The sequence below is a fragment of the Brachymonas sp. J145 genome (assembly GCF_036312245.1).
In the GTDB taxonomy this organism is placed as follows: Bacteria; Pseudomonadota; Gammaproteobacteria; order Burkholderiales; family Burkholderiaceae_C; genus Brachymonas; species Brachymonas wangyanguii.
The window spans coordinates 1-54,765 of the sequence record NZ_JAZDCI010000009.1 but is presented as its reverse complement, the minus strand read 5'-3'; the positions used below and the strand labels follow the sequence as shown (position 1 = coordinate 54,765).

General features: G+C 63.5%; 57 protein-coding genes and 1 pseudogene (1 of these 58 only partly in view). 37 read left to right on the top strand and 21 right to left on the bottom strand.

The window, feature by feature from the left end:
• From dnaX to V1261_RS08850, 14 genes are all read left to right on the top strand, one after another.
• Nucleotides 1-849: the end of a DNA polymerase III subunit gamma/tau gene (dnaX, locus tag V1261_RS08915; protein ID WP_329771384.1), read on the top strand. Its footprint begins 1,227 nt before the window's first position; only the last 849 of its 2,076 coding nucleotides appear in the window; the start codon falls outside the window, past its left edge; the stop codon is at nucleotides 847-849.
• A gap of 61 nt (nucleotides 850-910) precedes the next feature.
• Nucleotides 911-1,246, top strand: coding sequence for a YbaB/EbfC family nucleoid-associated protein (locus tag V1261_RS08910; protein WP_329771383.1), 336 nt, complete (start codon nucleotides 911-913; stop codon nucleotides 1,244-1,246).
• 7 nt (nucleotides 1,247-1,253) lie between these two features.
• Nucleotides 1,254-1,844 (top strand): recombination mediator RecR, encoded by a 591-nt coding sequence (gene recR / locus V1261_RS08905; protein WP_329771382.1) that lies wholly within the window; start codon nucleotides 1,254-1,256, stop codon nucleotides 1,842-1,844.
• Between the two features lie 18 nt (nucleotides 1,845-1,862).
• Nucleotides 1,863-2,312, top strand: a complete 450-nt coding sequence (locus V1261_RS08900) for a gamma-butyrobetaine hydroxylase family protein (RefSeq protein WP_329771381.1) — start codon at nucleotides 1,863-1,865, stop codon at nucleotides 2,310-2,312.
• Between the two features lie 58 nt (nucleotides 2,313-2,370).
• Nucleotides 2,371-3,102: a bifunctional demethylmenaquinone methyltransferase/2-methoxy-6-polyprenyl-1,4-benzoquinol methylase UbiE gene (gene ubiE / locus V1261_RS08895; RefSeq protein WP_329771380.1), complete on the top strand. Its 732-nt coding sequence runs from the start codon at nucleotides 2,371-2,373 to the stop codon at nucleotides 3,100-3,102.
• A gap of 108 nt (nucleotides 3,103-3,210) precedes the next feature.
• A complete protein-coding gene (locus V1261_RS08890) occupies nucleotides 3,211-4,179 on the top strand; it encodes a Tim44 domain-containing protein (RefSeq protein WP_329771379.1) in 969 nt (322 codons plus the stop codon).
• Between the two features lie 92 nt (nucleotides 4,180-4,271).
• Complete coding sequence (locus V1261_RS08885; RefSeq protein WP_329771378.1) at nucleotides 4,272-4,850, top strand: ubiquinone biosynthesis accessory factor UbiJ; 579 nt, start codon at nucleotides 4,272-4,274, stop codon at nucleotides 4,848-4,850.
• Nucleotides 4,847-6,442 carry a ubiquinone biosynthesis regulatory protein kinase UbiB gene (gene ubiB / locus V1261_RS08880; RefSeq protein WP_329771377.1) on the top strand — a complete coding sequence of 532 codons (1,596 nt, stop codon included), beginning with the start codon at nucleotides 4,847-4,849 and terminating at the stop codon, nucleotides 6,440-6,442. Before V1261_RS08885 ends, ubiB begins: the two co-directional genes overlap by 4 nt.
• 151 nt (nucleotides 6,443-6,593) lie before the next feature.
• Complete coding sequence (locus V1261_RS08875; RefSeq protein ID WP_329771376.1) at nucleotides 6,594-8,063, top strand: high affinity choline transporter 1; 1,470 nt, start codon at nucleotides 6,594-6,596, stop codon at nucleotides 8,061-8,063.
• Between the two features lie 109 nt (nucleotides 8,064-8,172).
• A complete protein-coding gene (locus V1261_RS08870) occupies nucleotides 8,173-8,451 on the top strand; it encodes an FmdB family zinc ribbon protein (RefSeq protein ID WP_329771375.1) in 279 nt (92 codons plus the stop codon).
• A gap of 74 nt (nucleotides 8,452-8,525) precedes the next feature.
• A complete protein-coding gene (gene aspS, locus V1261_RS08865; protein WP_329771374.1) occupies nucleotides 8,526-10,334 on the top strand; it encodes an aspartate--tRNA ligase in 1,809 nt (602 codons plus the stop codon).
• 12 nt (nucleotides 10,335-10,346) lie between these two features.
• Nucleotides 10,347-11,141: an endonuclease/exonuclease/phosphatase family protein gene (locus V1261_RS08860; RefSeq protein ID WP_329771373.1), complete on the top strand. Its 795-nt coding sequence runs from the start codon at nucleotides 10,347-10,349 to the stop codon at nucleotides 11,139-11,141.
• Between the two features lie 104 nt (nucleotides 11,142-11,245).
• Entirely contained in the window at nucleotides 11,246-11,953 is a 708-nt protein-coding gene (gene folE / locus V1261_RS08855) for a GTP cyclohydrolase I (RefSeq protein ID WP_329771372.1), read from the top strand.
• A 29-nt stretch (nucleotides 11,954-11,982) separates the two neighbouring features.
• Entirely contained in the window at nucleotides 11,983-12,405 is a 423-nt protein-coding gene (locus V1261_RS08850) for a BLUF domain-containing protein (RefSeq protein ID WP_329771371.1), read from the top strand.
• An 83-nt stretch (nucleotides 12,406-12,488) separates the two neighbouring features.
• On the opposite strand, the gene V1261_RS08845 is transcribed toward V1261_RS08850, so the two are convergent.
• The 4 genes from V1261_RS08845 to V1261_RS08830 form a co-directional block, all read right to left on the bottom strand.
• On the bottom strand, nucleotides 12,489-13,202 hold the full coding sequence (locus V1261_RS08845) for a hypothetical protein (RefSeq protein ID WP_329771370.1): 714 nt from the start codon (nucleotides 13,200-13,202) through the stop codon (nucleotides 12,489-12,491).
• On the bottom strand, nucleotides 13,192-13,572 hold the full coding sequence (locus tag V1261_RS08840) for a hypothetical protein (protein WP_329771369.1): 381 nt from the start codon (nucleotides 13,570-13,572) through the stop codon (nucleotides 13,192-13,194). The genes V1261_RS08845 and V1261_RS08840 overlap by 11 nt, the downstream gene beginning before the upstream one ends.
• Nucleotides 13,573-13,764: 192 nt before the next feature.
• The gene (locus V1261_RS08835) at nucleotides 13,765-14,133 is read right to left on the bottom strand and encodes an ElaB/YgaM/YqjD family protein (protein ID WP_329771368.1); all 369 of its coding nucleotides are present in this window, start codon (nucleotides 14,131-14,133) and stop codon (nucleotides 13,765-13,767) included.
• 99 nt (nucleotides 14,134-14,232) lie between these two features.
• Nucleotides 14,233-15,597 (bottom strand): sensor histidine kinase, encoded by a 1,365-nt coding sequence (locus V1261_RS08830; protein ID WP_329771367.1) that lies wholly within the window; start codon nucleotides 15,595-15,597, stop codon nucleotides 14,233-14,235.
• A gap of 119 nt (nucleotides 15,598-15,716) precedes the next feature.
• On the opposite strand from V1261_RS08830, the gene V1261_RS08825 reads away from it, so the two are divergent.
• On the top strand, nucleotides 15,717-16,349 hold the full coding sequence (locus tag V1261_RS08825; protein ID WP_329771366.1) for a response regulator transcription factor: 633 nt from the start codon (nucleotides 15,717-15,719) through the stop codon (nucleotides 16,347-16,349).
• 40 nt (nucleotides 16,350-16,389) lie between these two features.
• Here the strand turns inward: V1261_RS08825 and V1261_RS08820 are convergent, their stop codons facing one another.
• The 4 genes from V1261_RS08820 to gpmA all read right to left on the bottom strand — a co-directional run bounded on the left by V1261_RS08820 (nucleotide 16,390) and on the right by gpmA (nucleotide 20,095).
• Nucleotides 16,390-16,761 (bottom strand): response regulator transcription factor, encoded by a 372-nt coding sequence (locus V1261_RS08820; RefSeq protein WP_329771365.1) that lies wholly within the window; start codon nucleotides 16,759-16,761, stop codon nucleotides 16,390-16,392.
• Nucleotides 16,762-16,900: 139 nt separating this feature from the next.
• Nucleotides 16,901-17,674 carry a HesA/MoeB/ThiF family protein gene (locus V1261_RS08815; protein ID WP_329771364.1) on the bottom strand — a complete coding sequence of 258 codons (774 nt, stop codon included), beginning with the start codon at nucleotides 17,672-17,674 and terminating at the stop codon, nucleotides 16,901-16,903.
• 8 nt (nucleotides 17,675-17,682) lie between these two features.
• On the bottom strand, nucleotides 17,683-19,185 hold the full coding sequence (locus V1261_RS08810; RefSeq protein ID WP_329771363.1) for a S41 family peptidase: 1,503 nt from the start codon (nucleotides 19,183-19,185) through the stop codon (nucleotides 17,683-17,685).
• A 172-nt stretch (nucleotides 19,186-19,357) separates the two neighbouring features.
• Nucleotides 19,358-20,095, bottom strand: coding sequence for a 2,3-diphosphoglycerate-dependent phosphoglycerate mutase (gpmA, locus tag V1261_RS08805; protein WP_329771362.1), 738 nt, complete (start codon nucleotides 20,093-20,095; stop codon nucleotides 19,358-19,360).
• Between the two features lie 147 nt (nucleotides 20,096-20,242).
• Between gpmA and V1261_RS08800 the strand changes: the two genes are divergently transcribed.
• From V1261_RS08800 to V1261_RS08785, 4 genes are all read left to right on the top strand, one after another.
• On the top strand, nucleotides 20,243-20,635 hold the full coding sequence (locus V1261_RS08800) for a rhodanese-like domain-containing protein (RefSeq protein ID WP_329771361.1): 393 nt from the start codon (nucleotides 20,243-20,245) through the stop codon (nucleotides 20,633-20,635).
• 54 nt (nucleotides 20,636-20,689) lie between these two features.
• Nucleotides 20,690-20,947 carry a glutaredoxin 3 gene (gene grxC / locus V1261_RS08795; protein ID WP_329771360.1) on the top strand — a complete coding sequence of 86 codons (258 nt, stop codon included), beginning with the start codon at nucleotides 20,690-20,692 and terminating at the stop codon, nucleotides 20,945-20,947.
• 82 nt (nucleotides 20,948-21,029) lie between these two features.
• Nucleotides 21,030-21,485 (top strand): protein-export chaperone SecB, encoded by a 456-nt coding sequence (gene secB / locus V1261_RS08790; RefSeq protein ID WP_329771359.1) that lies wholly within the window; start codon nucleotides 21,030-21,032, stop codon nucleotides 21,483-21,485.
• A 97-nt stretch (nucleotides 21,486-21,582) separates the two neighbouring features.
• The gene (locus tag V1261_RS08785; protein WP_329771358.1) at nucleotides 21,583-22,611 is read left to right on the top strand and encodes an NAD(P)H-dependent glycerol-3-phosphate dehydrogenase; all 1,029 of its coding nucleotides are present in this window, start codon (nucleotides 21,583-21,585) and stop codon (nucleotides 22,609-22,611) included.
• An 18-nt stretch (nucleotides 22,612-22,629) separates the two neighbouring features.
• Here the strand turns inward: V1261_RS08785 and V1261_RS08780 are convergent, their stop codons facing one another.
• Both V1261_RS08780 and V1261_RS08775 read right to left on the bottom strand, forming a co-directional pair.
• On the bottom strand, nucleotides 22,630-23,469 hold the full coding sequence (locus tag V1261_RS08780; protein WP_329771431.1) for a segregation and condensation protein A: 840 nt from the start codon (nucleotides 23,467-23,469) through the stop codon (nucleotides 22,630-22,632).
• Nucleotides 23,470-23,517: 48 nt separating this feature from the next.
• Nucleotides 23,518-23,724 (bottom strand): DUF3460 family protein, encoded by a 207-nt coding sequence (locus V1261_RS08775; protein WP_329771357.1) that lies wholly within the window; start codon nucleotides 23,722-23,724, stop codon nucleotides 23,518-23,520.
• A 117-nt stretch (nucleotides 23,725-23,841) separates the two neighbouring features.
• Here V1261_RS08775 and bamE point away from each other — a divergent pair, with 117 nt between their 5' ends.
• Nucleotides 23,842-24,372 carry an outer membrane protein assembly factor BamE domain-containing protein gene (bamE, locus tag V1261_RS08770; protein WP_329771356.1) on the top strand — a complete coding sequence of 177 codons (531 nt, stop codon included), beginning with the start codon at nucleotides 23,842-23,844 and terminating at the stop codon, nucleotides 24,370-24,372.
• An 18-nt stretch (nucleotides 24,373-24,390) separates the two neighbouring features.
• Here bamE and V1261_RS08765 read toward each other — a convergent pair whose 3' ends face one another.
• Nucleotides 24,391-26,124 (bottom strand): SulP family inorganic anion transporter, encoded by a 1,734-nt coding sequence (locus V1261_RS08765; RefSeq protein ID WP_329771355.1) that lies wholly within the window; start codon nucleotides 26,122-26,124, stop codon nucleotides 24,391-24,393.
• A gap of 31 nt (nucleotides 26,125-26,155) precedes the next feature.
• On the bottom strand, nucleotides 26,156-28,294 hold the full coding sequence (metG, locus tag V1261_RS08760) for a methionine--tRNA ligase (protein ID WP_329771354.1): 2,139 nt from the start codon (nucleotides 28,292-28,294) through the stop codon (nucleotides 26,156-26,158).
• Between the two features lie 175 nt (nucleotides 28,295-28,469).
• On the opposite strand from metG, the gene apbC reads away from it, so the two are divergent.
• The 7 genes from apbC to hisD all read left to right on the top strand — a co-directional run bounded on the left by apbC (nucleotide 28,470) and on the right by hisD (nucleotide 35,056).
• On the top strand, nucleotides 28,470-29,567 hold the full coding sequence (apbC, locus tag V1261_RS08755; protein ID WP_329771430.1) for an iron-sulfur cluster carrier protein ApbC: 1,098 nt from the start codon (nucleotides 28,470-28,472) through the stop codon (nucleotides 29,565-29,567).
• A gap of 80 nt (nucleotides 29,568-29,647) precedes the next feature.
• Nucleotides 29,648-30,574: an ABC transporter ATP-binding protein gene (locus V1261_RS08750; protein ID WP_329771353.1), complete on the top strand. Its 927-nt coding sequence runs from the start codon at nucleotides 29,648-29,650 to the stop codon at nucleotides 30,572-30,574.
• Nucleotides 30,575-30,645: 71 nt separating this feature from the next.
• Nucleotides 30,646-31,386, top strand: coding sequence for an ABC transporter permease (locus V1261_RS08745; RefSeq protein WP_329771429.1), 741 nt, complete (start codon nucleotides 30,646-30,648; stop codon nucleotides 31,384-31,386).
• 16 nt (nucleotides 31,387-31,402) lie between these two features.
• Entirely contained in the window at nucleotides 31,403-31,648 is a 246-nt protein-coding gene (locus V1261_RS08740; protein WP_329771428.1) for a BolA family protein, read from the top strand.
• 43 nt (nucleotides 31,649-31,691) lie between these two features.
• Nucleotides 31,692-32,975: a UDP-N-acetylglucosamine 1-carboxyvinyltransferase gene (murA, locus tag V1261_RS08735; protein ID WP_329771351.1), complete on the top strand. Its 1,284-nt coding sequence runs from the start codon at nucleotides 31,692-31,694 to the stop codon at nucleotides 32,973-32,975.
• Nucleotides 32,972-33,634 (top strand): ATP phosphoribosyltransferase, encoded by a 663-nt coding sequence (gene hisG, locus V1261_RS08730; RefSeq protein WP_329771350.1) that lies wholly within the window; start codon nucleotides 32,972-32,974, stop codon nucleotides 33,632-33,634. Before murA ends, hisG begins: the two co-directional genes overlap by 4 nt.
• A 99-nt stretch (nucleotides 33,635-33,733) precedes the next feature.
• The gene (hisD, locus tag V1261_RS08725) at nucleotides 33,734-35,056 is read left to right on the top strand and encodes a histidinol dehydrogenase (protein ID WP_329771349.1); all 1,323 of its coding nucleotides are present in this window, start codon (nucleotides 33,734-33,736) and stop codon (nucleotides 35,054-35,056) included.
• Between the two features lie 92 nt (nucleotides 35,057-35,148).
• Here the strand turns inward: hisD and V1261_RS08720 are convergent, their stop codons facing one another.
• Both V1261_RS08720 and hisC read right to left on the bottom strand, forming a co-directional pair.
• Nucleotides 35,149-35,724 carry a superoxide dismutase family protein gene (locus tag V1261_RS08720; RefSeq protein ID WP_329771348.1) on the bottom strand — a complete coding sequence of 192 codons (576 nt, stop codon included), beginning with the start codon at nucleotides 35,722-35,724 and terminating at the stop codon, nucleotides 35,149-35,151.
• A gap of 115 nt (nucleotides 35,725-35,839) precedes the next feature.
• On the bottom strand, nucleotides 35,840-36,913 hold the full coding sequence (gene hisC / locus V1261_RS08715) for a histidinol-phosphate transaminase (protein WP_329771347.1): 1,074 nt from the start codon (nucleotides 36,911-36,913) through the stop codon (nucleotides 35,840-35,842).
• Between the two features lie 279 nt (nucleotides 36,914-37,192).
• Between hisC and hisB the strand changes: the two genes are divergently transcribed.
• From hisB to V1261_RS08685, 6 genes are all read left to right on the top strand, one after another.
• Nucleotides 37,193-37,804: an imidazoleglycerol-phosphate dehydratase HisB gene (hisB, locus tag V1261_RS08710; protein WP_329771346.1), complete on the top strand. Its 612-nt coding sequence runs from the start codon at nucleotides 37,193-37,195 to the stop codon at nucleotides 37,802-37,804.
• On the top strand, nucleotides 37,804-38,451 hold the full coding sequence (hisH, locus tag V1261_RS08705) for an imidazole glycerol phosphate synthase subunit HisH (protein ID WP_329771345.1): 648 nt from the start codon (nucleotides 37,804-37,806) through the stop codon (nucleotides 38,449-38,451). Before hisB ends, hisH begins: the two co-directional genes overlap by 1 nt.
• Nucleotides 38,452-38,516: 65 nt before the next feature.
• On the top strand, nucleotides 38,517-39,266 hold the full coding sequence (hisA, locus tag V1261_RS08700) for a 1-(5-phosphoribosyl)-5-[(5-phosphoribosylamino)methylideneamino]imidazole-4-carboxamide isomerase (RefSeq protein WP_329771344.1): 750 nt from the start codon (nucleotides 38,517-38,519) through the stop codon (nucleotides 39,264-39,266).
• 4 nt (nucleotides 39,267-39,270) lie between these two features.
• A complete protein-coding gene (locus tag V1261_RS08695) occupies nucleotides 39,271-40,113 on the top strand; it encodes a D-hexose-6-phosphate mutarotase (RefSeq protein ID WP_329771343.1) in 843 nt (280 codons plus the stop codon).
• A complete protein-coding gene (locus V1261_RS08690; protein WP_329771342.1) occupies nucleotides 40,110-42,689 on the top strand; it encodes an ABC transporter permease in 2,580 nt (859 codons plus the stop codon). The genes V1261_RS08695 and V1261_RS08690 overlap by 4 nt, the downstream gene beginning before the upstream one ends.
• A 10-nt stretch (nucleotides 42,690-42,699) precedes the next feature.
• Nucleotides 42,700-43,101 (top strand): group II truncated hemoglobin, encoded by a 402-nt coding sequence (locus V1261_RS08685; protein ID WP_329771341.1) that lies wholly within the window; start codon nucleotides 42,700-42,702, stop codon nucleotides 43,099-43,101.
• Between the two features lie 3 nt (nucleotides 43,102-43,104).
• On the opposite strand, the gene V1261_RS08680 is transcribed toward V1261_RS08685, so the two are convergent.
• Both V1261_RS08680 and V1261_RS08675 read right to left on the bottom strand, forming a co-directional pair.
• Nucleotides 43,105-43,767 (bottom strand): Smr/MutS family protein, encoded by a 663-nt coding sequence (locus tag V1261_RS08680; protein ID WP_329771340.1) that lies wholly within the window; start codon nucleotides 43,765-43,767, stop codon nucleotides 43,105-43,107.
• An 18-nt stretch (nucleotides 43,768-43,785) separates the two neighbouring features.
• Nucleotides 43,786-44,208: an RNA-binding S4 domain-containing protein gene (locus tag V1261_RS08675; RefSeq protein ID WP_329771339.1), complete on the bottom strand. Its 423-nt coding sequence runs from the start codon at nucleotides 44,206-44,208 to the stop codon at nucleotides 43,786-43,788.
• Nucleotides 44,209-44,375: 167 nt separating this feature from the next.
• On the opposite strand from V1261_RS08675, the gene V1261_RS08670 reads away from it, so the two are divergent.
• Nucleotides 44,376-45,458 (top strand): patatin-like phospholipase family protein, encoded by a 1,083-nt coding sequence (locus V1261_RS08670; protein WP_329771338.1) that lies wholly within the window; start codon nucleotides 44,376-44,378, stop codon nucleotides 45,456-45,458.
• A gap of 31 nt (nucleotides 45,459-45,489) precedes the next feature.
• Here the strand turns inward: V1261_RS08670 and ppsR are convergent, their stop codons facing one another.
• Together ppsR and V1261_RS08660 are read right to left on the bottom strand one after the other, a co-directional pair.
• Nucleotides 45,490-46,338 (bottom strand): posphoenolpyruvate synthetase regulatory kinase/phosphorylase PpsR, encoded by an 849-nt coding sequence (gene ppsR, locus V1261_RS08665; protein ID WP_329771337.1) that lies wholly within the window; start codon nucleotides 46,336-46,338, stop codon nucleotides 45,490-45,492.
• A 22-nt stretch (nucleotides 46,339-46,360) separates the two neighbouring features.
• Nucleotides 46,361-46,957, bottom strand: coding sequence for a hypothetical protein (locus V1261_RS08660; RefSeq protein WP_329771336.1), 597 nt, complete (start codon nucleotides 46,955-46,957; stop codon nucleotides 46,361-46,363).
• Between the two features lie 125 nt (nucleotides 46,958-47,082).
• Here V1261_RS08660 and clpB point away from each other — a divergent pair, with 125 nt between their 5' ends.
• On the top strand, nucleotides 47,083-49,692 hold the full coding sequence (clpB, locus tag V1261_RS08655; RefSeq protein ID WP_329771335.1) for an ATP-dependent chaperone ClpB: 2,610 nt from the start codon (nucleotides 47,083-47,085) through the stop codon (nucleotides 49,690-49,692).
• A 95-nt stretch (nucleotides 49,693-49,787) separates the two neighbouring features.
• Here the strand turns inward: clpB and V1261_RS08650 are convergent, their stop codons facing one another.
• Nucleotides 49,788-50,066: an SWIB/MDM2 domain-containing protein gene (locus tag V1261_RS08650; RefSeq protein WP_329771334.1), complete on the bottom strand. Its 279-nt coding sequence runs from the start codon at nucleotides 50,064-50,066 to the stop codon at nucleotides 49,788-49,790.
• A gap of 244 nt (nucleotides 50,067-50,310) precedes the next feature.
• Between V1261_RS08650 and rraA the strand changes: the two genes are divergently transcribed.
• Complete coding sequence (gene rraA, locus V1261_RS08645) at nucleotides 50,311-50,814, top strand: ribonuclease E activity regulator RraA (RefSeq protein WP_329771333.1); 504 nt, start codon at nucleotides 50,311-50,313, stop codon at nucleotides 50,812-50,814.
• 430 nt (nucleotides 50,815-51,244) lie between these two features.
• The gene (aceA, locus tag V1261_RS08640; protein WP_329771332.1) at nucleotides 51,245-52,561 is read left to right on the top strand and encodes an isocitrate lyase; all 1,317 of its coding nucleotides are present in this window, start codon (nucleotides 51,245-51,247) and stop codon (nucleotides 52,559-52,561) included.
• A 105-nt stretch (nucleotides 52,562-52,666) separates the two neighbouring features.
• Here aceA and V1261_RS08635 read toward each other — a convergent pair.
• Nucleotides 52,667-53,455, bottom strand: a pseudogene (locus V1261_RS08635) (integron integrase); the annotation flags it as partial.
• A gap of 27 nt (nucleotides 53,456-53,482) precedes the next feature.
• A protein-coding gene (locus V1261_RS08630; RefSeq protein ID WP_405197982.1) for an IS3 family transposase occupies nucleotides 53,483-54,714 on the bottom strand; the annotation gives its coding sequence in 2 pieces (ribosomal slippage) (nucleotides 53,483-54,447 and nucleotides 54,447-54,714; 1,233 coding nt in all).
• Nucleotides 54,715-54,765: the final 51 nt, after the last annotated feature.

Genomic DNA, 54,765 nt, shown 5'->3' with positions numbered 1-54,765 from the left:
CCAGCTGGCCAAGTTGCGGAGGTTGTCAGCCCTGCAACGCCTGCGGCGCTGACAAGCCTGGCGCCGACAGAAACGCCTGTTGCGCCGGTACCATCCGAGCCTGTGGCTGCTGGCACGCCAGCAGTTGAAGCGGCCGTGACAGAAGTTCCCGTAGCCGTGCCTCCACCGGCCAGCATTCCGCCCTGGGAAGATATTCCGTCAGCCGTTGACATGGTCATGCCTGAGGCCGAAGCTGCAGTGGCCGTGGCGCCCGCGCCCGTTGCACCCGTCCTGGCAGAGACGCCCGGGCCGGCTGCAGCCGCAGCGCCTGCTGAAGACCTGATGCGCCTGCCGGTGCGCAGCATGACGCCGCCGCGTGCCGAACCCGCTGTACCGGATGAGGCGAAGGTCGTCGAAGCACGACGCCTGTTGCCGACCGAGTATGGCGATCTGTGGAGCCAGCTGGCCACGCAAATCGTGCAGCAGGGCCTGGTCACGGCCTTTACGCGCGAGCTGTTGCTGCAGTCGCAGTTGCTGGAACAGGCGCAGAATGAAGGCGGCCAGGCGCTCTGGACGCTGCGTGTCGAATCCGAAACCCTGCAGCATGAGCCCAGCCGCAAGCGTCTGGAGCAGGCGCTGGCTGATATCGGATATCCGGTGCTGCTGCAAGTAGTGCTGGGGCGTGTCGTTGACAGCCCGGCCATGCGCATTACGCAGACGCGCGAAGAGCAGCGCCAGCATGCCGAGCAGCTGTTCGGCAGCCACCCCTTCGTGCAGCAGATGGTGCAGCAGATGGAGGCCCAGATCGTGCCCGGCAGCGTGCAGCTGCTGGAGACCGCGGCAGCGGATCCGGTTGATCCGGCTGCCTGAATCCCGAATCCCCTGAATCGGCCCTGGTCGCAGGGCTACCCTGACAAGCAAAGGAAACACCATGTTCAACAAAGGACAACTCGCCGGCCTGATGAAGCAGGCGCAAGCCATGCAGGACAACCTGAAGAAGGCACAGGACGAACTGGCCAACGTCGAAGTGACGGCCGAATCCGGCGCCGGCCTGGTCAAGGTCACCATGACCTGCAAGCACGACGTCAAGCGCGTCGAGATTGATCCCAGCCTGCTGGATGACGACAAGGAAATGCTGGAAGACCTGGTTGCCGCCGCCTTCAACGCTGCCGTACGCAAGGCTGAGGAAGTCAGCTCCGAAAAAATGTCCAAGCTGATGCCAGCCGGCATGCCGGGTATGCCCGCCGGCATGAAGTTCCCGTTCTGATCGCGCCGTGAGCCAGGCCCATGCGCTGGACGCCCTGATCGAGGCCTTGCGACGCCTGCCCGGCGTGGGTGTGCGTTCGGCCTCGCGCATGGCCTTTCACCTGCTGCAGCATGACCGGTCCGGTGCCGAGCAGCTGGCGCAGGCGCTGCAGCATGCCTGCCAGAGCGTGCACCATTGCCGCTTGTGCAATACCTTCACCGAGCAGGAGATCTGCAGCACCTGCCAGGATCCGACACGCGATTCGGGCTTGCTGTGCGTGGTCGAAACGCCGGCAGACCAGTCGGCGCTGGAGCGCACCCAGGCCTACCGCGGCCTGTATTTCGTGCTGATGGGCAAGCTCAGTCCGCTGGACGGTATCGGCCCGAAGGATATCGGGCTGGGACGCCTGTTGCAGCGGGTGGAAGAGGGCCAGGTCAAGGAAGTGATCCTGGCGACCAATTTCACCGCCGAAGGCGAGGCCACGGCACATGTGCTGACTGAGCTGCTGAAGACGCGTGGCGTGCAGGTGACCCGACTGTCACGCGGGGTTCCGGTAGGCAGCGAGCTGGAGTATGTCGATCTGGGTACCATTGCCTATGCGCTGAGTGACCGGCGCTGATACTGACAAGGACGACCCATGGCTGGACTGAGCCCCGATACCCCGCATCCCACCGGCATTACCGTACATACCCAATCGCGCCAGCTGGAAGTGAGTTTTGATGACGGCAAGCAGTTTCTGCTGCCGTTTGAATTGCTGCGCGTGTATTCCCCGTCGGCCGAGGTCAAGGGCCATGGCGAAGGCCAGGAAGTCCTGCAGACCGGCAAGCGCCTGGTCGAGATCGTGGACCTGACACCGGTCGGGCACTACGCGATCCAGCCGCGTTTCAGTGATGGCCACGACAGCGGCATCTACTCCTGGGATTACCTCTACAAGCTCGGCAACGAGCAGCAGGCCTTGTGGCAGGACTATGAAGAGCGTCTGGCCAAGGCGGGCGCTTCGCGTGACCTGTTGCCGCACGAGCAGGTGGTAGCGCGATCCGGCCAGGGTGGCGGTTGCGGATCGGGCGGCTGCGGCAGCAAGCACTGAGCTGGGCGGCTAGAATGGGGGTTCCGCTCCCCGTGAGCCCCATTTGCAGTAGCCAGCCATGAGCCAGACCCATTTCGGATTCCAGACCGTCGACGAACAAGACAAGGCCAAGCGCGTGCGCGGGGTGTTCGACTCCGTTGCGTCCAAGTACGACATCATGAACGACCTGATGTCGGGTGGACTGCACCGTGCCTGGAAGGCCTATACCGTGATGGTGGCCAACCTGAAAGAGGGCGATCGCGCGCTCGACATTGCCGGCGGTACCGGTGACCTGTCGCTGGCCTTTGCCAAGAAGGTTGGCAAGACCGGCCAGGTGGTGCATACCGATATCAACTACGCCATGCTCAGCACTGGCCGCGAGCGCCTGCTGAACAAGGGTCTGGTGCTGCCGACGGTAGTGTGTGATGCAGAGAAGCTGCCGTTTCCCGATGGCCATTTCGATCTGGTCAGCGTGGCTTTTGGCCTGCGCAACATGACGCACAAGGACGCGGCGCTCAAGGAAATGAACCGCGTGCTCAAGCCGGGCGGCAAGCTGCTGGTGCTGGAGTTCTCGCGCGTGGCCAAGCCGCTGGAAAAAGTCTACGACTGGTACAGCTTCAACGTGTTGCCGCGCATGGGTAGCATGGTGGCCGGCGATGCGGAAAGCTACCGCTACCTGGCGGAATCCATCCGCATGCACCCGGGCCAGGAAGAACTCAAGGCGCTGATGAAGCAGGCCGGCTTTGGCCATGTGGACTACCACAACATGACGGCCGGTGTCGTGGCGCTGCACGTTGGCATCAAGTGCTGATGCAGTCCATAGACCACAATTTACATTGATATCGCTTGCAAATGGGGTCTTGGGACCCCATTTGCTTCATAATCAATCACGCTATTTTCATTATCAGGAGATCCCTTTATGCGACGACTACCGACCATCCTGCTGGCACTGACGCTGGCCCTGACCAGTGTTCACGCCGAAGCCAAGCGCATGGGCGGTGGCAAGTCCATGGGACGCCAGTCTTCCAACGTGACGCAGCAGCAGTCCACCACGCCTCCGGGCGGCGCTGCGCAGGGTACGGCCACGCAGCAGGCGCAACAGCCTGGCCGCCAGGCCAACCAGACGGCACCGGCTGCCAATGCGGCGCCCAAGCGTCCGTGGGCTGGCATGCTGGGCGGCCTGGCCGCTGGTCTGGGCCTGGCCTGGCTGGCGAATGCGCTGGGCTTTGGCGAAGGCCTGGCCAACGTGATGCTGATCCTGCTGGCGGTGATGGCCGCCGTGGTGCTGTGGCGCCTGTTCCGCCGCAATGCGGCACCGGCTGCCCGTCCGGCCCAGGACCTGGCCTACCAGGGTGCCGCCCAGGCACCGCGCAGCTACAACCCGAAGAACGTCGGCAATGACGCCTCGGCCCGCCCGTGGGAAAGCCAGGGTAGCAATTTCCAGGCCAGCCAGCCGGCCGCTGGTGGCAGCATGATCGGTTCGGCTCTGTCTGGTTCGCAGAACTGGGGCGTGCCGGCCGGTTTTGACATCGACGGTTTCCTGACCGCTGCCAAGCGCAACTTCAACACGCTGCAGGACGCCTGGGATCGTGCCGATGCCAGCAGCCTGCGCGCCATGATGACTGACGAGATGCTGGCTGAAGTGCGCCAGCAACTGGCCGAGCGTGAAGCGGAAGGCCGTACCAGCAAGACCGTGGTCGAGAAGCTGGACGCCCAGCTGCTGGGTATCGAGGAAACCGCTGACGACTACCTGGCCAGCATCGAGTTCTCCGGTATGGTGAACGAGGATGATTCCGGCCTGAGCCCGTTCCGCGAAGTCTGGAACATGAGCAAATCCAAGTCCGGCCAGAGCGGCTGGCTGGTGGCTGGCATCCAGTCGATGCAGTAAATGGTCCGGATCGTGGCGCAAGGCCACGGTTTGTGACACGGCAGCACGCCCGAGGCGGCAGCTGCCATCAAAATCAGGGAGAATGGGGGACTATGGAAACACCACAGTCCCCCTTTTCCTTTCTTGGCCGTCTGGCCGATTCCGCGTCCGGCCTGCTGGACAAGTTTTCCCTGCCTGAAGGCCTGGTGAATGAGCTGCAGCGCCGCGTCGTGCTGGTGCTCAACCATGTCGTGATGCAGGAGCCTGAAGCGCAGCAGCGCCTGCTGCGCCAGAAAGGCCGCATCGTGCTGGCCCAGTGGCGCCAGTTCGACATGCGCCTGCAGATCACGCCGGCCGGCTTGTTCGACCTGGCTGATACTGCTGGTTCGCCCGACCTGGTGATTACTGTCGATCAGGGTTCACCGCTGGATCTGGCCAGGACCGCGATCCAGGGCGGCAAGCCGGCGGTGCGCATCGAAGGCGATGTACAACTGGCCGCCGAGATCAACTGGATGGCGGATCATCTGCGCTGGGACGTCGAGGAAGATCTGGCGCGCGTGATCGGTGATGTGCCGGCACATACGCTGGCGCGCGTGGGCCGCAGCGTGGCCGATGCGGCACGTGGCGTGATCGGCAAGGTGGTGCCGGGTGCTGATGCTGCTGATACACTGAAGCAGGGCGGCGGGCAATGAAATTTGCACGTGGCCTGTACATCATCTGGGTCTTTTTCCGCTACGGTCTGGATGAGCTGCTGCTGACCAGCGTGCCGCACAAGGGCTTGCGCATGGTGTCGCGCGTGCTCACCGTGGGGCGCAAGCTGGAACAGCCGCGCGGCGTGCGCCTGCGCGTGGCGCTGCAGACGCTGGGCCCGATCTTCGTCAAGTTCGGCCAGGTGCTGTCAACGCGGCGCGACCTGCTGCCGCCAGATATTGCGAATGAGCTGGCCCTGCTGCAGGACCAGGTCGAACCGTTCCCGGCCGAGCAATCGGTGGCAATCATCGAGCGTTCGCTGCGCAAGCCGATCAACGTGCTGTTCACCGAGTTCGAACGTGAGCCGGTGGCCAGCGCCTCGATTGCGCAAGTGCACTTTGCCCGCATGCGCGATCGCCATGGCGTGGAACGCGAAGTCGCGGTCAAGGTGCTGCGTCCGGGCATGCACCAGGTGATCGGCAAGGACCTGAGCCTGATGCGCATGATGGCCGGCTGGGTCGAGCGCCTGAACGAGGACGGGCGCCGGCTGAAGCCGCGCGAGGTCGTGGCCGAATTCGACAAGTACCTGCACGACGAGCTGGATCTGGTGCGCGAGGCGGCCAATGCGGCACAGCTGCGCCGCAACATGGAAGGCCTGGATCTGGTGCTGATTCCGGAGATGTACTGGGAATGCATCACGCAGGATGTGCTGGTGATGGAGCGCATGCGTGGCATTCCGGTGAGCCAGACCGAGCGCCTGCGCGAGCTGGGCGTGGACATTCCGAAGCTGGCACGTGATGGCGTCAACATCTTCTTCACGCAGGTGTTCCGTGACGGTTTCTTCCATGCTGACATGCACCCGGGCAACCTGCTGGTCAGTGTCGAGCCGGCCACGTTTGGCCGCTTCATCCTGCTGGACTTTGGCATCGTTGGCACACTGACCGAGTACGACAAGGAATACCTGGCGCAGAACTTCACTGCCTTTTTCCGCCGTGACTACAAGCGTGTGGCCGAGTTGCACGTGGAAAGTGGCTGGGCTCCCGCCACGACGCGTATCGACGAGCTGGAAGCTGCCGTGCGCGGCGTCTGCGAGCCGTACTTTGACCGTCCGCTGAGCGAGATTTCGCTGGGCATGGTGCTGATGCGCCTGTTCCAGACCTCGCGCCGTTTCCAGGTGGAGATCCAGCCGCAGCTGACGCTGCTGCAGAAGACGCTGCTCAACGTCGAAGGTCTGGGCCGCGACATGGATCCGAACCTGGACCTGTGGAGTACCGCCAAGCCCTTCCTTGAAAAGTGGATGATGGAGCAGATGGGGCCGAAGCGTTTCATCGAGGAGCTCAAGCGCGAAGCCCCGTCGTACGCACGCCTGCTGCCCGAGCTGCCGGTGCTGCTGAGCCGCTTCCTGCGCGAGCAGGGCAAGCCGGCGCAACAGCAGGCCCTGCAGCAACAGCAGAAAGAGCTGCTCGCTCTGCTGAAGGAGCAGCGCCAGACCAATCGCCTGCTGCAGGCAGTGCTGTACGGCGCGATCGGCTTTGGACTGGGCCTGCTGGTGATGCAGCTCCTGCCGCACCTGGGCCTGATTTTCCGCCTGTAAGCGGCCGCGACAACTGTCGCAAATATGCTGCAGTTGGCAGCATGAATGCACCACTGACCACGGTCCGGACTGGTTTCTGCCTGTCCGGACCTTTCTTTGCCCGGATAATGCGCAGCATGGAAATCAGGCCTGACGTCTGAGGGATAACTACATGCTGCTTTTTCTTGTCTTTTTGTACCTGGCGGTGACCATCGGCATTGGCCTGTATGCCGCGCGCCGCGTGAAGAACACGGCCGACTTTGCCGTGGCCGGCCGCAACCTGCCGCTGACCATGATCATCACGCTGACCTTTGCCACCTGGTTCGGCTCCGAGCTGGTGCTGGGGATTCCGGCCAAGTTCATGCAGGACGGCATGGGCGGCATCGTGGAAGACCCGTTTGGCGCCGGCATGTGCCTGATCCTGGTTGGCGTGTTCTTTGCTGCGCGCCTGTACAAGATGGATCTGCTGACCATCAGCGACTACTACAAGGTACGTTACGGCACCTTTGTCGAGGTGTTCTGCTCGATCCTGATCATGATCAGCTACCTGGGCTGGGTCTCGGCGCAGGTGGTGGCGCTGGGTCTGGTGTTCAACCTGCTGTCGAACGACCTGATTTCGGTGCCCTGGGGCATGGCGCTGGGCATGGTGTCCATCCTGGCCTATACCCTGATTGGCGGCATGTGGTCGGTGGCCGTGACCGATTTCGTGCAGATGATCGTACTGATCGTCGGTCTGCTGCTGCTGGCCTATTTCGCCAGCGACATGGCAGGCGGCCTGGAGCCGGTGCTGGAGTTGGCTTCCAGCAGGGATCTGCTGCGCTTCTGGCCCGAGCCGACCTATGGCGAAATGCTGGCCTTTTTTGCTGCGGCCATCACCATGATGCTGGGCTCGATTCCGCAGCAGGACGTGTTCCAGCGCGTGATGTCGGCGCGTGACGTGCGTGCCGCCACCATCGGTCCGGTGATTGGCGGCAGCATGTACATCCTGTTTGCCTTCGTGCCGATTTTCCTGGTGGCGACGGCACTGATCGTCATGCCCGAACAGGCCGAGGCGCTGATTGCCGACGATCCGCAGAAGGTGCTGCCAACGCTGGTGATGGAGAAGATGCCGTTTGCGATGCAGGTGGTGTTCTTTGGCGCGCTGCTGTCGGCGATCAAGTCCTGTGCCTCGGCCACGCTGCTGGCGCCCACGACTACCTTCGTTGAAAACATCTTGCGCCATTTCGTGCAGATGGATGACCGCGCTACGCTCAAGGCGATGCGCTGGGCGGTGCTGGGCTTCTCCGCCATCGTGCTGGCCTACGCGATTGCGATGGAAGGCACCTCGATCTACGAGATGGTGTCCGGTGCCTACCAGGTGCCGCTGGTGGGGGCCTTCATCCCGCTGACCTTTGGCCTGTACTGGAAGCGGGCCACCAGCCAGGGCGGTATCGCCGCCTGCGTGCTGGGTGTCGGCGTCTGGCTGCTGTTCATGTTCATGCCGGGCTGGGACGCCGCGTTCCCGCAGCAGCTGGCCGGTGTGCTGGCTTCGCTGTTCGGCATGCTGGCGGGCTCGCTGCTGCCGCAGTGGGTGCCCAATATGCAGGGCCACGTGCCGCACTTTGAAGGCACGCCGCCGCAGGAAGGCCGCCTGATTGCCTGAGTACACTGCTGCGCTGCGGGAGTAGTGCGGCAGTTTTCGTCCCAGACTTTATAATCGAGAATGGCTTGCCTGCGCCGCAGGCTCCGCTTTTTCCGTATCTGATAGTTCCATGCCGATTTATGCCTATGGCTGCCAAGCGTGCGGCCACACTTTTGATGTGCTCCAGAAGATCAGCGATGCCCCGCTGACCACCTGTCCCCAGTGTTCCGCCGAGTCCCTGCAGAAGCAGGTGACTGCCGCCGGCTTCCAGCTCAAGGGTTCCGGCTGGTATGTGACCGATTTCCGCGGCGGCAGCAGTGGCAGTGCCGGCTCCCAGCCGGTGACCAGCAGCAGCGCGGCACCGGCAGCCTCCAGTGGTGGCAGCACCTCATCCTCCTCTACCGACTGAGTGCCGGCTGGCGCTTCGTCCCCAACACACAAACCAAGCATGTGCCCGTCACAACGGGCCAGAAAGACTGAAAAATGGCAATGCGTTCGATGTACTGCGGTCAGGTGACCGAGGCCCAGCTGGGCGAAACCGTGACCCTGTGTGGCTGGGTCAACCGCCGTCGTGACCATGGTGGCGTGATCTTCATCGACTTGCGTGACCGCGAGGGTTATGTGCAGGTGGTGTGCGATCCGGACCGTCCCGATATGTTCCAGGTGGCCGAAGACATCCGCAACGAGTTCTGCGTGCAGATCAAGGGCCTGGTGCGCGCGCGCCCCGAAGGCACGACCAACGACAACATCGCTTCCGGCAAGATCGAGGTGCTGTGCCATGAGCTGAACGTGCTGAATGCTTCTGTCACGCCGCCGTTCCAGCTGGACGACGACAACCTGAGCGAGACCACGCGCCTGACGCACCGTGTGCTGGACCTGCGTCGCCCCTACATGCAGCGCAACCTGATGCTGCGCTACAAGGTGGCGATGGAAGTGCGCAAGTTCCTGGATGCCAACGGCTTCATCGACATCGAGACGCCGATGCTGACCAAGAGCACGCCCGAAGGCGCGCGTGACTACCTGGTGCCGAGCCGCGTGCACGATGGCCATTTCTTTGCGCTGCCGCAGTCGCCGCAGCTGTTCAAGCAACTGCTGATGGTGGCCGGTTACGACCGCTACTACCAGATCACCAAGTGCTTCCGTGACGAAGACCTGCGCGCCGACCGCCAGCCCGAATTCACGCAGATCGACATCGAGACGTCTTTCCTGGGTGAAGAAGAGATCCGCGCGCTGTTCCAGGACATGATCAAGACGGTGTTCCGCAACACCATGGATGTGGATCTGGGCGAATTCCCCGTGATGCAGTTCTCCGAAGCGATGCACCGCTTTGGTTCCGACAAGCCGGACCTGCGCGTCAAGCTGGAATTCACCGAGCTGACCGATGTCATGGCCGATGTGGATTTCAAGGTGTTCAGCACGCCTGCTACCATGGGCGGTGGCCGCGTGGTGGCGCTGCGCGTACCGAACGGCAACCAGTTGACCCGTGGCGAGATCGACGGCTACACCGAGTTCGTCAAGATCTACGGCGCCAAGGGCCTGGCCTGGATCAAGGTCAACGAGAAGGCCAAGGGCCGCGAAGGCCTGCAGAGCCCGATCGTGAAGAATCTGCACGATGCCGCGCTGCAGGCGATCCTGGAGCGTACCGGTGCCAATGATGGCGACCTGATCTTCTTTGGCGCCGACAAGGCCAAGGTGGTCAACGACGCTATCGGCGCGCTGCGTCTGAAGATCGGCCACAGTGATTTCGGCAAGAACAACGGCCTGTTCGATGACCGCTGGGCACCGCTGTGGGTGGTGGACTTCCCGATGTTCGAATACGACGAAGAAGATGACCGCTGGAACGCCATGCACCATCCCTTCACTTCGCCGAAGGATGGTCACGAAGACTACATGGATAGCGACCCGTCCAAGTGCGTGGCCAAGGCCTACGACATGGTGTTGAACGGCTGGGAGCTGGGTGGCGGCTCGGTGCGTATCCATCGTGCCGAGGTGCAGAGCAAGGTGTTCAACGCGCTCAAGATCGGTCCGGAAGAAGCCCAGCTCAAGTTCGGCTTCCTGCTGGATGCGCTGCAGTACGGCGCACCGCCGCACGGTGGCCTGGCTTTCGGTCTGGATCGCCTGATCACGCTGATGACGCGTGCCGAATCGATCCGTGACGTGATCGCCTTCCCGAAGACGCAGCGCGCCCAGTGTCTGCTAACGCAGGCACCGAGCTCGGTGGACGAGAAGCAGCTGCGCGAGCTGCACATCCGCCTGCGCAACCCGGTCTCCACCGAGGCGCGCCAGGGCTGATCCAGCGCCGTCATGACGCCGCCGATTCCGACCGACCTGCCACGCGAGCAAGTGCTGCGCGTGGCCACCTACAACATCCACAAGGGTGTGCAGGGCATGGGTCCGATGAGTCGGCTCGAAATCCACAACCTGCAGCAGGCCATCCGTCAGCTCGACGCCGATGTGGTCTGCCTGCAGGAGGTGCGCAAGCTGAACCGCCAGTGGGAACGCAAGTTCAACGACTGGCCGCGCCAGAGCCAGGCCGACTTCCTGGCCGACACGCATTACCAGGCCGTGTATGTCACCAATGCCACCACCAAGCACGGCGAGCACGGCAATGCGCTGCTGACGCGCGGCGAGGTGGCACGGCACCAGCACGAGGACATGTCGGATCACCGTTTCGAGCAGCGCGGCCTGCTGCACAGCGAACTCACGCTGCGCGGCCGCTGCATCCACGTGATCGTGGTGCATCTGGGCCTGATTGCCGCCAGCCGTGTACGCCAGGTGCAGCAGCTGATCGACTTCGTGCTCCGCGAGATTCCCGAAGACGAGCCGCTGGTGATTGCCGGTGACTTCAACGACTGGGGCAAGCGCCTGACGCGTTTCATGGACCAGGCCGGCCTGTTGTGCGAGCATGGGCTGCCGGCTTACCGTACCTATCCGTCCACGCTGCCGCTGACTCAGCTCGACTTCATCTATTACCGTGGCCTGCAGATGCTGCGCCAGTTCGTGCCACAGAAGGCCACGCTGGAATCGACTACCGGTCTGCGTTCCTGGGCACGTCTGTCGGATCACCTGCCACTGGTGGCCGATTTCGTGCTCGAATAATAAATTTCAGCTGCCATTCGTCAGGGCTTGCTGGAATGCCGGCAGCCGGGGCAGGGTGGTGGTATGCTGCACTTTTGCCATTCTGTTGCGATTATCCTGAATCCATGACCACTCCCCAGCCTCCCCAAGACGAAGGGACACCGGTATCGGTGAAAATCCGCGAGCGCCTGCTGGCGGCCCGCAAGCGTTTCCACGCCAACGACAATATTGCCGACTACCTGCAGCCGGGTGAACTGGAACAGCTGCTGGACGAAGTCGAGCAGAAGATGCAGGGCGTGCTTGACAGCATGGTGATCGATACCGCCAACGACCACAACACCGACAACACGGCGCGCCGCGTGGCCAAGATGTACCTGAAGGAAGTCTTTGCCGGCCGCTACGTCAAGCCGCCGGTGCTGACCGAATTTCCCAACGCCGAGCACCTGAACGAGCTGATGATCGTCGGCCCGATCACGGTGCGCAGCGCCTGCTCGCACCACCTGGTGCCGGTGATCGGCAAGCTGTGGATTGGCGTGATGCCGAACGAGCACACCAACGTGATCGGCCTGTCCAAGTATGCGCGCCTGGCCGAGTGGGTCATGAGCCGCCCGCAGATCCAGGAGGAGGCAGTCATCCAGCTGGCCGACCTGATCCAGAAGAAGACCCATCCTGATGGCCTGGCGCTGGTGATGCAGGCCAGCCACTACTGCATGGCCTGGCGTGGCGTGAAGGACATGGACAGCAAGATGCTGAACTCGGTAATGCGTGGCGTGTTCCTGAAGGATCCCAACCTGCGCCGAGAATTCCTGTCGCTGATTCCGTTCAAGGACTGATTGTTTTCTGATTTTCCGGGAGAGAGACCATGCTGGTCAGATTGTTGTATGTAAGCCGTGCCACCCAGTCCACCACCGAGAGCCTGGAGGTGATCCTGCAGCGCGCGCGCCGGCACAATGCCGAGCATGGCATTACCGGCATCCTGTGCTACAGCAACAATATCTTCATGCAGCTGCTGGAAGGCAGCCGCGAGGAAGTCAACCGCCTGTACACCGAGATCCAGCGCAGCGTGCACCACACCGATGTGCAGCTGCTGCATTACGATGAAATCACCGAGCGCCAGTACCCGGGCTGGACCATGGGCCTGGTCGATATCGGCGAGCTCAACACCTCTGTCATCCTGAAATATTCCGAAGGTGCGGATTTCAATCCGTATGCCAACTCCGGCTGGATGTCGCTGGCGATGCTGGAGGAGCTGGCCGCCACGGCCCAGGTGGTGGGACGCGGCTGAGGCCGGTTCGTCCCGATCCGGGCAGCCATCAAAAAAGCGCCGTACCCGTCAGGGTCGGCGCTTTTGCTTGGGCGCAGGGACTCTCAGCCCGACGACTTGCCGTTGCGTAGCAGGCTGTCGGTGACCATGCCCCAGAGCGAAGACAGGCGCATGCGGCGGATTTCGCGGTTCATGCTCTTGCGTGCCATGTTGCGCGTGCGGTTCCAGCGCCAGGGGCGCAGTACGACCACGGCCGCGCCTACAGCGGCAGCAATCGCCAGTACCTGCAGCGGCTTGCGTTTGGCGTAGCGCTCCAGCAGCGGCGTGCCTACGGTGAGGGCGAGCTTGGCCGGATGGCGCGCCCACCAGGCCTGCAACAGCTGCTGGCCGGCGGCCAGTGCTGCGCCAGCAACCGGACCCAGATCGCGTTCCTGGAGCATGGCCAGTGGATTGCTGGTCGAGTTTGCCTGACGCGCCGCACGACGCTGACGGGAAGCAGGAGCCGGCTCTGCTGCTGCATCGGGCTGCGGCGGCCTGGCTGCCATGGCGGCGACAGGGCGGGGCTGGGCAGGGGGGGCCGCAGGCTCGGGTTCTGCCGGTGGCGCAGGCGGTGCCGATTCCGGCAGCGTGGCAGCGGTCTTGGGCAGGGAGGCATTCCAGGCCTTTTCCAGCTCCAGTAGGCGCTGCAGGTCAGGGTCGTCTTCGATCGAGACCGGGCGGTTCAGGCTGCGGCGCAGCTTGTACCGCGATAGTGCCAGGCGCAACTGTGGGGGCAGCGTATCGATGAACTGGAGTTGTTGCGGGGCTTTATCGGTCACGGCGTTCTCCTGCGGCTTGCAGCAGTTCGACATCGGCGCTGAACTGGCGCTTGACTTCGGCCACTTCCATCTGGATCACGGATTTGCGCGTCATGGACCAGCCGATGACGGCCAGCAGCAGGAACAGGCAGGGCACGACGGCGAGAATCCAGTGGAAACTGCCTTGCAGCAGCCCCAGCATCAGGGCGGTACCACCCAGGATCAGGAACAGCAGCATGCCAATGGCCAGTAGAACCCATCCGATCAGGACATGGACCAGATTGGATGCGGCACCACGGGTTTCCTGCTTGAACAGGTCCAGATAATTGTGCAGGTGATCGATGATCAGTTCCGGACGCTTGATCATCACCTTGAGCAGAGGGTGAAGCATAGGGGCAGCGGGGGTAGGGTTCCGGAAGCGCACCAGCCTGGCGTGGCTGGCGCAAGAAAAAGACCGCAGGTGCAACGTACAGGGCATGAGCCCAGTACCGCAGGCTGCGGTCTGGTGGACTGGCCAGATTGCCGGGAAGTGCTCAGGCCATCAGGAGACGGACTGGCAGGTCACGGCAGTCAGGATGCCAGATCAGTCGCGACCACGCAGCATCAGCAGGACGGCAGCCGTCAGGGCACCCACGCCTGCGGCGATGGCGACCGACTTCAGCGGCTGTTCTTCCACATAGTGGCTGGTGACGTCAGCAGCGTGCTGAACCTGGCGCTTGGCGCGGTCACGCGTTTCGCCGGCCTTTTCCATGCCGACGCGGGCGTACTCGTGGGCACGCTGGTTCAGCTGGTCGATGGCCTCACCTGCGCGCGAACGGGCAGCTGTCAGGCGCTCGCTCGCGTTGTCCAGCACGTTGCTGGCAGTACGCAGGGTCTTGTCAGCAGCTTCCTGGGTGGTGCTTGCAGCATCGTCGATCAGCTTGTCGGCAGAGGTTTGCAGGTTGTTTTCCATCGAAATCTCCTTAAGTGAGGGAAATGGGCTTGTCTGTATGTATATGGTACCTGCATCCGGGAGTTCAAGCGTAGTCGGGCCGTGACAAGACGTGTAGGACTATGCCGGACGCTCCTCCTGCGGCAGCTGCGCCGAGATGCGCGTGCCTTCGCCCGGTGCGGAATCGATCTTGATGCTGCCGCCCTGGGTCTCCACGCGGTAGCTCATGCCGGACAGACCGTGTGAGCCCGCAGGCAGCTGCTGGTTCGGATCAAAGCCTGCGCCATTGTCTTCCACCAGAATGCGCGCCATGGAGCCTTCGTCCGTCAGCGTGATGCGGACTTCGCTGGCCTTGGCGTATTTGCTGACGTTGGTCAGCGCTTCCTGGATCAGGCGGTAGACCGTCAGCGCCTTGTCCTTGTTCAGCGTGACGTAATCGAAATGCGTCACCACCTTCAGGCCGCTCTTCTCGGCATACTCGCGCGCCTGGATCTCCAGTGCCGGCACCAGGCCCAGGTTGCTGAGGGCGGAAGGTGACAGGTCCTCGATGATGCGGCGCTTGAGCGCGATGCCCTGGTTCAGCGTGTCGGTCAGGTGTTGGATGCGGCCTAGCAGCTCGCTGCTGTCGGGCAGCTGGCCTATGCGTGATTTCAGGCGTGCCACGTCCAGCTTGGCCGCGGTCAGCAGGGCGCCCAGTTCGTCATGCAGCTCGCGCGACAGGCGGGTACGCTCGTTCTCGCGTACCTGTTGCAGGTTGGCGGCCAGCATGCGCAGACTGGTGGTGCGCTCCTGCACCATCTGGTCCAGCTTGTTGCGTTCGTCGGCCAGCTGCTGGCGGACACTGGCCTCAAAGTCCTGGTGCTTGTAGGTTTCGCGCCAGAGCAGCAGGAACAGCACGATCACCAGCAGGATGGCGCTGCCCATGGTGATGCGGGTGGTGGTCAGCGACTCCTGCATGCGGGCTTCAAAGCGCTGGATGCGCAACGTATTGAAGCTGATCAGCTGCATGCCCTGGGCGCGAATCTGCGAGATCACGCGTTTCTTGTGCGGCGTTTCCGCAATCGAGATCCAGGCCTTTTCATGGCCAGCGAGGTGCAGTTCCAGCGTGTTGCGCATCAGCCGGTTTTTTTCGCGGATCAGGTTGCTCAGGGTCTGCATGCCCCTGCGGGTATTGATATTGCTGGCATCGGCTCCGGGGTGCGGGTCTTCAGCCAACAGGGATTCGATGCTGGCCAGTTGCTTCTCCATGTCCATCATGAAGGCCGTGAAATCGTTATGGAAGGCCTTGTCGCCGGTCAGCATGAAGCTGCGCTGGCTGGATTCGGCATTGGCCACGCCCAGCAGCAGGTTGGTGACCAGCACGTTGCTGCGCTGCGCATAGGTGGCGTCGCGGAAGGCAGCCTGGTTGCCACGGTAGGATATTTCATTCAGCAGCAGCATGCCGATGCAGGAAAGCAGCACCAGCACGGTCAGAATTTTTCGCATGCGCGGGCTGGGAGTCCAGTTGCCGCTTGAGTCTCGGGTTAACATCGTTCTCGGTAGAAGGTGGCAGATGCTGCCTTTATGTCTGCGAAAGCAGCGTTATTGGCAGGAGTACTTGCATCATGATCAAGGTAGGTATCGTAGACGACCACGCGATTGTTCGCGCAGGATTGCGCCAGTTTTTTTCCGAACAGGTGGATTTGCGCGTGGTAGGCGAGGCCGCCAGTGGCCGCGAGGCGATTGACCTGGTGCGCCAGCAGGAGCTGGACGTGCTGGTGATGGACCTGTCCATGCCGGAACAGAGCGGCATGGATGCGCTGGGCATGATCCGTGCCAAGGCCCCGGATCTGGGTGTGCTGATCCTCAGCGGCTATCCGGAAGAACATTACGCCACCAACCTGATCCGCCAGGGTGCCAGCGGCTTCCTGAACAAGGAGTGCGAGCCGGACGAGATCGTCACCGCCATCCGCACGATTGCCACCGGCAAGCGCTATATCAGCGCCAGCGTGGCGGATCTGCTGGCACAGCAGCTGGGCAAGTCCGGTGACGGTCTGCCGCACGAGCAGCTGTCCGAACGCGAGTTCCAGGTGTTCCTGAAACTGGCCAAGGGCGTGACGGCCAGTGATATCGCCGACGAGCTGTCGTTGAGCGTGAAGACGGTGAGTACCTACCGCACGCGGCTGATGGAGAAGATGAACCTCAGCACCAATAGTGACCTGACCTATTACGCGCTGAAAAACCGTCTGATCGATTGAGCTGCAGGGTAGGGCGCTGCGCGTGCCGCAGCGCCGGCGCTCAATTGGCGATCTCGACAAAATAGTCGATCAGTGCGTCGATTTCCCTCGACTTGTCAAAGAAGCGATCCACACCGAGCTGGAAGCAGCGTTCGCGCACGTCCTCGTTGGCGTAGTTGCTGAACACCACCATCTTCTTGTCGATCGGCCTGTCCTTGCAGGCCTCGATCACGCCGATGCCGCTGCCCTCCTTGAGGAACAGGTCGACAATGGCGACATCCCACTCCGGCAGATGCTGGCTCAGCCAGTTCACGCCTTCCTGCTCGGTTTCGGCTACCCCGACCGTTTCTACGGCGGCGAGCTCTTCCAGGGTGTCGACCAGGTTGTCACGAATGACGGGATTGTCTTCGACGATGAAGATTTTGAGTCCCACGGCTATCTCGGGTTGGTACTGCTGCAATATGGGGATGGTCATGGTGTGGTTGGATCAGAACGGACAACAGTGTTGTCCACGGTCACCATGATCACCTCTATAAAAATGAAAGTATGCCAGTAATGCGGCCCTGGACGTGTCAGACGATTCCGACATCGTGTAACGCCGCCGTGCCACAGACCGGGCAATGTGGGCGGCGCTGCAGGCCGATCGGCATGAAGGACATGCGCAGGGCGTCCAGCAGCAGCATGGAACGGTGCAGCTCGCTGTCGATACCGAGCAGCAGCTTGAGGGCTTCGGCGGCCTCGATGCAGCCGACGATGCCGACAATCGGTGCAAACACGCCCATGGTGGCGCAGCGTTCTTCCTCTGGCGGATGGGCCGGATCGAAGGTGCAGGCATAGCAGGGGCTGACGGCGTCGTGGGCGGCGCGCACGCCCATTTGTGCTTGGAAGCGGATGGCTGCGCCCCAGACCAGATGCGTCCCCTGGGCGACGCAGGCCTGGTTCACCAGCTGGCGTGTGGCGAAGTTGTCGGTGCAGTCCAGCACCACATCGGCATCGGCTGCCAGCGCGTTGAGCAGGGCGGCATCGGCACGCTGGTGCAGCGCACGCACCTCGATGGTGGAGTTGACCTGTTGCATGGCCTGGCGCACCGACAGCGTCTTTTCCATGCCGACACGCTGTTCGGTATGGGCGATCTGGCGCTGCAGATTGGTCAGGTCGACCGTGTCGTGATCCACCAGCGTGATACGGCCGACGCCGGCGCTGGCCAGGTAGAGTGCTGCCGGCGAACCGAGACCGCCAGCACCGATGATCACCACATGGGCGTCCAGCAGTTTCTGCTGCCCGTCCACGTCGATTTCGGGCAGCAGGATATGGCGCGAATAGCGCAGCAGCTGGCTGTCATCCATGGCTGGAATCAGCGCGAGGCAGGCGTGCTGGCGGGCTTGGCGCTGTCGCTGCCGGGAGACTCGTTGTTCTCTTCAGGCTCGCGTACCTTCTGTGTCTTGCTGACCTGGACCGGCTGGCCCTTGAGCTGGTTCAGCGCCTGGATCAGCGGGAAATCCTTCTCGCTGCCGTACTCGGGCAGGCGCAGCTCTTCCGGCTTTTTCTTCGAGTCGGCCTCGAGCTGTTTCAGGGCTTCGTCGCGCGCTTCCTCGCGTGCCTTTTCGGCCGCCGGGTCGAGCTTGTCAGCGCCGGACTGGCCGTTGCTGATGTGGTGATCCAGGTCGGCTTCACGCATGCGCAGGGCGGCGTAACGCGTGCCTTCGGCGGTTTCGTCCACCATCACGTCAGGCACGATGCCGGTGGCCTGGATCGCCTTGCCGGTGGGCGTGTAGTAGCGCGCGGTGGTGATCTTCAGTCCGGTATCCGGGCCCAGCGGGCGCACGGTCTGCACCGAGCCCTTGCCAAAGGTCTGGCTGCCCATGATGGTGGCGCGCTTGTAATCCTGCAGGGCGCCGGCCACGATCTCGCTGGCCGAGGCCGAGCCTTCGTTCACGAGTACCACCAGCGGCACATTCTTCAGGGCTTCAGGCAGTTCCTTCAGCGGATCCGTGGCGGTCAGCGTGCGCACATAGTCCTGCGGTACGGCACGATAGGTCTGGTTGCTTTCGGGGATCTGGCCCTTGGTGCTGACGATCACCTTGCCTTCGGGCAGGAAGGCCGCCGAGATGGCGATGGCAGCATCAAGCAGGCCACCCGGGTCATTGCGCAGGTCCAGCACCAGGCCCTTGAGGTTCGGGTCTGCGGCGTAGAGCTCGTTCACCTTGCGCACGAAATCGGGCACGGTACGTTCCTGGAACTGCGTCAGGCGCACCCAGCCGTAGCCGGGCTCGATCATCTTGCTGCGTACCGATTGCGTGCGGATCTCGGCACGCGTGATGGTGACCGGGAAGGTGCGGCTTTCGGCCTTGCGCCAGACGGTCAATACGACCTTGGTGTTGGCTTCGCCGCGCATGCGCTTGACGGCATCGCTGAGCGACATGCCGCGCACCGCCTTGTCGTCGACGCGCGTGATCAGGTCGCCGGCCTGGATGCCGGCCTTGTCGGCCGGGGAGCCTTCAATCGGGGACACGACCTTGATCAGGCCGTCTTCCTGCGTGATCTCGATGCCGACACCGACGAACTTGCCGGAGGTGCTTTCGCGGAATTCCTTGTAGGCCTTCTTGTCGTAGTACTGGGAGTGCGGATCCAGACCGGACACCATGCCGGAAATGGCATCGGTGATCAGCTTCTTGTCGTCCACGGGCTCTACATAGCTGTTCTTGACCATGCCGAAGACGGCAGCCAGCTGCTGCAGCTCTTCAAGCGGCAACGGATCAGTCGTGCCGCGCGCCAGCGACTGTACCGAAACGGTAGCCATGGCACCCGCCAGGATGCCGGCGGAAACCCAGCCTGCCGCTTTCAACTTGGAACCCATGTATGCCCTCTCCTGTGGGGGAAATGTCTTTCGTGCAGGACTGACAGCAGGCTGTCAGTCAATCGCACCACTATACACGCTGCTTAAAAACCACAGGGCATGCACGCACCGACAGTTGTAACGCATCGTCAGGCGGGCATGCCCGGTGGCATGAAGCACAGCGCTTGGCTGTTTACTTGTTGGCGCCCTGGGCAGCCACGGCCTTGGCGGCTGCTTCGGCAGCGGCGGCATCGCCGAGGTAGTAGTGGCGGATCGGCTTGAGGTTTTCGTCCAGCTCGTACACCAGCGGGATGCCGTTGGGGATGTTCAGGCCGACGATCTCGGTTTCGGAGATGTCATCCAGGTACTTGATCAGGGCACGGATCGAGTTGCCGTGGGCGGCGATGACCACACGCTTGCCGGAGGTGATGGCAGGTGCGATGGACTCGTTCCAGAACGGCAGCACGCGCGCCACGGTGTCCTTCAGGCACTCGGTCAGCGGCACGTCGATGCCTTCGTAGCGGCGGTCGTCGCGTTCGCTGCGCGGATCATCGGCAGCCAGCGTCGGCGGCGGCGTGTCATAGCTGCGGCGCCAGACCAGCACCTGCTCATCACCGTATTTCTGCGCCGTCTCGGCCTTGTTCAGGCCCTGCAGGCCACCGTAGTGGCGCTCGTTCAGGCGCCAGGACTTGATCGTGGGCAGCCACTGGCAATCCATCGCGTCCAGGCAGTGCCACAGCGTGTGGATGGCGCGCTTGAGCACGCTGGTGTAGGCCAGGTCGAAATCGTAGCCGTTTTCACGCAGCAGCTTGCCAGCCTGCTGGGCCTGCTGCACGCCGGTGTCGGTCAGGTCGACATCGGTCCAGCCGGTGAAACGGTTTTCGAGGTTCCAGGTAGATTCGCCGTGGCGGATCAGGACGAGTTTGTACATGTCAGTGCTCACAATACAGGGGGGAACAGGGACTTTTCCGGGCGTTGTCACGCACGGGATAATCTACTATTTTAGAATCATCCTTGTCCTCTGGACATGTTTCACTCCCAAAAGAGGTTTTACGTGGATTTTTTGCTGAATAACTGGATGCTGGTCTTGGTTGCGCTGATGTCTGGTGGCATGCTGATCTGGCAGGTCAAGAATGGTGGCGGTGGCCAGGCTGGCCTGACTGTGGCCGATGCGGTGCAGAAGATGAACCGGGAAAAGGCCGTCATGGTCGATGTGCGTGACGCCGCCGAATACGGTGCTGAACGCATTGCCCAGTCCAAGCACGTGGCGCTGGCCGAACTAGCCGACAAGCTGCCGCAGGTGGTCAAGAACAAGAAGACCCCGGTGCTGTTCATCTGCTCCACCGGCATGCGCTCCGGCCGTGCCGCAGCCGTGGCGCGCAAGATGGGCTACGAGGAGTGCCATAACGTGGCCGGTGGCATGCGCAGCTGGAAAGCCGCCAACATGCCGCTGCAAGTCGCCAAGGCCTGATCCATGGGCCGGCCTGATGTGCCGGCTATCCCTTTTTCAAGAACAAGAAGACCGATGCAAGCTGTCACCATTTACACCACCCCGTATTGCCCGTATTGCGTCCGCGCCAAGATGCTGCTGGACGAGCGTGGCGTGACGGAACTCAACGAAATCCGTATCGACCAGGATCGTGAACTGCGCAAGCAGATGATCGAGCGCACCGGTCGCCGCACCGTGCCGCAGATCTATATCGGCGATCACCATGTCGGCGGCTGCGATGACCTGGTCGCGCTGGACCGCGAAGGCAAGCTGGAAGCCCTGCTGCAGGGCTGATGCCGGCTGCGCCGCGTCATGGCAGAACTGTCCCGAACAGCTGCCATAATGTTCTTTTACCGTAACCGCAAGGCAGATGACCATGGCAGAGACCGAGAACCAAGATCCCGTATTCAGCATTCAGCGCATGTACCTGAAGGAAGCATCGCTGGAGCAGCCCAATTCGCCCGCCATCCTGCTGGAGCAGGTGGCTCCTGGCGTGGACATCCAGCTCAGCGTAGGCAGTGAGCAGGTCGCTGACGGCATCTACGAAGTGGTGGTGACCGCCAACGTGCACACCAAGCTCGAGAGCCGCACCGTGTTCATGATCGAGGCGCGTCAGGCCGGCATCTTCGAGATCCGCAACCTGCCGGAAGAGCAGATGGGCGGCGTGCTCGGCGTGGCCTGCCCGCAGATCATCTACCCCTACCTGCGTGGCAACGTGGCTGACCTGATCCAGCGCGCCGGCTTCCCGCCCGTGCACCTGGCCGAGATCAACTTCCAGGCCATGTACGAGCACCAGCTGGCCGAGGCTGCCGAGCAGCCGCAAGTGCAATAATGGCAACCGGCGCAAGCCGGTGTTCCATGCTGTTCGGGGCGCTGCGGCGCCCTGAACTGTTTCTGCGTCGCGCTTGGCGGCGCTTCGGGAGAAAGGAATGAAGATTGCCGTCCTGGGCGCGGGCGCGTGGGGAACCGCCGTTGCCATCAGTGCCGCACAAGGCCACCACGTCGATCTGTGGACGCGCCAGCCAGCGCATGCCGAGGCGATGCGTACCGAAGGCGTGAACGTGCGCTACCTGCCGGGCATTCCGTTGCCGGAAGCGATCCGGGTACACGCGGGCCAGGCCACGGCTGCCGAGTTGCAGCAGCATGATCTGGTGATCGTGGCGACACCGACGGCGGCCTTGCGCGCACAGCTGCAGCAGCTGCGTGGCTGCCAGGTGCCGCTGGTCTGGCTCTGCAAGGGCTTCGAGCAGGTGCAGCCGGGCGCAGATTTTGGCCTGCTGCCGCATGAAGTGATGGCCGAAGTGGCGCCGGAGCTGCAGGCCGGCGTGCTGAGCGGCCCGAGTTTTGCCCAGGAAGTGGCGCACCAGCAGGCCACGGCGCTGGTGGTGGCAAGCCCGCAGGAAATAGTCTGCGAACGCGTGGTGGAAGCGCTGCACAACAGCACGCTGCGTGTCTACCGCAGCCAGGACTGGGTCGGCGTGGAAGTTGGCGGTGCGGTGAAGAACGTGCTGGCGATTGCCACTGGCGTGCTCGATGGACTGCGCGAATCCCTGGCACCGGGCCGGGCCGTACCCGGCCTGAATGCGCGTGCCGCCTTGCTGACACGCGGCCTGGCCGAGATGACGCGCCTGGGCGTGGCAATGGGGGCGCAGCCGGCTACTTTCATGGGCCTGAGCGGCATGGGTGACCTGGTGCTGACGGCCACTGGTGAGCTGAGTCGCAACCGCAAGGTCGGCCTGCTGCTGGCGCAGGGCATGAGTGCCGAGCAGGCGGTGCAAAGCCTGGGCCATGTGGCCGAAGGTGCCTACAGCGCGCGCACCGTGCTGGCGCGTGCGCAGACGCTGGGCGTGGACATGCCGATCACGCGCTGCGTGGTGGGCCTGCTGGATGGCAGCATCAACGCCGAACGCGCGGCGCGCTTCCTGATGGAGCGCGATGCCAAGACCGAGCACGAATAAGGCCGGCGGCGGGAAATATCAGCTTGGGGTAAAGGCCAGGCGCACGTAGATCGGCGCAAAGGCTTCGCCCTGGTTGATGTCGACCAGGCCTTCCTTGGCCAGTTCGAGCAGGGCGACAAAGGTGACGACCAGCACCGGTACGCCGAGTGAAGGGTCGAACAGTTCGCCAAACTCCAGGAAGCGTCGACCCTGCAATTGCTTGAGCACCAGGCTCATGTGCTCGCGCACACTGAGCTGTTCGCGGCCTATGCGGTGGTGCTGTACCAGCCGGGCGCGCTTGAGGATATCGGCCCAGGCCTGGCGCAAATCGTCCAGGTGCACGTCGGGAAAGCGCGGCTGCAGCGATTGCTCGATATGGCCATGGGCACGGAAGAAGTCGCGGCCGGCTTGCGGCACGGTAGCGAGCTGCGCCGCGGCCAGCTTGATGCGCTCATATTCCTGCAGGCGGCGCACCAGTTCGGCGCGCGGGTCTTCAGCTTCTTCGCCGTCGGCGGTCTTGCGTGGCGGCAGCAGCATGCGCGACTTGATCTCGATCAGCATGGCCGCCATCAGCAGGTATTCGGCGGCCAGCTCCAGGTTGCGGCTGCGGATTTCATCGACATATTCCAGGTATTGGCGCGTCACGGCGGCCATCGGAATATCGAGGATGTTGAAGTTCTGCTTGCGGATCAGGTAGAGCAGCAGGTCCAGCGGGCCCTCGAAGGCTTCGAGAAAGACCTCGAGCGCATCGGGCGGGATGTAGAGATCCTGCGGGACGGAAAACAGCGGTTCGCCATACAGCCGTGCCACGGCGATGTGGTCGACCACATCGGGCAGCTGCAGTTCGGGGTCAAGCGATACCTGACCCGCGTTGGACAGCGGGGTACTCACGCCAGCGGCAGACGGCAGGGGAGCCGTTGCGGGGTATCAGTCGGGATTGGTGCCGTAGACGTAGGGCTTTTGCGCCACGCGGCCGGCCTCGTACTGGGCACGGACTTCCGGATCCTGCTCACGATCCCACAGCAGGGAGCGGCCATGGCGCTGTTGCGCCTCCAGCTCGGGATTCTGCTTTTTCAGGGCATTGATGAATTCGGTAGCCTCGGAGCGGTAATCAGGGCGGCGGAACAGATACATGATGCGACAATCCAGAGAAAATGAGACGCGCAACCAGGCGCAATGTCCTGTATTTTACCGTTTCCCGCAGCGATTGCGGGCCATCGGGCGCTGAGCCCATCTGAAGGAGTGATTGACATGCGTTTCCCGTTCCGTTCTTCCCGTGGCTGGTGGCTGGGTGCCGCGGCTGCTACCTTGTGCAGCGTGCTGTTGCTGCAGGGTTGTGACAACGAGCGCATCACCACCACCGAAGAAGGCTTTACCACCGAGAACGAGGTCTATGCCAAATGGGGCCAGCCGGAAAACGTCTGGGATGGCGCGGAGGGTGAACGCATCCTGGAATACAACCGCCAGCCGCAGGGCGTGGTCAACTACATGATCAGCATTGGCCCGGATGGCAAGGTGACGGCGCTGCGCCAGGTGCTGACGCGCGTCAACTTCGAGAAGGTGCAGCCCGGCATGATGATGGAGGATGTGCGCCGCATGCTGGGCAAGCCGGCGAAGCAGACGACTTATCCGATCAAGGGCGAGACCGTGTATATCTGGCGCTTCCGCGAAGGTAATGCGCTGAGCAACCAGTTTGTCGTGACCTTTGACCGCGATTTGCGCGTGCTGTCAACCACCATCACCGACGACCCGATGGATCCGCACAGCCCGGACAAGTCCTGATCAGCCGAGTCTGGCGGTTCAGACCGGTATCGGGTCAGCAGCGGGCCCGGTATCTGCATGCTTCAGGGCCGAGGCCGGCAGCATGGCAGTGGCTTCACGTAGCGCGTCCTGCAGCCGGTCGGCATGGCGTACGCCATGGCGTTGCAGCAGTTGCACGCGCTGCACCATGTCCTGGGGCTGGCGCTTGATGCCACACAGGATCAGCGTGATGCCACGGTTGTGGCAGATCTTGGCCAGGTGCAGCAGTTCTTCGGCACCTGAACTGTCGAGGTAGATCACGCCATCCAGGTCCAGCACGACGACACGGCGTGGCAGCTGCTTTTCCAGATCCTGGATCAGCTTGACGGCACCGAAGAACAGTGCGCCGTGCAGCTGGCGTACCTGCATGTCGCCGGGGTTCCAGCGCGGGATGTCGCTGTATTGGCCGGGTTCTACCGTGTCGGCATAGGTCAGGCTGGAAATGCGGTAGATGAAGGTCAGGCAGGTAGCAACCAGGCCGACCTCGACCGCCACCGTCAGGTCGAACACCACGGTCAGCAGGAATACTGCCAGCAGCGTGATGCGGTAGGGCATGCGGTAGCTGCGCAGACGCGAGAACTCGCGCCACTGGCCGATGTTGAAGGCGGTGAACATCATGATCGCGGCCAGTGTCGGCAGCGGGATGTTGGCGGCCAGCGGGGCTGCCAGCAGCACGATCAGCAACAGCGCCAGCGCGTGCACCATGCCGGCAATCGGGCTGGTGGCACCACTGCGGAAGTTGGTGTAGGTGCGTGAAATCGTGCCGGCTGCCGGCATGCCGCCAAACAGCGGCGTGATGACGTTGGCCGTGCCTTGCGCCATCAGCTCCTGGTTCGGGTTGTGGCGCTCGTCGAGCAGGTTGTCGGCGACGCGCGCGCACAGCAGCGATTCGATGGCACACAGGATGGCCAGGGTCAGCGCCGGCATGAACAGGAAGCGCGTGGTTTCCCAGTCCATGGCGGGCAGCGTCATGCCCGGGAAATCGGCGGGAATGCCGCCAAAACGCGAGCCGATGGTCTCGACCGGCAGTTGCAAGACAGTGGTTGCCAGACTGCCGATGATCAGGGCGATGATGGTGCCGGGGATGATGTTCAGCTTGCCGCGCACGTTCGGCTGGTCTGGCCCGGAGGCCGGCATCAGGCGCTGCCAGCCCAACAGTACCAGCGAGGTGACCAGCGCCAGTCCGAGTGCGTAGTAGTTGACCGTGTGCAGGTGCGTCCAGAGCGTCGACACAATGCCGAAGAAGCCGCTCGGCATCTTCTCGATGCTGAGGCCGAGGAAATCGCGCAGCTGCGACAGGATGATCAGCGCTGCAATGCCGTTGGTAAAGCCGATCACCACCGCCACCGGAATGAAGCGGATCAGCGTGCCGAGCCGGAACAGCCCCATCAGGAACAGCATGATGCCGGACATCATGGTGGCGATCAGCAGGTTGGGAATGCCGTAGCGTTCGACGATGCCGTAGACGATCACGATGAAGGCGCTGGACGGCCCGCCGATCTGGATGCGGCAGCCGCTGAACAGCGCGATCAGGAAGCCGGCCATGATGGCGGTGATCAGTCCGGTGCCCGGTGGCAGGCCGCTGGCAATGGCAAAGGCCAGCGCCACCGGCAGCGTCATCAGGCCGACGGTGATGCCGGCCGTGGTGTCGTGCACCAGGCGCTCGCGGTTGTAGCCGCGCAGCGCGCGCAGGATGCTGGGCCGGAAGATCAGGATCGAGGAAGGCAGCTGCATGGTGGTACCCAGTCGTCCGGCGTGCGGGCCGTCAGTGGATGCGCATGCCCGGCTGTGCGCCCGGGAAGGGCTCCAGCACGTAGATGCCGGGCTGGGCGGCCTCGTCAGCATGGCTGGCGGCCAGCACCATGCCTTCGCTGATGCCAAACTTCATCTTGCGCGGAGCCAGGTTGGCGACCAGCACGGTGAGCTTGCCGGCAAGTTGTTCGGGTTGGTACATGCTGGCGATGCCGCTGAACACATTGCGTGTCTTCGGCTGGCCGTGCTCGTCCTTTTCGCCGGCATCGAGCGTGAGTTGCAGCAGCTTGGTCGAGCCTTCAACCGCCTTGCACTCCAGGATTTTGGCGATGCGCAGATCCACCTTGGCAAAGTCCTCGATGCCGATCACTGGGGCCAGTGGCTCGCCACCGGGCGCGTTGGGATCGACCACGGGAGCGGCTGCCTTCTTGCCGGCTTTCTTTTCGGGTGCCTTGGCTGCTGCTGCATCCGCCGGCGGTTCGAACAGGGCGTCGAGCTGCTTGGCATCGACGCGCTGCATCAGGTGCCTGAATTCGTCCATCTGGTGGCCTTCGCCGAGCGCGCGGGCGGCATCGGCAAAGTTTTCTGGCGGCAGGATCAGCAGGTGCGCGACCTGGGCCGCCAGCTGTGGCAGGATCGGCTTGAGGTAGATGGTGAGCACGCGGAAGGCCTCGATGCACAGCGTGCAGACCTGGTGCAGGCGCAGCTCCTGGCCTTCCTGCTTGGCCAGTTCCCAGGGCTTGTGCTGGTCGACATAGACGTTGACCTTGTCGGCCAGCGCCATGATCTCGCGCACGGCGCGGGCAAAGTCGCGGCCTTCGTAGAGGCTGGCGATGTGGCTGCCGGCCTGTTGCAGCTCGGCCAGCAGGGCGCTGCCCTGGTCGTCCAGCGTGCCCAGCTTGCCGCCAAAGCGCTTGGTCAGGAAGCCGGCCGAGCGCGAGGCGATGTTGACGAACTTGCCGATCAGGTCGGCGTTGACGCGTGCCATGAAGTCGTCGGCGTTGAAATCGATGTCCTCGTTGCGACCGTTGAGCTTGGCGGCGAGGTAGTAGCGCAGCCACTCGGGGTTCATCTTGAGGCTGAGGTACTTGAGCGGATCCAGGCCGGTGCCGCGGCTTTTGCTCATCTTTTCGCCGTTGTTCACGGTCAGGAAGCCGTGCACGAAGATGGCATCGGGCGTCTTGCGGCCGCTGAAGTGCAGCATGGCCGGCCAGAACAGGGTGTGGAAGGTGATGATGTCCTTGCCAATGAAGTGGTACTGCTCCAGATCGGGATCGTTGACATAGCCTTCGTAATCGACACCCTGCAGGCTCAGCAGGTTCTTCAGGCTGGCCAGGTAGCCGACCGGCGCGTCCAGCCAGACGTAGAAGTACTTGCCCGGCGCATCGGGAATCTCGATGCCGAAATAGGGCGCATCGCGCGAGATGTCCCAGTCGCCCAGCTGGGCCTTGCCGGATTCGTCCGGCTGGAACCATTCGCGGATCTTGTTGAGCACCTCGGGCTGTACGTGCGGGACGCCGCGTGCATTGGTGCTGGCAGTCCACTGCTGCAGGAATTCGATGGCGCGTGGATCGGACAGGGTGAAGAAGAAGTGCTCGCTCTGGCGCAGCTCCGGCGTGGCACCGGACAGGGCGGAATAGGGCTGGATCAATTCGGTCGGGCTGTAGACGGCGCTGCAGACCTCGCAGTTGTCGCCGTACTGGTCCTTGGCGTGGCACTTGGGGCATTCGCCCTTGATGAAGCGGTCCGGCAGGAACATGCCCTTGTCGGGATCGTAGAACTGCTCGATGGTGCGCGATTCGATCAGGCCAGATGCCTTGAGTGCGCGGTAGATCGATTGCGCCAACTCGGTGTTTTCCGGGCTGTCGGTGCTGTACCAGTGGTCGTGGCTGATGTGGAAGCCGTCCAGGTACTGCTTGCGGCCGGCGGCGATGTCGGCGACGAATTGCTGCGGCGTCTTGCCGGCCTTTTCGGCGGCGATCATGATCGGGGCGCCGTGGGCATCGTCGGCACCGACGAATTTCACCTCGTGGCCCTGCATGCGCTGGAAACGCACCCAGATGTCGGCCTGGATGTATTCCATGATGTGGCCGATGTGGAAGGTGCCATTGGCGTAGGGCAGGGCGGTAGTGACAAACAGTTTGCGCGTCATGGGGCAGAAATTCGGGAAGAAACAGGGTGCGGCTGCAGTGTGGACTGCAGCAGAAAGCATCATTCTACTGGCCGTGGCTGTCACGGTGCAGACACAAGACCGTGCCCGACAACGGACACTCGCCATTCGCTACACTGGCTGGCATTCTGACACCCACATGCAAGAGGTATTTCCGATGACGATTCCTGCTTCCCTGCTGCAGGCCCTGGCCGGCGTGACCGATGAAATGGGTCAGCCGCTGGCTACCGAGAAGACAATCAAGAACCTGGTCTGGACCGGCGGCTCGCTGAGCTTCACGCTGGAAATGGGCTATCCGGCAGCCAGCCAGCACGATCGCATCCGCACCGAACTGCAACAGGCGGCAGCCACGCTGCCCGATGTGCGCACGGTCCAGGTCGAGATCGGCACACGCGTGATTTCCCACGTGGTGCAGTCCGGCCTGCAGCTGATCAAGCACGTGCGCAACGTGGTGGCGGTGGCTTCCGGCAAGGGCGGCGTCGGCAAGAGCACGACGGCGTCCAACCTGGCGCTGGCGCTGGCCGCCGAAGGCGCGCGCGTCGGCCTGCTCGATGCCGACATCTACGGCCCGAGCGTGCCGACCATGATGGGCGTGAGTGGCCGTCCGCAATCGGTGGACAACAAGAGCATGGAGCCGCTGGAATCGCATGGCGTGCGCCTGATGTCGATCGGCTTCCTGGTCGGTGAAGACCAGGCCATGGTCTGGCGCGGCCCGATGGCCTCGCAGGCGCTGGACCAGCTGCTGCACCAGACCAACTGGGGCAGCCCGGACGACGAACTCGACTATCTGGTGGTAGACATGCCGCCCGGTACCGGTGATATCCAGCTCTCGCTGAGCCAGCGCGTGCCGGTCACCGGCACCGTGATGGTGACGACGCCGCAGGACATTGCCTTGATCGACGTGAAGAAGGGCATCGACATGTTCCAGAAGGTCGGCGTGCCGATCCTGGGCGTGGTGGAAAACATGGCCATGCACGTGTGCAGCCAGTGCGGCCACACCGAGCACATCTTCGGCCACGAAGGCGGCAAGCGTCTGGCCGAGCAGCAGGGCATGCGCTATCTGGGCGCGCTGCCGCTGGCCATGCATATCCGAGAACAGGCCGACAGCGGCCAGCCGACCGTGGTGTCGGCACCGGACAGCGAGGCGGCCGGCATCTACCGCAGCATTGCGCGCCAGGTCGGCTGCCTGATCGCCGCGCGTGGCAAGGACTACAGCCACAAGTTCCCCACCATCAAGGTGTCGCACAGCAGCTGATCTTGCCTGACTGCGCCCGGGGCGGACCAAGTGCCCCGGTCGTGGCAGGAAATGTAAGGGAAAGCTAGAATAGCGGGTTCATGTCTGCCATATCCATCCAATCCCTTACCAAGACCTATCCGCGACGCGGCAACGCGCCGGCGGTGCATGCGCTCGACAACGTCAGCTTCGATATCCAGCACGGCGAATTCTTCGGCCTGCTGGGTCCGAACGGCGCGGGCAAGACCACACTGATTTCCATCCTGGCCGGGCTGGCCCATGCCAGCAAGGGCACCATCCGGGTGCACGGCCATGATGTGCGCGCCAACTATATCGAGGCGCGACGCCACCTTGGCATCGTGCCGCAGGAACTGGTGTTCGACCCCTTTTTCACGGTGCGCGAGGCGCTGCGTTTCCAGTCCGGCTATTTCGGCATGCGCAACAACGATGCCTGGATCGACGAACTGCTGCACAGCCTGGGGCTGGCCGACAAGGCACAGTCGAACATGCGCCAGCTCTCGGGCGGCATGAAGCGCCGCGTGCTGGTGGCGCAGGCGCTGGTGCACAAGCCGCCGGTCATCGTGCTGGATGAGCCCACCGCCGGTGTCGACGTCGAGCTGCGCCAGACGCTGTGGAAGTTTGTCTCCGAGCTGAACCGCCAGGGCCATACCGTGCTGCTGACCACGCACTACCTGGAAGAAGCCGAGGCACTGTGCCATCGCATTGCCATGCTGAAGCAGGGCAAGCTGCTGGCGCTGGAAAAGACCAGCACGCTGCTGGCAGGCGCCAGTGCCAGCGTGCTGCACTTCAAGACTGACTCGCCGCTGCCGCCAGCCGTGGCCGCCAAGGCCCGCGTCACTGGCCGCATGGTCGAGCTGCCGGCGCAGTCGCCGGACGAGATCGAGCACTACCTGGGTGCCATGCGCACCGCCGGCGTGCGCGTGGAAGACATCGAGATCCGCAAGGCGGATCTGGAAGACGTATTCATTACCCTGATGCAGGGCAAGGGCGGGGAGGTGCGCGCATGAGTGGCGATCAGATCCGCAAGGGCGGTTTTGCCGGCCTGGAGGCCGTGCAGGCCCCGAACGACGGCTGGAAGATGTTGTTGTACAAGGAAGTGCTGCGCTTCTGGCGCGTCGGCTTCCAGACGATTGCAGCCCCGGTGCTGACCGCGGTGCTCTACCTGATGATCTTCGGCCATGTGCTGAGTGATCGCGTGCAGGTCTATCCGGGCGTGAGCTACGTGGCCTTTCTGGTGCCCGGCCTGGTGATGATGAGCATGCTGCAGAACGCCTTTGCCAACAGTGCTTCCAGCCTGGTGCAGAGCAAGATCATGGGAAACCTGGTGTTCGTGCTGATGACGCCGATGCATGCCTGGCACTGGTTCATCGCCTACGTGGGCGCGGCACTGTTCCGCGGCCTGCTGGTGGGGCTGGGTGTCTATCTGGTGACTCTGATCTATGCGCCGCCGCAAGCCGCTTCCATCGTCTGGATCCTGGTCTTTGCCGTGATGGGCAGTGGCCTGATGGGAACGCTGGGCCTGCTGGCCGGCCTGTGGGCCGACAAGTTCGACCAGATGGCGGTGTTCCAGAACTTCATCGTGATGCCGATGACCTTTCTGGCCGGCGTGTTCTACTCGATCCATTCGCTGCCAGCCTTCTGGCAATTCCTGAGCCACCTGAATCCGTTCTTCTACATGATTGACGGCTTCCGCTACGGCTTTTTTGGCGTGAGCGACGTCTCCCCCTGGCTGAGCCTGGGCATCGCCGGCAGCGTGCTGCTGCTGGTGTCTGCCTTGTGCATGTATCTGCTCAGGACGGGTTACAAGCTGCGTACCTGATATCCTAGACACCATGATGACTGCTGACGAACTGCGTTCCCTTCTTGCCGCCGGCCTGCCGTGTGACCACCTCGAAGTCGAGGGCGATGGTCGCCACTGGTTTGCCGTGATCGTGTCCCCGGTGTTCGAGGGCAAGCGCCTGATCGCGCGCCACCAGCTGGTGTATGCTGCCCTGGGCGAGCGTATCCAGACCGACGAGGTGCATGCGCTCTCCATGAAGACCATGACGCCGGCCGAGTGGGCGCAGCTGTCTGAGGCCTGATTTCCTTCCGGCCGATTCCTTTTTCTCCTCACAGAATTTCCACATGGACAAACTCCTGATCCGTGGCGGCAAGTCCCTCAACGGGACGATTGCCATCTCCGGCGCCAAGAACGCCGCACTGCCCGAAATGTGTGCCACGCTGCTGACCAGCGAACCGGTGCGCCTGCACAATGTGCCGCGCCTGCGCGACGTCGCCACCATGCGCCGCCTGCTGGAAAACATGGGTGTCCAGATCCAGACCCACGGCGAGCGTGGCGGCATGAGCTTCCAGGCCGCCGACCCGGTCAACTCCGAAGCGCCGTACGAGCTGGTCAAGACCATGCGCGCTTCGGTGCTGGCGCTGGGTCCGCTGCTGGCGCGTACCGGCCATGCGCGTGTCTCGCTGCCGGGCGGCTGCGCGATTGGCGCACGCCCGGTGGAGCAGCACATCAAGGGCCTGCAGGCCATGGGTGCCGAGATCCGTGTCGAACACGGCTATATCGAGGCCAGCCTGCCGGCCGGCCAGAAGCGCCTCAAGGGTGCCAGCATCACCACCGACATGATTACGGTGACCGGTACCGAGAACTTCCTGATGGCGGCCACGCTGGCCGAAGGCACCACGGTGCTGGAAAACGCCGCGCAGGAACCGGAAATTCCCGATCTGGCCGAGATGCTGATCAAGATGGGCGCGAAAATCAGCGGCCATGGCACCAGCCGCATCGTGATCGAGGGCGTGGACAAGCTGCACGGCTGCGAGCATGCCGTGGTAGCCGACCGTATCGAGTGCGGCACCTTCCTGTGCGCCGTGGCTGCCACTGGTGGCGATGTGCTGCTGGAACATGGCCGTGCCGAGCATCTGGACGTGGTGGTCGACAAGTTGCGTGAAGCCGGCGTCGAGATCACGAGCGAAGGCAATGGCATCCGTGTGCGCGCCGCCGGCCCGGCCTGGCAGCACCTGAAGGCACAGAGTTTCCGTACCACCGAATATCCGGGCTTCCCGACCGACATGCAGGCGCAGTTCATGGCCCTGAACGCCGTGAGCCAGGGCAGCAGCCTGGTCACCGAAACGATTTTCGAGAACCGCTTCATGCACGTGAGCGAGCTGTCGCGCCTGGGTGCCAACATCACCATCGATGGCAAGAATGCCATGGTGGAAGGCGTGGAGCGCCTGTCCGGTGCGACCGTGATGGCGACCGACCTGCGTGCCTCTGCCGGCCTGGTGATTGCCGGCCTGGTGGCCGAAGGCGAAACCACCGTGGACCGCATCTACCACCTGGACCGTGGCTACGACCAGATGGAAGTCAAGCTGCGCGCGCTCGGTGCCGACATCGAACGGGTGGCCGGATGATCACGCTGGCGCTGTCCAAGGGGCGTATTTTCGACGAGACCCTGCCGCTGCTGGCGGCGGCCGGCATCGAGGTGCTGGAAAGCCCGGAAAGCTCGCGCAAGCTGATCCTGCCGACCAACCAGCCGGATATGCAGGTGGTGCTGGTACGCGCCACCGACGTGCCGACCTATGTGCAGTACGGCGGTGCCGACCTGGGCGTGGTGGGCAAGGACACCCTGATCGAGCATTGCGCCGAATGGGGCCAGACGAGCCTGTTCCAGCCGCTGGACCTGCAGATTGCGCGCTGCCGCATGAGTGTGGCGGTGCCGGAGGGCTTTGACTACGCCGGCAAGGTGAAACAGGGCGCGCGCCTGCGTGTGGCGACCAAGTACGTCAACATCGCGCGCGAGTTCTTCGCCGAGAAGGGCGTGCACGTGGACATCATCAAGCTCTACGGCAGCATGGAACTGGCCCCGCTGATCGGCATGGCCGATGCCATCGTGGACCTGGTGTCCACGGGCGGCACGCTCAAGGCCAACAAGCTGGTCGAGGTCGAGCACATCATGCCGATCAGCTCGCGCCTGGTGGTGAACCAGGCTTCGCTCAAGCTGCAGCAGGAGCCGATCCGCCGCCTGATCGATACCTTTGCCGCGGCCATTGCCGAACCGGCTGCGGCCTGATGCCGGTGGCGCGGCCTGATCCGTGCCATCGCTTTTTCCTATCCTGCCCATGCCAGCGGCCCGCGTGACCACGCGGGCCATTTCGCTTACAGTAATCGCATGACTACCCTGAAAGCCACCCCCCTGCGTCTGTCCACTTCCCAGCCTGATTTCGAGAGCGCCTTCCAGGCACGCCTGCACTGGAGCGCCGATACCGATGCCGCCATCGAGCAGCGCGTGGCCGATATCCTGGCCGACGTGCAGCAGCGGGGCGATGCCGCCGTGATCGAGTACACCGCACGCTTTGACCAGCTGCCGGTGGACAGCATGGCGGCGCTGGAGCTGAACCAGGCCGAACTCAAGGCCGCCTTCGACAGCCTGCCCGAAGACCAGCGCAGCGCGCTGCAGGATGCCGCCGCGCGCGTGCGCAGCTACCACGAGGCGCAGAAGCGCGCGAATGGCGAAAGCTGGACCTACCGCGATGCCGATGGCACGCTGCTGGGCCAGAAGGTCACGCCGCTGGACCGTGTCGGCATCTATGTGCCGGGCGGCAAGGCGGCCTATCCGTCTTCCGTGCTGATGAACGCGATCCCGGCGCATGTGGCTGGCGTGCAGGACATCATCATGGTGGTTCCGACGCCGGGCGGCGAAAAGAATCCGCTGGTGTTGGCCGCCGCTCATGTGGCCGGTGTCAGCCGCGCTTTCACCATTGGTGGTGCGCAGGCGGTGGCGGCGCTGGCCTATGGCACGGCAACGATTCCCCAGGTGGACAAGATCACCGGACCGGGCAATGCCTATGTGGCTAGCGCCAAGCGCCGCGTGTTTGGCACCGTCGGCATCGACATGATTGCCGGCCCAAGCGAAATCCTGGTGCTGGCCGATGGCAGCACGCCGGCCGACTGGGTGGCGATGGACCTGTTCAGCCAGGCCGAGCATGACGAACTGGCGCAATCGATCCTGCTGTGCCCGGATGCGGCCTACATCGATGCGGTACAGGAGGCGATCGACCGCCTGCTGCCGGAGATGCCGCGCGCGGAGATCATCGCCAAGAGCCTGAATGGCCGTGGTGCGCTGATCCACACCGCCAGCATGGAAGAGGCTTGTGCCATCAGCAACCGCATTGCGCCCGAGCACCTGGAAGTCAGCAGCAACGATCCGCACCGCTGGGAGCCGCTGCTCAAGCACGCTGGCGCGATCTTCCTCGGCGCCTACACCAGCGAGAGCCTGGGTGACTATTGCGCCGGTCCGAACCACGTGCTGCCGACCAGCGGAACCGCGCGTTTCAGCTCGCCGCTGGGCGTCTACGATTTCCAGAAGCGCAGTAGCCTGATCGAGGTGAGCGAGCAGGGCGCGCAGGTACTGGGCCGCATCGCCAGCGTGCTGGCCCATGGCGAAGGGCTGCAGGCCCACGCACGCGCCGCCGAGATGCGCCTGAAGGACTGAGCGCGCCTGACGCAGTAACGACAACGGGAGCCCGCAGGCTCCCGTTTTGCATGCTGGCTGCCGGCCTGGACCGGCAGTCAGCCTTCAGGCCATCACTTGTAGTCGGTGACGATGCCGCAGCTGATGCGCGCACCGGCGTTGCCGGTGGGCTGTGCCGTGTAGTCGTCGTCATCGGCGTGCACGATCACGGCCTTGCCGATCACGCTGTTGGCACCGCTCAGGGCCACGGTTTCGCTGGTGACGTCAACCAGGGCCACGCCCTTGGAGTCGGAACGCAGGGCCGGCAGGTCACCCACGTGGTGGTTGCCGGCGCCGTGCATGCCGTGCGGCTGCTTGGTCGGGTTGAAGTGGCCGCCAGCCGCGTTGCCGGCGTCAGCGCAGGAACCATTCTGGTGCACGTGGAAAGCGTGCCAGGCGTTCGGCTTCAGGCCGCTGATGCTGCCGGTGATCAGGACGGCGCCTTCCTTCTGTTCGAACTTCAGTTTGCCCTTGGCGCTGCTGTCAGCCGTGGTCGGGGCGAGTTCGGCCAGGATGCCGCTCTTCTTTTCGGCGGGCTTGGCGGCCGCCTGGGGTGCTGCCGGCTTCTTGGCGTCGGTAGCGCAGGCACCCAGCAGGGCGATGGAGGCAGTGGCCAGGACGGCGGCCGCGGTGCGGGACATGAGAGTCATGATCAGGTTCCTTGAAGGGGCGATGTTGTTGTCTCGGGCCTGCGTCGGTGTGCAGGCAGCCATCCAGCACTGTAGAGCCCGATCATGACGGTTGTGTGAAGATGTTGCAGGCGTTTCAGGCTTGCAGGATCTCCGTCAGCGCGGCCACCAGCTGCTGGCATTCGGCATCGGTACCGATGGAGATGCGCAGGAAGGCATCGATGCGCGGCTTGGCGAAATGGCGCACGATGATGGAGCGATCGCGCAGGGCCTGCGCCAGGGCCGCACCTGCATGCTGCGGGTGACGCGCAAACACGAAGTTGGCGGCCGACGGCAGTACCTCGAAACCGAGCTGTTGCAGTTCGGTCACGAGCTGCTCGCGCGTGGCGATGACCTGGCGGCATGTCTGCTGGAAATAGTCCTCATCCTCGAGCGAGGCGACGGCACCGGCCAGCGCCAGCCGGTCCAGCGGGTAGGAGTTGAAGCTGTTCTTGACACGCTCCAGCGCCTCGATCAGGCCGGCGTGGCCCATGGCAAAACCGATGCGCATGCCGGCCAGCGAGCGGCTCTTGGAGAAGGTATGCACCACCAGCAGGTTGGGGTATTTGTCCACCAGCGCTACGGCACTGCTGGCGCCGAAATCGACATAGGCCTCATCGACCAGCACCACCGCCTGCGGGTTGCCGGCGACGATCTGCTCGACCTCGTCCAGGCTCAAGGGGCGGCCGGTCGGGGCGTTCGGGTTGGCGAAGATGATGGCGCCGGCGCGACGATCAGCTTGCGGCAGGTAGTCCTGCACGCGGATGCCGAACTGCTCGTCCAGTGGGATCAGTTCGTGGTCGATGCCGTAGAGCTTGCAGTAGGTCGGGTAGAAGCTGTAGGTGATGTCCGGGTACCAGAGTGGATCGTCATGCTTGAGCAGCGCCATGAAGGCATGCGCCAGCACCTCGTCCGAGCCGTTGCCGACAAACACCTGTTCCGGCTGCAGGCCGTGGCGGCGCGCCAGCGTCTGGCGCAGCTGGTCGGCGTTTGGGTCCGGGTACAGGCGCAGGCTGTCGCTGGTGGCGGCGCGCATGGCTTCCAGCGCGCGCGGCGACGGGCCGTAGGGATTTTCGTTGGTGTTGAGCTTGATCAGGCGTTCCAGCTTGGGCTGTTCGCCGGGGACGTAAGGAGTCAGCGCGTGGACGATGGCGCTCCAGTAGCGGTTCATGCGGGGCTTCCGGAAAGAGGCTAAAACACGAATGTTAGCAGTCTGCGCGGGTATCGCTGCCGGAGCGGCCGATTGCCCCGGTAAGATGCGACAATCGGAGTCTTTCCCGGAGGGGTCTGCAACGTTGCGAAGGTGCATCAACGGGACACGATCTGCGTGTCCTGGCGCCATCGGCTGGCAAAGGGTTTCTACAATGCCCGGATACCGGCTGCACGCCTGCAGGCCGTGATGTTGTCGTGTACCGGCGGTCTGGCTGCCGGTCACTTTTCGAGAGTTGTCATGAGTAGCACACAAGCGCTGCCGGCGCGCACCGCAGAGGTCAGCCGCAAGACCGCAGAAACCGATATTACCGTGTCCATCAATCTGGACGGCACCGGCGTGTCACGGCTGGAAAGCGGTATCGGCTTTCTGGATCACATGCTGGAGCAGATTGCCCGCCATGGCCTGATCGACATGGACGTCCGCTGCCAGGGCGACCTGCACATCGACGGCCACCACACGGTGGAAGATATCGGCATCACCTTTGGCCAGGCGGTAGCGCGTGCCGTGGGTGACAAGCGTGGCCTGCGTCGCTACGGCCATGCCTATGTGCCGCTGGACGAGGCGCTGAGCCGCGTCGTGATCGACCTGTCCGGCCGCCCCGGCATGACGTTCGAGGTGCCGTTTACCGCTGCCATGATCGGCCAGCTGGATACGCAGCTGGTGTACGAATTCTTCCAGGGCTTTGTCAACCATGCCGGCGCCACGCTGCATATCGACAACCTGCGCGGCATCAACGCGCACCACCAGTGCGAAACCGTATTCAAGGCCTTTGGCCGCGCGCTGCGCATGGCGCTGGAGCACGATGACCGTGCTGCCGGCATGATTCCTTCTACCAAAGGCAGCCTTTGATGCACAGACCCTCGGTCGCGATTGTCGATTACGGCATGGGCAACCTGCGCTCGGTGCAGCAGGCCGTGCTGCACGGTGCAGAAGCCGGTCTTGACGTGGTCATTGCGCAGCAGCCGGAGCAGATACGCGCGGCCGAGCGTGTGATCCTGCCCGGGCAGGGCGCCATGCGCGACTGCATGCAGCACCTGCGTGACAGCGGCATGATGGAGGCCCTGCGCGAGGCCGCGGCCAGCAAGCCCTTTTTTGGCGTTTGCGTCGGCATGCAGATGCTATTGCAGCACAGCGAGGAAGGCGATACCGCCAGCCTGGGCCTGATTCCGGGCGAGGTACGCCGCTTCCAGCTGGAAGGCAAGACCCAGCCCGACGGCAGTCGTTTCAAGGTGCCGCAAATGGGCTGGAACCAGCTGCACATCACGCGACCGCATCCGCTCTGGGATGGCATTGCCGACCAGACCTGGTTCTATTTCCTGCACAGCTACTATGCCGATCCGGCACAGCCGGAGCACTCTGTGGGTGAGGCTGATTACGGCGGCCGCTTTACCGCGGCCGTGGCGCGCGACAACCTGTTTGCCACCCAGTTCCACCCGGAAAAGAGTGCCGCTGCCGGCCTGGCGCTGTACCGCAACTTTCTCTACTGGAAGCCCTGACATCGACTGATGACGGCTTCTGCTTTTTTCCTTCCTTTCCCGTTCGTGTTTTTCCGAGAACCACCATGCTGCTGATTCCCGCCATCGACCTCAAAGACGGCCAATGCGTTCGCCTGCAACAGGGCGACATGAACCGTGTCACGACCTTCAACACCGATCCGGTAGAACAGGCGCTGCACTGGCTGGAGCAGGGGGCCCGCCGCCTGCACCTGGTGGACCTGAACGGTGCCTTTGCCGGCAAGCCCAAGAACCTGGGCGTGGTGAAGGAAATCCTGCAGGAAATCGACGGCGAGATCCCAGTGCAGCTGGGTGGCGGTATCCGTGACCTGGACACCATCGAGCAGTACATCGATGCCGGCATGCGTTATGTCATCATCGGCACGGCCGCGGTGAAGAACCCCGGCTTCCTGGCCGATGCCTGCAGCGCGTTTGGCGGCCACATCATCGTTGGCCTGGATGCCAAGGACGGCAAGGTCGCGACCGACGGCTGGAGCAAGCTGACCGGCCACGAAGTCACCACGCTGGCGAAGAAATACGAAGACCTGGGTGTGGAAAGCATCATCTACACCGATATCGGCCGTGACGGCATGCTGAGCGGCGTGAATATCGAGGCCACGGTGCGCCTGTCGCAGGCCAGCAGCATCCCGGTGATCGCTTCCGGCGGCCTGTCCAACATGGCTGACATCGAGCAGCTGTGCGCGGTCGAGGACGAAGGCGTGGTCGGCGTGATTGCCGGCCGTGCCATCTACAGCGGCGATCTGGATTTTGCCGCAGCCCAGGATCGCGCTGACGAGCTGGGCCAGCAGCAAGGCTGAGCGCGTGACAGACAGCGCCGATCTGTTGCAGCTGCAGGCCCCGGACGGGGCCCGTGCCACGCTGTCGCTGTTCGGTGGCCAGCTGCTGTCCTGGAGCACGCCGGATGGGCTGGAACGCTTTTACCTGAGCCCGCAAGCCGTGCGTGATGGCAGTGCCGCCATCCGCGGTGGCGTGCCGGTGTGCTGGCCGCAGTTCAACCGGCGCGGGCCGCTGCCCAAGCATGGCTTTGCCCGGCTGTCACGCTGGCGCGTACAGTCGCAGCAGGCCGACTGTGCCGTGCTGCAGCTGGCGCTGGACGATGTGCCGGCGCAACTGTTGCATGATGCGCAAGGTCAGACCGTCTGGCACCATCCCTTTGCGCTGGAGCTGGAGGTGCAGCTGCTGCCCGGTGCGCTGGCGCTGACGCTGCAGGCGCGCAACACGGGTGATCAGCCCTTCCGCTTTACCACCGCCTTGCACAGCTATCTGGCGGTGGACGACATTGCTGCCTTGCGCATCCGCGGTGCCGATGGCCTGCGCTACTGGGATGCGGTGGCCGGTGCCGATCCGGAGTTTCTGCAGCAGCAGGGCGACATCACGTTCAGCGGCGAAACCGATCGCGTCTATCCGCGCCTGCCGCAGGTGCAGTTGATCGAGCCGGGTCGCCAACTGTGGCTGGAGCAGCCGGACAGCATGCAGCAAAGCGTGGTCTGGAATCCCGGCGCAGCCTTGTGCGCCACGCTGGCCGATCTGCCAGCTAATGACTACCGCCATTTTGTCTGCGTCGAAGCAGCGCAGATCGATGACGAGGTGGAGCTGCAGCCGGGCGCCGTCTGGCGCGGCGGCCAGCGTCTGCGCCTGGCATGAGCAGCGTGCGGCGCATGCCGTTCTGGCAGCTAGGCTGGCGCAACCTGTGGCGCGATGTGCGCTCGGGCGAGCTTGGCATGCTGGTGCTGGCGGTGCTGCTGGCGGTGGCGGCGCTGACGGCAGTCGCCTTCTTTTCAGACCGGCTGGATCGGGCGCTACAGCGTGATGCGGCGCAGCTGCTGGGCGGCGATGTGGTGGTCAGTGCCGACCATGCGATTCCGGCGGCTTTCATCGAGCAGGCCGAGGCGCTGGGCTTGCGCCATGCGCAGACCCTGACTTTCCCGACCATGGCGCGCGTAGCGCCAGAGCAGGGCATGGCGGCGCGGCTGGTATCACTCAAGGCGGTGGATCAGGGGTACCCGCTGATCGGTCAGCTGCGCGTGAGCGAGGATCTGGCCTGGCAGAACGGCATGCCGGATCACGGTCTGGCGCAAGGTCCGGCCGCCGGCGAAGCCTGGGCCGAACCGGCGCTGTTCGATGCGCTCGGCCTGCGCCCCGGCGATACGCTGATGCTGGGCGAGAGCGCCTTCCGCCTGAGCCGGGTACTGACGCTGGAGCCGGACCAGGGCAACAGCCTGGTCAGTTTTGCCCCGCGCGTGATGATTCCGATGGCTGATCTGGCGGCCACAGAACTGGTGCAGCCGGCCAGCCGGATCCGCTACCGGCTGCCGCTGGCCGGGCCGGAGGCGGCGGTACAGGCGTATGTGCAATGGGCCGAGCTGCAGCTGAAGCAGCCGGACAGGCGCGGCATTGAGGTGCGCACGCTGGACCAGGATGGCGGCAATCCGCAGTTGCAGAAGACGCTGGACCGTGCCGGCAACTTCCTGAATCTGGTGGCGTTGCTGGCAGCGCTGCTGAGTGCCGTGGCCGTGGCGCTGGCGGCGCGTGCCTTTGCCGCGCGCCATCTGGACGATTGCGCCATCTTGCGTGTGCTCGGCGTACGCCAGCGCACCATGGCGGCTGCCTATACGATGGAATTCGTGCTGCTGGGCGTGCTCGGCAGTGTGCTGGGGCTGCTGCTGGGCTATCTGGTGCACCTGGCTTTTGCCAGCCTGCTGGCCGGGCTGGTCAACACGACCTTGCCGGCCGCTGGCTGGCAACCGCTGGCGCTAGGCCTGGGCGTGGGGCTGACCTTGTTGCTGGCCTTTGGCCTGCCGCCGGTGTTGCAGCTGGCCGGTACGCCGCCACTGCGCGTGATCCGGCGCGAGGCCGGGCAGCTCAAGCCGGCATCGCTGCTGACGGTATTGCTGGGCGTAGGCGGATTCGCGCTGCTGCTGCTGGCCAGCAGCAGCGATCGGACGCTGGGCATGATCGCCGTGGCCGGCTTTGGCGTGGCGGTGCTGCTGTTTGCCGCGCTCGGCTGGCTGGTGTTGTGGGCGCTGCGCCGCGTCCTGCATTCCGCGACCGGAGAACGCTTGCCGCGCTGGCTGGCGATGGCGCTGCGCCAGATCACGGTGCGGCCATGGCGCGCGGTGATCCAGATCAGCAGTCTGGCGTTGGGGCTGCTGTCGCTGCTGTTGCTGGTACTGGTGCGTACCGATCTGGTCGATGGCTGGCAGCAGGTGACACCGGCCGATGCGCCCAACCGTTTTGTCATCAACATCATGCCGGACCAGGCCGAGGCCTTCCGCCAGACGCTGCTGGACGGCGGCGTGCCCCAGTTTGACTGGTACCCGATGGTGCGGGGCCGGCTGGTGGCTATCAATGGCCAGCCGGTCAGCCCGGACAACTTCACCGAGGACCGTGCGCGCCGGCTGGTGGACCGCGAATTCAACCTGAGCTACAGCGCCGAGCCGCCGGCGCACAACCCGATCGTGGCCGGCCAGTGGCAGGCGGGCGCGGCCGATGGCATCAGCATGGAGCAGGGCATCATGGAAACGCTGCAGCTGCAACTGGGCGACCGGCTGCAGTTCGACATGGGGGGCGTGCTGCGCGAGGCCCGCATCAGCTCGGTACGCGAGGTGGACTGGGCTTCGATGCACGTGAACTTCTTTGCCATGTTCCCGCAGGCTTCGCTGGGCGATGAGGTGGCGGTGACCTGGATCACCGCCTACCGCAACCCGGCGCCCGTAGCGGGGCAGGCCAGCCTCGATACACGGCTGCTGCAGACTTTTCCCAACATCACGCAGATCGACATGAGCAGCACGATCCAGCAGCTGCAACGCGTGCTGGCGCAGGTGATCCGGGCGGTGGAGCTGCTGTTCGGCTTTGGCCTGGCGGCAGGCGTGGTGGTGCTATTTGCCATGGTCGGTGCCTCACGCGAGGAGCGTGCGCGCGACATGGCGATCATGCGTGCCGTGGGGGCCAGCCGTGGCCTGCTGGCACGCATCCAGAGTACCGAGCTGATCGGTACCGGTGCACTGGCTGGCCTGCTGGCCAGCGTGGTGGCGTTGGCGCTGGCCTGGCTGCTGGCGCGGCAGGTGTTTGGTTTTGCCTGGGTGCCGATCCCGTGGATCGTGCCGGTGGGCATGCTGGCGGGGGCCGCACTGGCCTGGGCCGCCGGCTGGTGGAGCCTGCGCGGCCTGCTGTCACGGCCAGTGATGGCGACCTTGCGCAGCGTGACGCAGGAAGGATGACGACAAGGACATGATGGAACAACAGCAGCCGGCAACGGTATTTGAATGGCTCGGCGGCGAGGCGGGCATCCAGACGCTGGTGATGCGCTTCTACGACCTGATGGACCTGGAGCCCGGCTACCGCGAACTGCGCGAGACGCATGGGCCGGACCTGGAGCGGGCGCGCCAGCACCTGTTCTGGTTCCTGTGTGGCTGGAGCGGTGGCCCGGACTATTTTGTCGAGCGCTTTGGCCATCCGCGCCTGAAGGCGCGCCATCTGCCGTTCAAGATTGGTATCCGCGAGCGTGACCAGTGGGTAGCCTGCATGGACCAGGCGATGGGCGAGGTCGGTGTGGATCCGGCGCTGCATGCGCGGCTCAACGACAGCTTTTTCCAGACCGCCGACTGGATGCGCAACCAGGCCGGCGCCTGAGCCTCAGAGCAGGGGGTGAGTGCCCGGTGCCAGCAGCACGATCAGCGCACCGGCACCGCCATCGTTGGGGCGTGCCTGGACAAAGGCCAGCACCTCTTTTTTCTGCATCAGCCAGCCATAGGTCTTGTGCTTGATGATCGAGGTCTTGCCCGGTGAACCCAGGCCCTTGCCGGTGATGATGCGCACGCAGCGCACGCCCTGGCGCTGACACTCGCGGATGAACGCGCCCAGCGTTTCGCGTGCGCCGTCACGGCGCAGGCCATGCAGGTCCAGCTGGCGCTGCACGCTCCAGTAGCCCTTGCGCAGCTTGCTCGTCACGTCCGGCCCGACACCGGGCTGGCGGTAGCTCAGCTTGTCATCGGTTTCGAGAATGCTGCTGATATCGATCTCGTCACTGAGCGATTCCAGCAGCACCGATTGCTGGTCGCGCTCGCGCTGCAGCGGCCGTGGCAGGGCCGGCGCCGGGCGCAGGTCAATGCGCTGCTGGTGGTGTGAGGGCACGGGCGTGACCGGCCCGACGGCCTGGGCAAACAGCTGGCTCGCCGTCTGCTGGCGGTGTCGTGCTTCTGCCTCTTCCTGGGCGCGGCGGCGGGCCAGCGCGCGCTGCTCTTCCAGCACCGTCTTGAGCTGCTTCAGCTCATGCAGGGAACCCACTCCGTACTTCATGATGGCAAGAGTATCGCATCAGTGGTCCAGGCTGGCGCTCCAGCGCGATCCCCAACCGGACGTGGCACCCGGGTTTTCACGCGCCTGTTGCAATTGCCGGCGATCGCGCTTGGTCGGGCGGCCGTGCTGGATCGCATGCGCCGGCTCGGCAGCGTAATGGCGCTGCTCCGCCAGTGCGGCGCGCAGCGCGATGCTGTCCTCGGTTTCCTGGTAGAGCTGCTGCGCCTCGGGGGCCGGGCCGCGGCGTGGCGACAGGCCCTGCACGATCACGGTGCGCGTGCAATAGCCCTGGCGCAGGCTGATCTGGTCACCGACCTTGATATCGCGCGCAGGCTTGCACTCCTGTTCGTTGACGCGTACCCGTCCCTTGTGAATTTCATCTACCGCCAGGGCGCGGGTCTTGTAGAAACGCGCGGCCCAGAGCCACTTGTCGATGCGCATGCGCTCATTCGTCGGGGAGGTGTCGTGCATAGGGGCAAAAAAGAGTCGATCCGGATCACAGCTTACCGAAAAATCGTGTCACTGCCGGAAAAATCCGGCTGTCAGGCGAAAGCTTGCGGGATTCCACTACCATGGGGGCATTGTTCACGACACCAAGGCCGACCCGCATGACAGACACCACGCCCCAGCCCGAGGACATCCGCCGCATCAACCTGGCCCTGCAGGGAGGCGGCTCGCACGGCGCCTTCACCTGGGGTGTGCTGGACCGCCTGCTGGAAGACGAGCGCCTGCAGTTTGACGGCATCAGCGGAGCCAGTGCCGGCGCGGTGAACGCAGTGGCGGTAGCGCATGGTCTGGCGGTCGGGCATCGTGATGGTGTTGATGGCCGTCGCCATGCACGCGACAAGCTCGGCAGCATCTGGCGCAGCGTGATGGCGACTGGTGCCGTCAATGCCATCAGCGGCAATTTGGGCAATGTGCTGCCGTTCTGGTCACTGCTGCCCGATCCGGGCCGCATGCTGGGCAATGCGCTGATGCAGTTCACCTCGCCCTACAGCATGAACCCGCTGGACCTGAATCCGCTGCGGGCGCTGCTGAGCCGCGAGATCGATTTCGAGGCGATCCGCGCCCATCGCAACGGCCCCAAGCTGTTCATTTCGGCCACCGAAGTCAGCTCCGGCAAGGCCGAGGTGTTCACCAAGCGCGAACTGTCGCTGAATGCGGTGGTGGCCTCGACCTGCCTGCCGCAGGTCTACCAGGCGGTCACGGTGGACGAGCGCACCTACTGGGATGGCGGCTATGTCGCCAACCCGCCGATCACGCCGCTGATTGCCCAATGCCGCTCGGCCGACATCCTGCTGGTGCAGATCAGCCCGTTGACGCGTGAGGGCGTGCCCACCACGCCGACCGCCATCATGGACCGCATCAACGAGATCACCTTCAATACCAATCTGCTGGCGCAGATGCAAATGGTGGGCTTCATCAACCGCCTGATCGACGAAGGCAAGCTGCAGGAGCCCGAATACAAGAAGGTGCTGGTGCATCGTATTGACGGCGGCGACACCATGCGGGAGCTGGGCTCCTACTCGCAGGGCTCCACCGATACCGTGATGATGGAGCGGCTGTTTGACCTGGGGCGCGAACAGGCATCAGCCTGGTTGAAGAAACACTTTGGCGCGCTCGGCGTCAAGAGCAGCATCAATATCCGGCGCGACTACAAGGACGACAACGCCCTCACCATGCGCTGCTGATGCCGCAGCGCAGGGCAGGGCGGCGGCCGGGCTACAGGTCGGGCTGCTCCAGCGCCAGCTCCTGCAGGATGGTGGTGGCGATTTCCTCGATCGACTTGGTGGTGGTCGACAGCCAGCGCACGCCGGCGCGGCGCATCATCGATTCGGCGGCGGCCACTTCGGCGCGGCAGTTGGCCAGATCGGCGTAGCGCGAGTTGGGGCGGCGCTCGTTGCGGATCTCGCTCAGGCGCTCGGGCTGGATCGTCAGGCCGAACAGCTTGCTCTTGTAGGGCATCAGTGCCGGCGGCAGCTGCATGCGCTCGAAGTCTTCCGGGATCAGCGGGTAGTTGGCGACCTTGAGACCGTGCTGCATGGCCAGATACAGTGATGTTGGCGTCTTGCCGCTGCGACTGACCCCGATCAGGATCACATCCGCCTGCGACAAGTCACGGCTCGTCTGGCCGTCATCGTGCATCAGGCTGTAGTTGATGGCATCGATGCGCGCGCGGTAGGTATCGCTCTTGCTGACATCGGAGAAGCGGCCGACACGGTGGTGCGACTTGGCGCCGAGTTCGGCTTCCAGCGGGTTGATGAACATGGAGAACATGTCCATCACCATGGCGTTGCAGGTGCTGTTGATGCGCTCGACGATCTCGCTGTTGACCAGGGTCATGAAGACGATCGGGCGCACGCCGTCCTTTTCGGTCACGGCATTGATCTGCGCGATCACGCGGTCGGCCTTTTCCAGCGTGTCGATGAAGGGAACACGCGTCTGGCGTGCCGGCACGTCGAACTGCGCCATGATGGCGCGGCCAAAGGTTTCGGCGGTGATCGCGGTGCCGTCGGAGAGATAGACCACGGTGCGATGCGGCTTGTTGTCGTGCTGGGCGGAGAGGGGCATGATGGTCACGGCGGGTTGGGAATCAGTTCAGGTACTTGGGGCGTTCCAGGGTATCGAGCGGGTTGCTGTCGCTGGCAGGCTTGCTGCTGTCCGTGCTGGCTGGCGCAGACGGATCCGGCACATCCCAGCCGGAACGGCCAAGGGCGGCATCGAGCATGGACATGCAGGCGTGCAGGGTTTTTTCATCCAGCTCGATGGCCCACTGGCGGGCCTGCTTGCTGTCGTCGGGCTTTTCCTGCAAGGAGATCTTCAGGCGCTTCTGCTTGGGCAGGGGCTGCATCTGCACGGTATGCACCAGCAGCGGATCGTCGCTGGAGGTGGTGGCGGCGAAGGGCTTGCTGAAGTCGGCTTTCTGCCGTACTTCCTCGCGCTTCAGGTCGGACAGCATCTGGCGCGTGCCCATATCGGCCAGAGCCACGCTGGAGGCGGCGGTGCCGTGCGTGGCCTGCATTTTCGAGACGTGATCGGTCACGACCTCGTTCAGGCGCGGCCACAGGCCGAGGCAGAGCCGGCGCGTCAGCCAGGCCGATTGCTCACCGGCATCGTCGGTGAAATTCACGCGCCACAGGATGCGATCCTGCAGGGCGTCGTAGAGGATGCTGATCTGGTGGACATTCATGGGCAACACAACAGGATCCATCGAAGATAGGCACAGTGTAACCTTGCGTGAGCGTTGGCCACGCGCGACCTTGAAACCGGGCGAATCATACGTATATGGTAGGCATTGAAGGAGGATACTTTCCTATGCGACTAGACAAACTGACAACCAAGTTCCAGGAAGCCCTGTCCGATGCACAAAGCATCGCGCTGGGCAAGGATCACGCCTATATCGAACCGGCCCACCTGGTGGTGGCCATGCTGCGCCAGGAAGATGGCCCGGGCTCGCTGCTGCAGCGCGCCGGCGTCAACGTGCCCGGCCTGCTGGCAGCGGCCGAGGGCGTGGTGAATCGTCTGCCCCAGGTGCAAGGCCAGGAGCAGGTGCAGGTTGGCCCGGATCTGGGCAAGCTGCTGCAGGCGACCGAGAAGGAAGCCATCAAGCGTGGCGACCAGTTCATCGCCAGCGAGCTGTTCATGCTGGCGTTGGCCGATGCCAAGGGCAGTGCCGGCGAAGCGGCCAAGGCCAACGGCCTGACGCGCAAGAGTCTCGAAGCCGCCATCGAGGCGGTGCGTGGCGGCCAGAGCGTGGACAGCGCCGATGCCGAGGCGCAGCGCGGCGCACTCAAGAAGTACACGCTGGACCTGACCGAGCGTGCCCGCATGGGCAAGCTCGATCCGGTGATCGGCCGTGACGACGAGATCCGCCGCACGCTGCAGGTACTGCAGCGCCGTACCAAGAACAACCCGGTGCTGATCGGCGAACCCGGCGTCGGCAAGACGGCCATCGTCGAAGGCCTGGCGCAGCGCATCATCGCCAACGAGGTGCCTGACAGCCTGCGCGGCAAGCGCGTGCTGTCGCTGGACATGGCGGCGCTGCTGGCCGGTGCCAAGTACCGCGGCGACTTTGAAGAGCGCCTGAAGAGCGTGCTGAACGAGCTGGCCAAGGACCAGGGCCAGACCATCCTGTTCATCGACGAGATCCACACCATGGTCGGTGCCGGCAAGGCCGATGGCGCCATGGACGCGGGCAACATGCTCAAGCCGGCGCTGGCACGCGGCGAGCTGCACTGCGTGGGCGCGACCACACTGGACGAATACCGCAAGTACATCGAGAAGGATGCCGCGCTGGAGCGCCGTTTCCAGAAGGTGCTGGTGGGCGAGCCGACGGTGGAAGACACGATCGCGATCCTGCGCGGCCTGCAGGAAAAGTACGAGGTACACCACGGTGTCGAGATCACCGACCCGGCCATCGTGGCCGCGGCCGAGCTGAGCCACCGCTATATCACCGACCGCTTCCTGCCGGACAAGGCGATCGACCTGATCGACGAGGCCGCGGCGCGCATCAAGCTGGAAATCGACTCCAAGCCGGAGGTGATGGACAAGCTGGACCGCCGCCTGATCCAGCTGCAGATCGAGCGCGAGGCGCTGAAGAAGGAAACCGACGAGGCCTCGCAAAAGCACCTGGAGCTGATCGAGGACGAGATCCTGAGCCTGCAGAAGGAATACGCTGATCTGGACGAGATCTGGAAGAGCGAAAAGGCCGCCGCGCAGGGCAGCCAGCAGGTGCGCGAGGAGCTGGACAAGCTCAAGTTCCAGATCGAGGAGTTCACCCGCAAGGGCGATTTCAACAAGGTGGCCGAGCTGCAATACGGCAAGCTGCCCGAACTGGAAAAGCGCCTGAAGGAAGCGCAGGACAAGGAAACCGCTGCCGATGGCAACAGCAAGGGCAACCAGCTGCTGCGCACGCAGGTGGGCGCGGAAGAAATCGCCGAGGTGGTGAGCCGCGCGACCGGCATTCCGGTGGCCAAGATGATGCAGGGCGAACGCGACAAGCTGCTGCAGATGGAAAGCAAGCTGCACGAGCGCGTGGTCGGCCAGGAAGAGGCGATCAGCGCCGTGGCCAACGCCATCCGCCGCTCACGTTCCGGCCTGTCCGATCCAAACCGTCCGACTGGCTCCTTCCTGTTCCTCGGCCCGACCGGCGTCGGCAAGACCGAGCTGACCAAGGCGCTGGCCGGTTTCCTGTTCGATTCCGAAGAGCACCTGATCCGCATCGACATGAGCGAGTTCATGGAGAAGCACTCGGTGGCCCGCCTGATCGGTGCGCCTCCGGGCTATGTGGGCTATGACGAGGGCGGTTACCTGACCGAGGCGGTACGCCGCAAGCCCTATAGCGTGATCCTGTTCGACGAGATCGAGAAGGCGCACCCGGACGTGTTCAACGTGCTGCTGCAGGTGCTGGACGATGGCCGTTTGACCGATGGTCAGGGCCGTACCGTGGACTTCAAGAACACGGTGATCGTGATGACCAGCAACATCGGATCGCCGATCATCCAGGCGATGGTGGGCTCCGAGCAGCAGGAGATCAAGGACGCGGTCTGGGACGAGCTGAAGACGCATTTCCGGCCCGAGTTCCTGAACCGGATCGACGAGATCGTGGTGTTCCACGGCCTGGATGCCGCGCACATTGCCGAGATCGCCAAGATCCAGTTGCAGGTGCTGCAATCGCGCCTGGCCAAGCTGGAGCTGTCGCTCGACGTCACGCCGGCGGCGTTGGAAGAACTGGCCAAGGTCGGTTTCGACCCGGTGTTTGGTGCGCGCCCGCTCAAGCGTGCGATCCAGCAGCGCATCGAGAACCCGCTGTCGCGCCAGCTGATCGAGGGCGTGTTCCCGCCCAAGAGCGTGATCCACGTGACGGTGGATCCGGTGCTGGCACCAGGCGAGTTCCAGTTCTCCGCCGGACCTGCTGCAGCCTGATGACCTGCTGCCCCGCAAGGGGCGGCTGGCAGCAGAAGCCGGAAAGCAGAAAGCCGACTCAGCGAGTCGGCTTTCTTGCGTGGGCAGGCTGAAGATTACTTCAGGTGCTTGCCGATCAGGCCAGCCATTTCAAACATGGTGACCTGTTCCTTGCCGAATACCTTGGCCAGCTTGGCATCGGCGTTGATGTTGCGCTTGTTGGCGGGATCCTGCAGGTTGTTGGCCTTGATGTAGTCCCACAGCTTCTTGATCACCTCGGTGCGGGGCAGGGGATCCTTGCCCACCACGGCAGCCAGTTCAGCGCTGGGGGTCAGCGGCTTCATGAAAGCGGCGTTGGGAGTGCGTTTCTTGGGAGCTTCAGATTTGGTTGCCATGTGTTGTGTTTCCTTGCGATAGGGTGTCAGGACGGATGAAAAACCCGGCCTGGGCGGCTTCCCTGCCTATGGTGCAGGGTTGATGCCTGATTTATAGCAGTTTTTTGCCCATGCACGCTATCGGTCAGAACAAGGATTGTGGTTTGCGGTCGTATTTGGCATGTAGCACCGGGCTGGCAGGCCGTTATCATGGCGTAACAGGCGGCCTGGAGCAGGCTGCCGCCCCCATGTCCGGAGATTGTTGATGAGCGAGACCAAGCCTTTTTCTACCTGTGACCAGTGCGATCCGCACCGTGATGGGGTGCCGACCGGCTTTGCCGTGCTGCCGCCGCTGTTCCGTGACTTTGGCGCGCTGAAGCGTTTCAGCGGCCAGGTGGTGACGGTGAAGTGTCATGAAGACAATACCAGCGTGCGCGCCACGCTGGAAACGCCTGGTGAGGGCCGGGTGCTGGTGGTAGCCGGTGGCGGTTCGCTGCGCACGGCGCTGGTGGGCGGCAATATCGGCGTGCTGGCCGAGAAGAACGGCTGGGCCGGCGTGATAGTGGATGGCTGCGTGCGTGACGTGGAAGAGCTGGCGCAGTGCCAGGTCGGCATCCGCGCGCTGGGCAGCATGCCGATGCCGCCGCGCAAGAACCATGTCGGCCTGGTGGATGTGCCGGTGCAGGTGCAGGGCGTGACAGTGCGCCCGGGCGACTGGCTGTATGCAGATGCGGATGGCATCGTGATCAGTGATGTAGCCCTGGACTGATTTGTCTGTTATTTGCCAACGAGCCAGCTTTCGCAGCTGGCTTTTTTGTGCCTGCTGCTGCCTGTGACAGGACTGTCACGACGATCTGGCATGCTGCGAGCGACTCTACTGTGATGGAATTTCTCAAAACAGAAATCGTTTTCGCAGTATGAAAATAAACCTGGCGAGGCGATGTTGCATGATTTCGCTAAAAGGTTTTTTATTCCGCACTATGGAATGAAGTTTGCAAGTTGTTGATTTATCAAGAAGAAAAAAACTCTTATATAAGACATAAGACACGGGTTCACTCTTATAGAAGACTTATCATAGAGTCCATGCCAGCAAGCAAAACCGACTGGCGAAGAGAGTGTCCTAGACACCGTGGAAGAGACAAGCGGCACGCAAGTGCAGAACCGAAGTTTTCACAATCTGATCTCAACTGGAGAGCACCATGACCCAACTGACCCGCGAACAACAAATCGCCGCCCTGGAAAAAGACTGGGCCGAAAACCCCCGCTGGAAGCTCGTGAAGCGCGGCTACAGCGCTGCTGACGTCGTGCGTCTGCGCGGCAGCCTGCAGCCCGAGTACACGCTGGCCAAGCGCGGCGCAGAAAAGCTGTGGGAAAAGGTCAACGGCGGTGCCAAGAAGGGCTACGTGAACGCCTTCGGCGCCATCACTGCTGGCCAGGCCATGCAGCAGGCCAAGGCTGGCCTGGAAGCCGTGTACCTGTCTGGTTGGCAAGTTGCTGCTGACGGTAACACGTCCGAGACGATGTACCCCGACCAGTCCCTGTACGCCTACGACTCCGTGCCGACCATGGTGCGTCGTATCAACAACACTTTCAAGCGTGCTGACGAGATCCAGTGGAGCCGCGGCGTGAACCCCGGTGACGAAGGCTTCGTGGACTACTTCCTGCCGATCGTGGCCGACGCAGAAGCCGGTTTCGGCGGCGTGCTGAACGCCTTCGAACTGATGAAGAACATGATTGCCGCTGGCGCTGCCGGCGTGCACTTCGAAGACCAGCTGGCTGCCGTGAAGAAGTGCGGCCACATGGGCGGCAAGGTGCTGGTTCCCACCCAGGAAGCCATCGAGAAGCTGATCTCTGCCCGCTTCGCTGCCGACGTGATGGGCGTGCCCACCATCGTTCTGGCCCGTACCGACGCTGAAGCAGCCAACCTGATCACCAGCGACTACGATGCCAACGACAAGCCGTTCCTGACCGGCGAGCGCACGCAGGAAGGTTTCTACCGCGTGAAGAACGGTCTGGAGCAGGCCATCAGCCGCGGCGTGGCCTACGCTCCGTACGCTGACCTGGTGTGGTGCGAAACCGGTACGCCGGATCTGGGCTTTGCCCGCGAATTCGCGCAGGCCGTGCACGCTGCCTGCCCCGGCAAGCTGCTGAGCTACAACTGCTCTCCTTCCTTCAACTGGAAGAAGAACCTGGACGACAAGACGATTGCCGCGTTCCAGGACGAGCTGTCCGCTCTGGGCTACAAGTACCAGTTCATCACGCTGGCCGGTATCCACATCAACTGGTACAACACTTTCCAGTTTGCCCACGCTTACGCCCGCGGCGAAGGCATGAAGCACTACACCGAAATGGTGCAGGAGCCCGAATTCAAGGCACGCGAGCAGGGCTACACCTTCGTGTCGCACCAGCAGGAAGTGGGCGCTGGCTACTTCGACGACGTGACGACCGTGATCCAGGGTGGTTCTTCCAGCGTGAAGGCCCTGACCGGTTCTACCGAAGAAGAACAGTTCCACTAAGCCCTACAGAGGCAGCTCCGCGCCGGCAACGGTGCGGGGGCTGTGCTGATAAGAGGCACAAGGAGACAGAGGCCACGGCGAAAGCCGTGGCTTTTTTGTGGGCGCTTATTGCAGGATATCGAGAGGACTGGAGACGCCGCGTCCTCCCTTGTTCAGGACGTGGGTGTAAATCATGGTCGTTGCCACGTCCGCATGGCCCAGCAGTTCCTGCACGGTGCGAATGTCGTAACCGGCCTGCAGCAGGTGTGTGGCAAAACTGTGCCGCAGCGTGTGGGGCGTAGCGGGCTTGGCAAAGCCGGCGGCCTGCACGGCGCGCTTGAACGCCCGCTGCAGTTGTTTTTCATCCAGATGATGCCGCCGCACGACTCCGCTGCGCGGATCGGTGGAATAGCTGGCCGCCACAAAGATGTATTGCCATCCCCACTGAGTGGAGGCGCCGGGATATTTGATGGCCAGTGCGTGCGGCAAATGCACGTCTGCATTGCCGGCACCCAGGTCATCCTGATACAGCGCGCGCCGCCATGTGAGGTGCTGTTGCAGCGCGGCGGCCAGCTTCTGCGGCAGCATGGTGACCCGGTCCTTGCCGCCCTTGCCATCGCGGACAAGAATTTCCAGACGATCGAAATCCACATCCTTGACGCGCAGGCGGATGCATTCCATCAGGCGCATACCGGTGCCGTATAGCAGTTGGGCCAGCAGCAGGGGCACGCCTTGCATGCGTGACAGCACGGCTTGCACTTCGGCTTGCGTCAGAACGACGGGAAGCCGGGCGGGACGTTTGGCACGCACCATTTCATTCATCCATGGCAGCTTGCTGTTCAGCACCTCGCGGTAGAGAAAGAGCAGGGCGGAGAGTGCCTGATTCTGTGTGGAAGCGGCAACATTGCCCTCGACGGCGAGGTGGGTGGAGTTCCCCCTATCTCACGGACGGTTGAGCGCTGAAGAATTCAGCGCGGTAACGGTGGTATTTTCTACCGGGGACTGCCCGGATTGTGCATTGATTTGCTCGAATTCGTTGGGAGCAAGGTAGCCCAGTGCGCTGTGCAACCGATGTGGGTTGTACCAGCCCTCTATCCAGGTAAACACGGCATGCCTGGCCTCGGTCTGGCTTTTCCAGCTTCTTCGGTTGACCAGTTCGCATTCCAGGCTGGCAAAGAAACTCTCGGCCATGGCGTTGTCGTAAGCATCCCCCACCGATCCCATGCTTGGGCGCACGCCCATTTCCTCGCAACGCTTGCCAAACACCGTGCTGGTGTATTGGCTGCCCTGATCGGAGTGGTGGATGACGCCCTGGGGCTTGCGCGTGAAGGCGGCCATCTCCAACGCCTGCACCACCAGATCGGCCGTCATGCGCGTGCCAAAGGCCCAACCCACTACTTTGCGGCTGTATACGTCGATGACTACCGCCAGATAGGCAAACCCGCTCCAGGTAGGCAGGTAGGTCATGTCTGCCACCCAAAGTTGGTTAGGAGCATCCGCCGCAAAGCGGCGATTGACCAGATCGCTGGCCAGCCCAGCCTCTCGATCACGGCGCGTTGTCACGCACCAGCCGCGCCGGCGGCTGACACCCTTCAGACTCGCCTGACGCATCAGGCGTTCGACGCGCTTCTTGTTGACGATCACCCCATCGCGCGCCAGTTGCGCGACCATGCGCGGCACGCCGTAGGTGGTATCGCTCATCTGATGGATGGCTTTGATGCGCAGCAGCAGCTCGGCATTGGCCTGATCGCGTGCACTGGGTCGGCGATTTAGCCAGTCGTGGTAACCACTGCTGGACACACCCAACACCCGGGCCATGGTGCGTATTGGGAGATCGGCCTGGTTCGCCTGCATCAGCGCGTAGACGGCGTGGACGTCTTCTCGCTTTGTCCGGCAAACCAGGCCGTAGCCTTTGCCAGGATGTCGCGCTCCGTTTGAAGACGCTTGACCTCCCGGCGCAAGCGGACGAGTTCCTCGCGCTCGGACGTTGTCAACACATCCTTGCCGGATAACGGCTTGCCAGCATCGGCTGCAGCGCGTGCAACCCAGTTGGCAATGCTCACCGCTGACACATCGAACTCACGTGCCAGCTCGGATTGGCTGCGACCGGAATGAAACAGCTCGACGATCTGCTGTTTGAATGCCTCGGGGTACGGGGGCTTGGTTTTTCCCATGGGGGCTCCTTTCTTCTCAGTGAAAGTGTCCGTCAAATGGGGGGAACTCCA

Coding starts and splice junctions, on each gene's coding strand:
- V1261_RS08910 (WP_329771383.1), top strand. CDS start 911: ATGTTCAACAAAGGACAACTCGCCGGCCTGATGAAGCAGGCGCAAGCC.
- V1261_RS08900 (WP_329771381.1), top strand. CDS start 1,863: ATGGCTGGACTGAGCCCCGATACCCCGCATCCCACCGGCATTACCGTA.
- ubiE (WP_329771380.1), top strand. CDS start 2,371: ATGAGCCAGACCCATTTCGGATTCCAGACCGTCGACGAACAAGACAAG.
- V1261_RS08890 (WP_329771379.1), top strand. CDS start 3,211: ATGCGACGACTACCGACCATCCTGCTGGCACTGACGCTGGCCCTGACC.
- V1261_RS08885 (WP_329771378.1), top strand. CDS start 4,272: ATGGAAACACCACAGTCCCCCTTTTCCTTTCTTGGCCGTCTGGCCGAT.
- ubiB (WP_329771377.1), top strand. CDS start 4,847: ATGAAATTTGCACGTGGCCTGTACATCATCTGGGTCTTTTTCCGCTAC.
- V1261_RS08875 (WP_329771376.1), top strand. CDS start 6,594: ATGCTGCTTTTTCTTGTCTTTTTGTACCTGGCGGTGACCATCGGCATT.
- V1261_RS08870 (WP_329771375.1), top strand. CDS start 8,173: ATGCCGATTTATGCCTATGGCTGCCAAGCGTGCGGCCACACTTTTGAT.
- aspS (WP_329771374.1), top strand. CDS start 8,526: ATGGCAATGCGTTCGATGTACTGCGGTCAGGTGACCGAGGCCCAGCTG.
- V1261_RS08860 (WP_329771373.1), top strand. CDS start 10,347: ATGACGCCGCCGATTCCGACCGACCTGCCACGCGAGCAAGTGCTGCGC.
- folE (WP_329771372.1), top strand. CDS start 11,246: ATGACCACTCCCCAGCCTCCCCAAGACGAAGGGACACCGGTATCGGTG.
- V1261_RS08850 (WP_329771371.1), top strand. CDS start 11,983: ATGCTGGTCAGATTGTTGTATGTAAGCCGTGCCACCCAGTCCACCACC.
- V1261_RS08840 (WP_329771369.1), bottom strand. CDS start 13,572: ATGCTTCACCCTCTGCTCAAGGTGATGATCAAGCGTCCGGAACTGATC.
- V1261_RS08835 (WP_329771368.1), bottom strand. CDS start 14,133: ATGGAAAACAACCTGCAAACCTCTGCCGACAAGCTGATCGACGATGCT.
- V1261_RS08830 (WP_329771367.1), bottom strand. CDS start 15,597: ATGCGAAAAATTCTGACCGTGCTGGTGCTGCTTTCCTGCATCGGCATG.
- V1261_RS08825 (WP_329771366.1), top strand. CDS start 15,717: ATGATCAAGGTAGGTATCGTAGACGACCACGCGATTGTTCGCGCAGGA.
- V1261_RS08815 (WP_329771364.1), bottom strand. CDS start 17,674: ATGGATGACAGCCAGCTGCTGCGCTATTCGCGCCATATCCTGCTGCCC.
- V1261_RS08810 (WP_329771363.1), bottom strand. CDS start 19,185: ATGGGTTCCAAGTTGAAAGCGGCAGGCTGGGTTTCCGCCGGCATCCTG.
- gpmA (WP_329771362.1), bottom strand. CDS start 20,095: ATGTACAAACTCGTCCTGATCCGCCACGGCGAATCTACCTGGAACCTC.
- V1261_RS08800 (WP_329771361.1), top strand. CDS start 20,243: ATGCTGGTCTTGGTTGCGCTGATGTCTGGTGGCATGCTGATCTGGCAG.
- grxC (WP_329771360.1), top strand. CDS start 20,690: ATGCAAGCTGTCACCATTTACACCACCCCGTATTGCCCGTATTGCGTC.
- secB (WP_329771359.1), top strand. CDS start 21,030: ATGGCAGAGACCGAGAACCAAGATCCCGTATTCAGCATTCAGCGCATG.
- V1261_RS08785 (WP_329771358.1), top strand. CDS start 21,583: ATGAAGATTGCCGTCCTGGGCGCGGGCGCGTGGGGAACCGCCGTTGCC.
- V1261_RS08775 (WP_329771357.1), bottom strand. CDS start 23,724: ATGTATCTGTTCCGCCGCCCTGATTACCGCTCCGAGGCTACCGAATTC.
- bamE (WP_329771356.1), top strand. CDS start 23,842: ATGCGTTTCCCGTTCCGTTCTTCCCGTGGCTGGTGGCTGGGTGCCGCG.
- V1261_RS08765 (WP_329771355.1), bottom strand. CDS start 26,124: ATGCAGCTGCCTTCCTCGATCCTGATCTTCCGGCCCAGCATCCTGCGC.
- metG (WP_329771354.1), bottom strand. CDS start 28,294: ATGACGCGCAAACTGTTTGTCACTACCGCCCTGCCCTACGCCAATGGC.
- apbC (WP_329771430.1), top strand. CDS start 28,470: ATGACGATTCCTGCTTCCCTGCTGCAGGCCCTGGCCGGCGTGACCGAT.
- V1261_RS08750 (WP_329771353.1), top strand. CDS start 29,648: ATGTCTGCCATATCCATCCAATCCCTTACCAAGACCTATCCGCGACGC.
- V1261_RS08745 (WP_329771429.1), top strand. CDS start 30,646: ATGTTGTTGTACAAGGAAGTGCTGCGCTTCTGGCGCGTCGGCTTCCAG.
- V1261_RS08740 (WP_329771428.1), top strand. CDS start 31,403: ATGACTGCTGACGAACTGCGTTCCCTTCTTGCCGCCGGCCTGCCGTGT.
- murA (WP_329771351.1), top strand. CDS start 31,692: ATGGACAAACTCCTGATCCGTGGCGGCAAGTCCCTCAACGGGACGATT.
- hisG (WP_329771350.1), top strand. CDS start 32,972: ATGATCACGCTGGCGCTGTCCAAGGGGCGTATTTTCGACGAGACCCTG.
- hisD (WP_329771349.1), top strand. CDS start 33,734: ATGACTACCCTGAAAGCCACCCCCCTGCGTCTGTCCACTTCCCAGCCT.
- V1261_RS08720 (WP_329771348.1), bottom strand. CDS start 35,724: ATGACTCTCATGTCCCGCACCGCGGCCGCCGTCCTGGCCACTGCCTCC.
- hisC (WP_329771347.1), bottom strand. CDS start 36,913: ATGAACCGCTACTGGAGCGCCATCGTCCACGCGCTGACTCCTTACGTC.
- hisB (WP_329771346.1), top strand. CDS start 37,193: ATGAGTAGCACACAAGCGCTGCCGGCGCGCACCGCAGAGGTCAGCCGC.
- hisH (WP_329771345.1), top strand. CDS start 37,804: ATGCACAGACCCTCGGTCGCGATTGTCGATTACGGCATGGGCAACCTG.
- hisA (WP_329771344.1), top strand. CDS start 38,517: ATGCTGCTGATTCCCGCCATCGACCTCAAAGACGGCCAATGCGTTCGC.
- V1261_RS08690 (WP_329771342.1), top strand. CDS start 40,110: ATGAGCAGCGTGCGGCGCATGCCGTTCTGGCAGCTAGGCTGGCGCAAC.
- V1261_RS08685 (WP_329771341.1), top strand. CDS start 42,700: ATGATGGAACAACAGCAGCCGGCAACGGTATTTGAATGGCTCGGCGGC.
- V1261_RS08680 (WP_329771340.1), bottom strand. CDS start 43,767: ATGAAGTACGGAGTGGGTTCCCTGCATGAGCTGAAGCAGCTCAAGACG.
- V1261_RS08675 (WP_329771339.1), bottom strand. CDS start 44,208: ATGCGCATCGACAAGTGGCTCTGGGCCGCGCGTTTCTACAAGACCCGC.
- V1261_RS08670 (WP_329771338.1), top strand. CDS start 44,376: ATGACAGACACCACGCCCCAGCCCGAGGACATCCGCCGCATCAACCTG.
- ppsR (WP_329771337.1), bottom strand. CDS start 46,338: ATGCCCCTCTCCGCCCAGCACGACAACAAGCCGCATCGCACCGTGGTC.
- V1261_RS08660 (WP_329771336.1), bottom strand. CDS start 46,957: ATGAATGTCCACCAGATCAGCATCCTCTACGACGCCCTGCAGGATCGC.
- clpB (WP_329771335.1), top strand. CDS start 47,083: ATGCGACTAGACAAACTGACAACCAAGTTCCAGGAAGCCCTGTCCGAT.
- V1261_RS08650 (WP_329771334.1), bottom strand. CDS start 50,066: ATGGCAACCAAATCTGAAGCTCCCAAGAAACGCACTCCCAACGCCGCT.
- rraA (WP_329771333.1), top strand. CDS start 50,311: ATGAGCGAGACCAAGCCTTTTTCTACCTGTGACCAGTGCGATCCGCAC.
- aceA (WP_329771332.1), top strand. CDS start 51,245: ATGACCCAACTGACCCGCGAACAACAAATCGCCGCCCTGGAAAAAGAC.